The 56,196-nt window shown below is 56.7% G+C and carries 52 protein-coding genes (1 of these 52 running past the window's edge); 11 read left to right on the top strand and 41 right to left on the bottom strand.

Annotated elements, in window-relative coordinates:
- The 4 genes from C2U68_RS03810 to C2U68_RS03795 form a co-directional block, all read right to left on the bottom strand.
- Positions 1 to 310 (bottom strand): transposase (locus C2U68_RS03810; RefSeq protein ID WP_140911164.1); only part of this gene is annotated, 310 nt, incomplete at its 3' end.
- A gap of 307 nt (positions 311 to 617) precedes the next feature.
- Positions 618 to 3,935 (bottom strand): NAD-glutamate dehydrogenase domain-containing protein, encoded by a 3,318-nt coding sequence (locus C2U68_RS03805; RefSeq protein WP_140911163.1) that lies wholly within the window; start codon positions 3,933 to 3,935, stop codon positions 618 to 620.
- Between the two features lie 107 nt (positions 3,936 to 4,042).
- Positions 4,043 to 4,468 (bottom strand): ATP-binding protein, encoded by a 426-nt coding sequence (locus C2U68_RS03800; protein WP_140911162.1) that lies wholly within the window; start codon positions 4,466 to 4,468, stop codon positions 4,043 to 4,045.
- A gap of 15 nt (positions 4,469 to 4,483) precedes the next feature.
- Positions 4,484 to 4,816 carry an STAS domain-containing protein gene (locus C2U68_RS03795; RefSeq protein WP_140911161.1) on the bottom strand — a complete coding sequence of 111 codons (333 nt, stop codon included), beginning with the start codon at positions 4,814 to 4,816 and terminating at the stop codon, positions 4,484 to 4,486.
- A gap of 179 nt (positions 4,817 to 4,995) precedes the next feature.
- On the opposite strand from C2U68_RS03795, the gene C2U68_RS03790 reads away from it, so the two are divergent.
- From C2U68_RS03790 to C2U68_RS21080, 3 genes are read left to right on the top strand one after another with little or no spacing between them, the layout of a single operon-like run.
- Entirely contained in the window at positions 4,996 to 6,636 is a 1,641-nt protein-coding gene (locus tag C2U68_RS03790) for an alpha-keto acid decarboxylase family protein (RefSeq protein WP_140911160.1), read from the top strand.
- A 23-nt stretch (positions 6,637 to 6,659) separates the two neighbouring features.
- Complete coding sequence (locus tag C2U68_RS03785) at positions 6,660 to 8,906, top strand: PAS domain S-box protein (RefSeq protein WP_140911159.1); 2,247 nt, start codon at positions 6,660 to 6,662, stop codon at positions 8,904 to 8,906.
- 58 nt (positions 8,907 to 8,964) lie between these two features.
- Positions 8,965 to 9,135 carry a hypothetical protein gene (locus tag C2U68_RS21080; protein WP_186289484.1) on the top strand — a complete coding sequence of 57 codons (171 nt, stop codon included), beginning with the start codon at positions 8,965 to 8,967 and terminating at the stop codon, positions 9,133 to 9,135.
- A 24-nt stretch (positions 9,136 to 9,159) separates the two neighbouring features.
- Here the strand turns inward: C2U68_RS21080 and C2U68_RS03780 are convergent, their stop codons facing one another.
- The 6 genes from C2U68_RS03780 to C2U68_RS03755 form a co-directional block, all read right to left on the bottom strand.
- The gene (locus tag C2U68_RS03780) at positions 9,160 to 9,510 is read right to left on the bottom strand and encodes a DUF4186 domain-containing protein (protein ID WP_140911158.1); all 351 of its coding nucleotides are present in this window, start codon (positions 9,508 to 9,510) and stop codon (positions 9,160 to 9,162) included.
- A 7-nt stretch (positions 9,511 to 9,517) separates the two neighbouring features.
- Positions 9,518 to 10,531, bottom strand: coding sequence for a dihydroorotate dehydrogenase-like protein (locus tag C2U68_RS03775; RefSeq protein WP_140911157.1), 1,014 nt, complete (start codon positions 10,529 to 10,531; stop codon positions 9,518 to 9,520).
- A complete protein-coding gene (gene nifJ / locus C2U68_RS03770) occupies positions 10,524 to 14,156 on the bottom strand; it encodes a pyruvate:ferredoxin (flavodoxin) oxidoreductase (protein ID WP_140911156.1) in 3,633 nt (1,210 codons plus the stop codon). The genes C2U68_RS03775 and nifJ overlap by 8 nt, the downstream gene beginning before the upstream one ends.
- A gap of 316 nt (positions 14,157 to 14,472) precedes the next feature.
- A complete protein-coding gene (locus tag C2U68_RS03765) occupies positions 14,473 to 15,006 on the bottom strand; it encodes a hypothetical protein (protein ID WP_140911155.1) in 534 nt (177 codons plus the stop codon).
- A 71-nt stretch (positions 15,007 to 15,077) separates the two neighbouring features.
- Positions 15,078 to 15,554 (bottom strand): SRPBCC family protein, encoded by a 477-nt coding sequence (locus C2U68_RS03760; RefSeq protein WP_140911154.1) that lies wholly within the window; start codon positions 15,552 to 15,554, stop codon positions 15,078 to 15,080.
- A gap of 261 nt (positions 15,555 to 15,815) precedes the next feature.
- Positions 15,816 to 17,618: a murein L,D-transpeptidase gene (locus tag C2U68_RS03755; RefSeq protein ID WP_260839198.1), complete on the bottom strand. Its 1,803-nt coding sequence runs from the start codon at positions 17,616 to 17,618 to the stop codon at positions 15,816 to 15,818.
- 123 nt (positions 17,619 to 17,741) lie between these two features.
- Here C2U68_RS03755 and C2U68_RS03750 point away from each other — a divergent pair, with 123 nt between their 5' ends.
- Positions 17,742 to 19,031, top strand: a complete 1,290-nt coding sequence (locus tag C2U68_RS03750; protein WP_140911153.1) for a hypothetical protein — start codon at positions 17,742 to 17,744, stop codon at positions 19,029 to 19,031.
- On the opposite strand, the gene C2U68_RS03745 is transcribed toward C2U68_RS03750, so the two are convergent.
- Positions 19,028 to 19,543, bottom strand: a complete 516-nt coding sequence (locus C2U68_RS03745) for an O-acetyl-ADP-ribose deacetylase (protein ID WP_140911152.1) — start codon at positions 19,541 to 19,543, stop codon at positions 19,028 to 19,030. The genes C2U68_RS03750 and C2U68_RS03745 overlap by 4 nt on opposite strands.
- Before the next feature lie 379 nt (positions 19,544 to 19,922).
- Complete coding sequence (locus C2U68_RS03740; protein ID WP_140911151.1) at positions 19,923 to 20,600, bottom strand: hypothetical protein; 678 nt, start codon at positions 20,598 to 20,600, stop codon at positions 19,923 to 19,925.
- 364 nt (positions 20,601 to 20,964) lie between these two features.
- Here C2U68_RS03740 and C2U68_RS03735 point away from each other — a divergent pair, with 364 nt between their 5' ends.
- From C2U68_RS03735 to C2U68_RS03725, 3 genes are read left to right on the top strand one after another with little or no spacing between them, the layout of a single operon-like run.
- On the top strand, positions 20,965 to 21,180 hold the full coding sequence (locus tag C2U68_RS03735; RefSeq protein WP_140911150.1) for a DUF2905 domain-containing protein: 216 nt from the start codon (positions 20,965 to 20,967) through the stop codon (positions 21,178 to 21,180).
- Between the two features lie 10 nt (positions 21,181 to 21,190).
- The gene (locus C2U68_RS03730) at positions 21,191 to 21,694 is read left to right on the top strand and encodes a YqiA/YcfP family alpha/beta fold hydrolase (RefSeq protein ID WP_140911149.1); all 504 of its coding nucleotides are present in this window, start codon (positions 21,191 to 21,193) and stop codon (positions 21,692 to 21,694) included.
- A gap of 15 nt (positions 21,695 to 21,709) precedes the next feature.
- On the top strand, positions 21,710 to 21,883 hold the full coding sequence (locus tag C2U68_RS03725) for a rubredoxin (protein ID WP_140911148.1): 174 nt from the start codon (positions 21,710 to 21,712) through the stop codon (positions 21,881 to 21,883).
- Between the two features lie 39 nt (positions 21,884 to 21,922).
- Here C2U68_RS03725 and C2U68_RS03720 read toward each other — a convergent pair whose 3' ends face one another.
- The 4 genes from C2U68_RS03720 to C2U68_RS03705 all read right to left on the bottom strand — a co-directional run bounded on the left by C2U68_RS03720 (position 21,923) and on the right by C2U68_RS03705 (position 27,531).
- Positions 21,923 to 22,291: a hypothetical protein gene (locus C2U68_RS03720; protein WP_140911147.1), complete on the bottom strand. Its 369-nt coding sequence runs from the start codon at positions 22,289 to 22,291 to the stop codon at positions 21,923 to 21,925.
- A 96-nt stretch (positions 22,292 to 22,387) separates the two neighbouring features.
- Positions 22,388 to 23,353: a protease modulator HflC gene (hflC, locus tag C2U68_RS03715; RefSeq protein ID WP_140911146.1), complete on the bottom strand. Its 966-nt coding sequence runs from the start codon at positions 23,351 to 23,353 to the stop codon at positions 22,388 to 22,390.
- Positions 23,350 to 24,330: an FtsH protease activity modulator HflK gene (gene hflK, locus C2U68_RS03710; RefSeq protein WP_140911145.1), complete on the bottom strand. Its 981-nt coding sequence runs from the start codon at positions 24,328 to 24,330 to the stop codon at positions 23,350 to 23,352. The genes hflC and hflK overlap by 4 nt, the downstream gene beginning before the upstream one ends.
- 51 nt (positions 24,331 to 24,381) lie before the next feature.
- Positions 24,382 to 27,531, bottom strand: coding sequence for an EAL domain-containing protein (locus C2U68_RS03705; RefSeq protein ID WP_140911144.1), 3,150 nt, complete (start codon positions 27,529 to 27,531; stop codon positions 24,382 to 24,384).
- A 242-nt stretch (positions 27,532 to 27,773) separates the two neighbouring features.
- On the opposite strand from C2U68_RS03705, the gene C2U68_RS03700 reads away from it, so the two are divergent.
- Positions 27,774 to 28,304, top strand: coding sequence for a peroxiredoxin (locus tag C2U68_RS03700; RefSeq protein WP_140911143.1), 531 nt, complete (start codon positions 27,774 to 27,776; stop codon positions 28,302 to 28,304).
- 39 nt (positions 28,305 to 28,343) lie between these two features.
- On the opposite strand, the gene C2U68_RS03695 is transcribed toward C2U68_RS03700, so the two are convergent.
- On the bottom strand, positions 28,344 to 28,745 hold the full coding sequence (locus C2U68_RS03695; protein WP_140911142.1) for a hypothetical protein: 402 nt from the start codon (positions 28,743 to 28,745) through the stop codon (positions 28,344 to 28,346).
- A gap of 504 nt (positions 28,746 to 29,249) precedes the next feature.
- On the opposite strand from C2U68_RS03695, the gene C2U68_RS03690 reads away from it, so the two are divergent.
- Positions 29,250 to 30,797, top strand: coding sequence for a vanadium-dependent haloperoxidase (locus tag C2U68_RS03690; RefSeq protein WP_140911141.1), 1,548 nt, complete (start codon positions 29,250 to 29,252; stop codon positions 30,795 to 30,797).
- Positions 30,798 to 30,839: 42 nt separating this feature from the next.
- Here the strand turns inward: C2U68_RS03690 and C2U68_RS03685 are convergent, their stop codons facing one another.
- From C2U68_RS03685 to C2U68_RS03630, 12 genes are all read right to left on the bottom strand, one after another.
- Complete coding sequence (locus tag C2U68_RS03685) at positions 30,840 to 31,502, bottom strand: TIGR04282 family arsenosugar biosynthesis glycosyltransferase (RefSeq protein WP_140911140.1); 663 nt, start codon at positions 31,500 to 31,502, stop codon at positions 30,840 to 30,842.
- A gap of 7 nt (positions 31,503 to 31,509) precedes the next feature.
- The gene (locus C2U68_RS03680; protein ID WP_140911185.1) at positions 31,510 to 32,301 is read right to left on the bottom strand and encodes a sterol desaturase family protein; all 792 of its coding nucleotides are present in this window, start codon (positions 32,299 to 32,301) and stop codon (positions 31,510 to 31,512) included.
- Positions 32,301 to 32,984, bottom strand: coding sequence for a TIGR04283 family arsenosugar biosynthesis glycosyltransferase (locus C2U68_RS03675; RefSeq protein WP_140911139.1), 684 nt, complete (start codon positions 32,982 to 32,984; stop codon positions 32,301 to 32,303). Before C2U68_RS03675 ends, C2U68_RS03680 begins: the two co-directional genes overlap by 1 nt.
- Positions 32,985 to 33,001: 17 nt before the next feature.
- Positions 33,002 to 35,152: an FAD-dependent oxidoreductase gene (locus C2U68_RS03670; RefSeq protein ID WP_140911138.1), complete on the bottom strand. Its 2,151-nt coding sequence runs from the start codon at positions 35,150 to 35,152 to the stop codon at positions 33,002 to 33,004.
- Complete coding sequence (arsS, locus tag C2U68_RS03665) at positions 35,149 to 36,123, bottom strand: arsenosugar biosynthesis radical SAM (seleno)protein ArsS (protein WP_140911137.1); 975 nt, start codon at positions 36,121 to 36,123, stop codon at positions 35,149 to 35,151. Before arsS ends, C2U68_RS03670 begins: the two co-directional genes overlap by 4 nt.
- Before the next feature lies 1 nt (position 36,124).
- Positions 36,125 to 36,772, bottom strand: coding sequence for a DUF3047 domain-containing protein (locus C2U68_RS03660; protein WP_260839197.1), 648 nt, complete (start codon positions 36,770 to 36,772; stop codon positions 36,125 to 36,127).
- Between the two features lie 95 nt (positions 36,773 to 36,867).
- The gene (locus C2U68_RS03655; RefSeq protein WP_140911136.1) at positions 36,868 to 37,071 is read right to left on the bottom strand and encodes a zf-HC2 domain-containing protein; all 204 of its coding nucleotides are present in this window, start codon (positions 37,069 to 37,071) and stop codon (positions 36,868 to 36,870) included.
- Positions 37,064 to 37,687 (bottom strand): sigma-70 family RNA polymerase sigma factor, encoded by a 624-nt coding sequence (locus tag C2U68_RS03650; protein ID WP_140911135.1) that lies wholly within the window; start codon positions 37,685 to 37,687, stop codon positions 37,064 to 37,066. The genes C2U68_RS03655 and C2U68_RS03650 overlap by 8 nt, the downstream gene beginning before the upstream one ends.
- Positions 37,678 to 38,721, bottom strand: coding sequence for a methyltransferase domain-containing protein (locus C2U68_RS03645; protein WP_140911134.1), 1,044 nt, complete (start codon positions 38,719 to 38,721; stop codon positions 37,678 to 37,680). Before C2U68_RS03645 ends, C2U68_RS03650 begins: the two co-directional genes overlap by 10 nt.
- A gap of 73 nt (positions 38,722 to 38,794) precedes the next feature.
- Positions 38,795 to 39,589 carry an MIP/aquaporin family protein gene (locus C2U68_RS03640; RefSeq protein ID WP_222101860.1) on the bottom strand — a complete coding sequence of 265 codons (795 nt, stop codon included), beginning with the start codon at positions 39,587 to 39,589 and terminating at the stop codon, positions 38,795 to 38,797.
- A gap of 125 nt (positions 39,590 to 39,714) precedes the next feature.
- Entirely contained in the window at positions 39,715 to 40,830 is a 1,116-nt protein-coding gene (locus tag C2U68_RS03635; protein ID WP_140911133.1) for an inorganic phosphate transporter, read from the bottom strand.
- A gap of 658 nt (positions 40,831 to 41,488) precedes the next feature.
- On the bottom strand, positions 41,489 to 43,024 hold the full coding sequence (locus tag C2U68_RS03630) for a cation:proton antiporter family protein (protein ID WP_140911132.1): 1,536 nt from the start codon (positions 43,022 to 43,024) through the stop codon (positions 41,489 to 41,491).
- Positions 43,025 to 43,237: 213 nt separating this feature from the next.
- Here C2U68_RS03630 and C2U68_RS03625 point away from each other — a divergent pair, with 213 nt between their 5' ends.
- Complete coding sequence (locus C2U68_RS03625) at positions 43,238 to 44,371, top strand: aminotransferase class V-fold PLP-dependent enzyme (protein ID WP_140911131.1); 1,134 nt, start codon at positions 43,238 to 43,240, stop codon at positions 44,369 to 44,371.
- Between the two features lie 3 nt (positions 44,372 to 44,374).
- Here C2U68_RS03625 and C2U68_RS03620 read toward each other — a convergent pair whose 3' ends face one another.
- The 11 genes from C2U68_RS03620 to C2U68_RS03570 all read right to left on the bottom strand — a co-directional run bounded on the left by C2U68_RS03620 (position 44,375) and on the right by C2U68_RS03570 (position 54,314).
- Complete coding sequence (locus C2U68_RS03620; protein ID WP_140911130.1) at positions 44,375 to 45,301, bottom strand: vWA domain-containing protein; 927 nt, start codon at positions 45,299 to 45,301, stop codon at positions 44,375 to 44,377.
- Positions 45,302 to 45,372: 71 nt separating this feature from the next.
- Positions 45,373 to 45,939: an MxaK protein gene (locus tag C2U68_RS03615; protein WP_140911129.1), complete on the bottom strand. Its 567-nt coding sequence runs from the start codon at positions 45,937 to 45,939 to the stop codon at positions 45,373 to 45,375.
- Positions 45,933 to 46,916, bottom strand: a complete 984-nt coding sequence (locus tag C2U68_RS03610) for a vWA domain-containing protein (RefSeq protein WP_140911128.1) — start codon at positions 46,914 to 46,916, stop codon at positions 45,933 to 45,935. Before C2U68_RS03610 ends, C2U68_RS03615 begins: the two co-directional genes overlap by 7 nt.
- Positions 46,913 to 47,827 carry a nonribosomal peptide synthetase MxaA gene (locus tag C2U68_RS03605; RefSeq protein WP_140911127.1) on the bottom strand — a complete coding sequence of 305 codons (915 nt, stop codon included), beginning with the start codon at positions 47,825 to 47,827 and terminating at the stop codon, positions 46,913 to 46,915. Before C2U68_RS03605 ends, C2U68_RS03610 begins: the two co-directional genes overlap by 4 nt.
- Positions 47,824 to 48,678 carry an MxaS protein gene (locus C2U68_RS03600; RefSeq protein WP_140911126.1) on the bottom strand — a complete coding sequence of 285 codons (855 nt, stop codon included), beginning with the start codon at positions 48,676 to 48,678 and terminating at the stop codon, positions 47,824 to 47,826. The genes C2U68_RS03605 and C2U68_RS03600 overlap by 4 nt, the downstream gene beginning before the upstream one ends.
- Positions 48,679 to 48,719: 41 nt before the next feature.
- Positions 48,720 to 49,346 (bottom strand): MxaP protein, encoded by a 627-nt coding sequence (locus tag C2U68_RS03595; protein ID WP_140911125.1) that lies wholly within the window; start codon positions 49,344 to 49,346, stop codon positions 48,720 to 48,722.
- Between the two features lie 4 nt (positions 49,347 to 49,350).
- Positions 49,351 to 50,370 carry an AAA family ATPase gene (locus C2U68_RS03590; protein ID WP_140911182.1) on the bottom strand — a complete coding sequence of 340 codons (1,020 nt, stop codon included), beginning with the start codon at positions 50,368 to 50,370 and terminating at the stop codon, positions 49,351 to 49,353.
- 273 nt (positions 50,371 to 50,643) lie between these two features.
- Entirely contained in the window at positions 50,644 to 50,925 is a 282-nt protein-coding gene (locus C2U68_RS03585) for a methanol dehydrogenase (protein ID WP_140911124.1), read from the bottom strand.
- 145 nt (positions 50,926 to 51,070) lie between these two features.
- On the bottom strand, positions 51,071 to 51,547 hold the full coding sequence (moxG, locus tag C2U68_RS03580; protein ID WP_140911123.1) for a cytochrome c(L), periplasmic: 477 nt from the start codon (positions 51,545 to 51,547) through the stop codon (positions 51,071 to 51,073).
- 13 nt (positions 51,548 to 51,560) lie between these two features.
- Positions 51,561 to 52,403, bottom strand: a complete 843-nt coding sequence (gene moxJ / locus C2U68_RS03575; RefSeq protein ID WP_140911122.1) for a methanol oxidation system protein MoxJ — start codon at positions 52,401 to 52,403, stop codon at positions 51,561 to 51,563.
- 102 nt (positions 52,404 to 52,505) lie between these two features.
- Complete coding sequence (locus C2U68_RS03570) at positions 52,506 to 54,314, bottom strand: methanol/ethanol family PQQ-dependent dehydrogenase (RefSeq protein WP_140911121.1); 1,809 nt, start codon at positions 54,312 to 54,314, stop codon at positions 52,506 to 52,508.
- Between the two features lie 468 nt (positions 54,315 to 54,782).
- Here C2U68_RS03570 and C2U68_RS03565 point away from each other — a divergent pair, with 468 nt between their 5' ends.
- Positions 54,783 to 55,439 (top strand): response regulator transcription factor, encoded by a 657-nt coding sequence (locus tag C2U68_RS03565; RefSeq protein ID WP_140911120.1) that lies wholly within the window; start codon positions 54,783 to 54,785, stop codon positions 55,437 to 55,439.
- A 596-nt stretch (positions 55,440 to 56,035) separates the two neighbouring features.
- Here the strand turns inward: C2U68_RS03565 and C2U68_RS03560 are convergent.
- A protein-coding gene (locus C2U68_RS03560; protein ID WP_140911119.1) for an NACHT domain-containing protein crosses the window boundary here: on the bottom strand, positions 56,036 to 56,196 show its final stretch. 1,627 nt of this gene lie beyond the right edge of the window; only the last 161 of its 1,788 coding nucleotides appear in the window; the start codon falls outside the window, past its right edge; the stop codon is at positions 56,036 to 56,038.

Here is a 56,196-nt window from a genome sequence, read left to right as displayed (position 1 = left end):
CATCGGGCACCGCTTCCAGGCGAATACCGCAAAAGCGCCGTAGCGATTCAATTTCGTACAACGCGTCTTCCATGCCCGGATCCGAATAGTTGTAGACAATCTGGGCCACGTGCACATGCAGCATGGCATTCAAGGCAAACGGCTTGCGACCACGTCCTTGGCCGGATGCGTAATGCGGTTCAATCACCGCTCGCATGACTGACCAGGGCAACAATTCTTCGAGTTGGTTCAGAAACTTTTCCCGCCGGGTGAGTTTGCCTTTATTGGTGTATTCGACATCGGCAAAACTGAGCTGTTGATACTGTTCCATGGGCGTCATCTCGAAATCCGGGCTATTGCTGAATTATATCGCTCGCGGGAAATTAATCAGAGGTTCCTTTACAGTTTCAATGAGCCACCCTCTTAGGCTTTTTGATAAAAGCGAAGAAATTCTTTCGCTTTTTAGTCACCCCCAAGAATTGCTAACGGTGAAGCAATAGGATGAACAAAAGAACAACGGCCGTACTGCGGATAAAGGGTTGCCGCAAGGTGGATTTGCGAAGCAATCCACCATGGATGACTTTCGATATATCCGCCCTGCTTGATCTTGCGGTTGAATAGGGTTTTGGCGGATTGCCTTACTCCGGCAACACCCCGCCCAAAGCGCGCACCAGCGCGACGTAACTCAACAAATTCAACGAGGTCAATTTCCGGCTTTCCGCCTGAATTTTGCGGTAGCGGTTCAAGCCGGCCCGCAATTGTTTCTGTTCGATATACTCGGCACAGGAACTGCAACCGTGCGCCAGCATTTGCTTGACCCATTCGCCGGCGAAACGGCGCAAATCCGCCTGCAATGCGGCGCAAACGCTCCTGACCCAAAAATCGCGTTGCGGAATCTGCGCCAACTGCTGAGCCAGCGGGCGAATAGCCAAGGTTTGGTCTACGGATTGCAGCAAACGGTCGACGCTGGCGAAATCGCGGCCGGTCTCGCTGACCAGCGCCGCCAGCCACAAAAAGTCGGGCAGGCTTTCGACGAAACCGATCTCGGCCGCCACATCCTCCGCCATTCCGGCTTGCGCATACTCGCTGGCATCCGGGACGGGATCGTCGGCAAGGCGGTAGCGGCGGTAGTCTGCCAGCAACGTTTGATACACGGCGACCGTGTCGGCGTCGGGTACGACCGCCGTCTGCCGGGCCGCAGCCCAGACGCACAAGCCGGATAAAGTCTGTTCCAGTTTCAGCAAGGCACCATAGCGGCTAGCGTTGGCCAGCTCCGGCCCGGCTGCCGCAATCCGCGTCCGCAATGCTTCGCCGGCCAACGCCTGATCGAAAGCCAGATAGGCATCGGCAACGGCCACAATGCCGCCGTTTTCACCGTCGTCGAGAGCGAGAAAACTGCTGCCGGCCTGGTTGACGATCCTGTTGGCGATCACGGTGGCCTTGATCTCGGCCGCCAACGGATGCTCGGCCAGCTGGGCGCCGAAGCGCTCGCGCAGCGGCGCGGGAAAATAGGCCGCCAGGTAAGGCTGGTAGCAAGGCGCATCCAGGTGGGCGCGCGCTTTCTCCAATTGCCGCGCTAGAAACATTTTCGCGGCGGCCATCAACACAGCCAACTCCGGTCGGGTCAGGATCTGCCCCGGCCGACTCAGAATATCCTTGGTCTCGGGAAACGATTCGACGCCACGATCCAGAAAACCGGCCGCCTCCAGCCGCTCCGCGACCTGGATGAACAAGCCCGGATCGGCCTGGCAACGAATTTGGTCCAGCGACAGGCACTGGCTTTGGGCGATGTTGTCCTGCAACACCGCGGCACATACTGCGTCGGTCAGGCTTTCGAACAAGCTTTGGCAATCGTCGACCAGGCTTTGCTTGTGCAGGCCGGCGAGCAATATTTTCAGATTGACCTCGTGGTCGGAGGTATCGACCCCGGCGGAATTGTCCACCGCGTCGGTGTTGATCCGGCCGCCGCGCAAGGCGTACTCGATTCTGGCGGCCTGGGTAAAACCCAGGTTGGCGCCCTCGCCCACCACCAGCGCCCGCAATTCGCCGGCGTCGATGCGGACGTTGTCGTTGCCGCGGTCGCCGACATCGGCGTGCCGTTCCGCACCGGCTTTAACGTAGGTGCCGATCCCGCCCAGCCACAGCAATTCCACCGGGGCCTTCAGCAGGTACTGGATCAAGGCTTCGCCGTCTATGCTGCGGTAGCGGATGCCGAGCCAGTTCTTCAGTTCCGACGACACCGGAATGTCCTTGTCGCTACGGCTATAGACTCCGCCGCCGGCCGAGATCAAATTTCGGTCGTAATCCTGCCAACTGGAACCGGGCAATTCGAACAAGCGTTTGCGCTCGTTGAACGCGGCAGCGCCGGCCGGCGGGTTCGGATCGATAAAGATGTGCTGGCCGCTGAACGCGGCTTGCAAGCGAATGCAGGGCGACAGCAGCATGCCGTTGCCGAACACGTCGCCGTCCATACTACCGATGCCGACCACGCTGAAAGTCTCGGTTTGAATGTCCTTGCCCATTTCCCGGAAATGGCGCTTGACGCATTCCCAGGCGCCGCGGGCAGTGATACCCAAGGCCTTGTGGTCGTAACCGTGCGAGCCGCCGCTGGCAAAGGCGTCGCCCAGCCAGAACCGGTACTCGGCCGCAACGGCATTGGCGATGTCGGAAAATTTGGCGGTGCCTTTGTCGGCCGCCACTACCAGATAAGGGTCGGGATCGTCGTGCACCACCAGTTGCGGCGACCCGACCACGACGCCGTCTTGCAGGTTGTCGGTCAAATCCAGTAAGCCGCGAATCAGGCGACGGTAGGCCTGCTGCCCGGCCTGCCTGAAGTCCTGGTTCGAGCCGCCCGGTTTGACCACGAAACCGCCCTTGGCGCCGGTCGGGATGATCAAGGCATTCTTGCTGATTTGAGTCTGCATCAGATCCAGGATTTCGGTACGGAAATCGTCGATCCGGTCCGACCAGCGGATGCCGCCGCGCGATACCCGGCCGCCGCGCAAATGGATACCTTCCATGTCCGCGGCGTGGACGTAAATCTCGTATTGCGGCCGCGGCGCCGGCATCTCGATCACGCCCAGGCTGTTGAGTTTGATCGCAATAAAATGCTCGGCAGCCTCGCGCCGCAGGTGGAAATTGCTGCGTACCGTGGCGTCGATCAAATTGAACAGGCCGCGCAAAATCCGATCGTGCTGGATATTCGCCACCGCCGCCATGGTTTGCAACAGTTGCATGCGCAACGGAAACAACACCTGCTCGTCCCTGACGGCGTAATCCTGCCATTCCGGATCGGGGCGAAACCGGGCTTCAAAATAATCGAACAGCCCGCGCGCGGCGGCGGGATTGGCAGCCAGCGCCTGTTGGATGGTGGCTTTGCTGGTCCAGTTGTGCAACTGCAGAAAATAATTGCGGTAAGTCCGCAACACGTCGCAATCGCGCCAGTCCATGCCGGTCAAGGCCACCAGCCGGTTCAAGCCGTCGTTTTCGACCCACCCTGCCATCACCGCCTGGATCGTGGCCAGCAGCTGCGGTTTGATCCGGTCCAAAGGCGGGCAACCGGCCACCGCGGGTTCGACACTGAAACTTTTCAAATAAACCGTTTGCCGCTCCAGGCTCAACACGAACTGGACTTGGTCCAACACCCGCAAATTCAGGTTCTCCAGCACCGGAATGAACTCGTCCAGATAGCGTTGCCGGGTACCGTAAAAATGCAGGCGGTAGGCGTCGGTAGCGCCGGCCGGTTCCAACAATTCGGCCGATGGCACCGTTGGCCCGGACATTCGCTCCAGGTTGAGCAGATCGCGTACAGCTTGCTGCGGCGTAATTAGAGCCTGATAGTCGAAAGGCAAGGCAGAAGCGAGGTTTCGCCATAGTGCCGCGGCGTGCTCGGCGTCGAGCGCCTGCTGCAAGGCGGCGAGAAGTTGTTCGTTCCAAGAAGGGTCCTGATGCTGCATGATCGATGCCCTATGTTATGAGGGGATTGCCGGTTACGCGATTTCGCAGACTACGGCGAAGGCAAAAGCGGGTCGGCTCGATGGCTCCAGGATGCCACTGCGCCGGCTCATTTCAAATATTTGACCAGCTCCAGCACGTTGCAATCGGCTTGGCGGGTATAACTGACCTTATCCATCATCGACCGGATCAGAAACAAGCCCATGCCGCTTTCCGGCGCGGCGGCAAAATCGGGGCTGGGCACGGTCTCCAAATCAAAACCCTGGCCGTGGTCGTAGACTTTGATGGTCAACGTCTCGTCCAAAAGCTGGATCGTGACCCGCACTGTATCCTTGCTGGCGGCGTCGTGGGCGTGCTTGATCACGTTCGCCGCCGCCTCGGTCAGCACCAGGTTCAATTGGTAGGCCAGGGCTTCCCGATCGCCGGTAAAGCCGTCCAACTCCCTGACGACGCGCTCGCCGATGCTGCCAACCAGATCCAGATATTTGGTGTGGGTCGGGATGATGACATCGACTTGGACGGCGGCGGGAGACATAGGCAAACTCGTCGGCTAACTCGGCAACATATCCGCGGCATCGGCATAAATCTCGAACACGCGGTTCAGCCGGGTGATCTCGAACATCGACAACACCTGCGGCTGGACGTTGCTCAGTGCAAACTGGCCGGCGTCGGCGGCGGTTCTTTTATAGGCCGACAACAGCGCGCCCAGCCCGGAACTATCGATGAAGCGGACGTCGGCCAATCGCACCAGAATCCGGTTTTCGCCGCTCTCGATCAATTGCGCCAGATAGTCCTTCAATTCGGCGGAATTGTGGGCATCGACCCGCGGTTCCCGAATAGTGACTACGCTTAAGCCGTGATTTTTTTCGAGTTCGAGTTTCATAGAAGCAAGTTGGGCAGAAACATTGGCGGCGGTTGTTCGGCCGCAGTCTAGCAGCAATCGGACAAAACCGGGGTGCTGCGGAAACTTCGATACCCAATCCAGTCTTACGTTCAACCTTCGCGCTGGTTTTTTCGTGCCGGCGCGGAACACTAGCAGCCGTAGCTTTCCGGGAGGTGACGATGAACACGCAAAATGCCGACAGTATCGGCCAATACTTGCTCGACCGGCTCTACGCCCACGGCGTTAGGGAGATTTTCGGCGTACCGGGCGATTACATCCTCGGTTTCTACGACCAGATGGTGCATAGCCCGATCCGCCATATCGGCACCACTCGCGAGGACACCGCGGCCTTTGCCGCAGACGGTTACGCCCGTTGTTCCGGCCTGGGTGCCGTGGCGGTGACTTACGGCGTCGGCGCGTTGAACACGGTCAATGCCGTCGCCGGTGCCTACGCCGAATCGTCGCCGGTGGTGGTCATCAGCGGCGCGCCGGGCGTCGACGAGCAGCGCAACGATCCCTTGCTGCATCACCGTTTCGGACCGTTTACCTTTCAACGCGAAATCTTCGAGCGCATCACCTGCGCCAGCGTGGTCCTGAACGATCCGGTAATCGCCTGTCGCCAGATCGACCAGGCGCTGGCCGCGGCGCGCCATTATTCCAAACCGGTGTACATCGAAATCCCGCGCGACCGGGTCAGAGTGCCGGGTTACTCCATGCCGGGCCCGGCGCCGGAAGTTTGCGGCAGCGACGAAACCGCATTGGCCGAAGCGGTGGCGGAAACGATGGAACTGGGCGAAAAATCGCGCTCGCCGATCATCGTTGCCGGAGTGGAGATCCATCGCCGCGGCTTGCAAGGAGTGCTGGTCGACTTGGTGAATCGCTCCGGCCTGCCGGTCGCCGCGACACTGACCGGCAAATCGGTGATCGCCGAACGGCACCCGGCCTATCTCGGTATCTACGAAGGCACCATGAGCGCCGAATACACCCGCTATCTGGTCGAGCAGGCCGATTTGTTGCTGATGCTGGGCGTGACGTTGAACGACGTCGACACCGGCATTTATACGGCCAAACTCGATCCGCAACGCATGGTCAGGGCGGCGCAGGACGAAGTGGTGATCAGCTCGCACCGTTACCCGCGGGTATTGCTGAAGGATTTCCTGCACGCACTGGCCAAATCGGTACCGATGCGCCCGGAAAAATTCGTTGCCGCGCCGGGTACTGTGACCGCAGCGGATTTTCCGTTGCCGGATCGCGCCATCACCACCGCGCGCCTGGTCGGCCGCCTGAATCAAGCCCTCGGCCCCGAATTCATCGTGGTCTGCGACGTCGGCGACTGCCTGTTTGCGACGATCGATCTGCAAGTGCACGAACAGTCGGAATTCCTGTCGTCGGCGTTTTACACCAGCATGGGCTTTGCCGTGCCGGCGGCGCTGGGCGCCCAAATCGCCCGCCGCGACCGGCGGGCGCTGATTCTGGTCGGCGACGGCGCCTTCCAGATGACCGGTACCGAACTGGCAACCTTTGCCCGCCTGGGCCTGGACCCGATTGTGGTGGTCTTCAACAACCGCGGTTACAGTACCGAGCGCTTCATTCTGGAAGGCCCGTTTAACGACATCGGCGATTGGCGCTTCGACCGCCTCGGCGAAGTCTTCGGCCCGCTGCAAGGATACGCCGCCGGCACGGAGGCAGCGTTCGAAGCGGCGCTCACGGCGGCACTGGCCAACCGCAGCTCGCCCAGCATCATCGACGTCCGCCTGAACCCGGCCGACGCCTCGGCCGCGATGCAGCGGCTGGCGGCGCATCTGCATAGCCGGGTCTAAGGCCGACCGGCCCGAGCCGAACCATGCGCCAACTGATCGATAGTCTGGCCTTCAATCTGTTGCTGGTCGGCTACGCGACCGGCAACGACGAAACGAAAAATCCGGTAATCGACGGCGCCAATCGAGCCGCCGCCGCGCTGCTCGGTTACGGCACGCACGAGTTATCGGGATTGGCGTTGGAGCAGATCTTGGCGCCGGCCAGCCTAACGCTGTGCCGGGCGGCGCTGGCGCGGGCCGGCGACCGGGAATCCGCCGAATGTTTCGAAGCGGAACTTCTGGCCAGATACCACAGCTTTCCGGCCTTGGTCACGGTCAGTACGCTACCGAGCCCCCGGTCTGACTTTGGCAAAGCCTTGTTATTGATCCAAGCCATCGATCCGGCCAACGATTTTTTGGTCATGCGCCGAGTCATCGAACAAAGCGCCAGTGCGATGATGGTGACCGACGCCAGCGGCCGCATCGTCTACGTCAACCCCCGCTTCTCGCTGCTGAGCGGATATGCCGAAGCCGAATTGTTAGGGCAAACTCCCAGTTTGCTGCAATCCGGAAAAATGTCGGCCCAGGATTATCAAGACCTGTGGCGGCAATTGACGGTCAGCGGCGAATGGCAAGGCGAAATTTGCAACCGGCACCAGACCGGCCGCGAATACTGGGTCGCGGAAAGCATCAGCGCGATCAAGGACAGCCTCGGCAACACCACACACTATCTTGCGGTTGCCGAGGACATTACCGGCCGTAAAACCGTGGAATCGGCACTGGCCGAAAGCGAACAGCGCTTCCGGCAAATGGCGGATTTGTCCGGGGAATGGCTGTGGGAACAGGACCCCAAGGGTTACTACCTGTACAGCAGCATCGCAGTGGAACAAATCCTGGGGCTGACGCCGACGCAAATCATCGGTAAACATTACACCGAACTGCTGACCGCGCAAGACCAGCAAGCCCATGTCGACCTGTCGTCCAGCCAGCAGTCGTTTCATGCCCTGGTCAACCATTACCGGCATCGGGACGGCCATCCGGTGATCACCGAATCGACCGGCCTGCCGTTACTCGACGCCGACGGCAAGCTGGTGAAATGGCGCGGGGTGGATAGGGACATTACGGCCCGGATGCAATATCAGAATGCCTTGATCGAGTCGGAAAAGCGTACGCGGCTGATCATCGAAAGCTCGATCAATGCCATCGTCATCATGGACGCCGACGGCATCGTCACCGATTGGAACCGGCGCGCCGAGCAGATGTTCGGCTGGTCGGCGGAATCGGCCATCGGCCGCCGCCTGGAACACTTGATCATCCCGCTGCGGTTTCGCGCCGCACACCGCAACGGCATGCGCCGGTTTCTGGAAACCGGTAACGGCACGATCTTGAACCGGCAGACCGAACAAGTGGCGCTCAGGCGCGACGGCAGCGAATTTCCAGTCGAAATCAGCGTGGCACCATTGAAACTGGGCGACAGCTACATTTTCAGCGGCTTCATCCACGACATCTCCGGCCGCAAGGCGGCGGAGCGGCAAATTCGCCAGGCCCAAGTGGAATTGGCGGTGGCGCAAAACGAGCTGAAGATCGCCCAGCAAATCCAGGCCGGTTTGTCGCCGGCTGCGCCGCTGAAAACCGGCGAGTTCGAGATCACCGGAGTTTGCCTGCCGGCGGACAAGGTCGGCGGCGACTATTTCGATTATTTTTACCGCGACGGCGGGCGGCTGGACATCGTCATCGCCGACGTCTCCGGCCATTCGATCGGTCCGGCCCTGTTCATGGTCGAAACCCGCAGCGCGATCCGGATGAAAAGCAGTACCGAGGCCGGGCCGGAAGCGGTGCTGTCGGCGCTGAACCGGTTTTTATTCAACGACCTGAATCGGGCCGACTACTTCCTGACCTTGTTCTATTTGCAGGTCGATCCGGAACGCCGGCAATTGCATTTCGCCAACGCCGGTCACCCGCCGCCGTTGCTGTTCAACCGCCATAGCCGGCAGTTCACCGAACTGGATGCCGACGGCCTGATCGTCGGCTTGCGCCAGGATGTTTGCTTCGAACGAAAAAGCGTCGAGTTGGCCGAGGGCGATTTGATAGTGCTCTATACCGACGGCCTGGTCGAAGCGGAGAACGCCGAATTAGGTTTTTTCGGCCTGGATCGGGTCAAATCCGAAATTGCCGCCAACGCCGACTTGCCGCCGCAAGCAATAATCGATGGGTTATTCGGGTGTTTGCGCCGATTCTGCGGCAGCGAAAAATTCGCCGACGATATCACCGTATTGGTGTTTAAATGGCATTAACCCCTTGGCTCAACGGAGAAAGCTTCAACCGATAATGCCGATTTGCGAGGAGATCATGATGAGTACAGCCCCCTTCTTCCCGAAATTACTGGCGTGCTGCGCAGTGTTGCTGGTATTGATCGTGTTGCACATCATCCCGCTGCCGATTCTGGAACTGACGATTTTGTACGTGATGCTGTTGCGGCCGGCGTGGTTTAAAGACTTGGTCGACCAACTTTACAGCCGCTAGCCGAATGCTTGCGAGTTGGCAGCTTCATAACAGCGCGCGCAACCAGCGTTCCAACACGGACCGGATGTAGCTAAGTTCCTCAAGACTAAGTTCCCTGCCCTGCGCAATCGAGTGCCATTTTTCCAGGCAACCGCGGCAGCAGCAGGCCGTGGCGTGTTGGGCGACAAACACCGGATGGCCGCGGTAAGGCGTTTGCTTGCCGTCGTTGAGCGGCTGGGCTGGGGCCAGCCGTTTGCCGATAAAATCGTCGGCGTGGCTTAAGATGGTTGCGATGCCCTTGGTTTGCAGATACTGCAAATCCTTGGCGTTCAAGCGAAACTGGCTGCGAAACCGGGATTTAGCCAAACCGGCGAACAGCTCGTCCAAATCCCGCATCGTTTATCTAACGCAATACGCCCGGCGCCGGCGTATAGCTGTCCAGCACGTGAATGTAGTTGGCGCGTTCGTAGGCACTGGGGTCGATCGCGTGTTGCCGGCTGACACTACCTTTCATTTGAGCTACCGATTCGTATTCGTGTTCGATCAGCCAATCCGCCAGTTCGCTGCGAATCTCGTCCAGCTTGCGGACGCCCTGCGCCAGCAACACGCTGCATAAATGCACCACATCGGCGCCGGCCAGCAAGGCCTTGATGACGTCGTCGGCCTGGTGAAAACCGCCGGTCACGGCCAGCGACAATCGCACCCGGCCATACATCAGCGCGGTCCAGCGCACCCGCAACAGCGCTTCGGCGGGCGTCGACAATTGCAGTTTCGGCACCACTTCCAAGGTGTCCAGATCGATGTCCGGCTGGTAAAAACGGTTGAACAAGACCACGCCGTCGGCGCCGGCCTGTTGCAAGCGCTCCACGAAATGCAGCGGCGAGCTGAATTGCGGGGACAGTTTCACCGCCAGCGGGATGTTGATCTGGCGCTTCAATTCGCGAACGATGTCCAGATAGCGGTTTTCGACCGTCTCGCTGCTTTCGGCAATATCTGCCGCCAGATGGTAAATATTCAACTCCAGCGCATCGGCGCCGGCGTCCTGCAAGGCTTTGCCGTATTCGATCCAGCCGCCGACCGACGTGCCGTTCAGGCTGGCGATCACCGGAATTTGCAACGCGCTTTTCAAGCGTTGCAGATGATCCAGATATTGATCCATGTAGGTGACGATCTGCGACGGCAATGGATGAAACGAATCCGCCTCGCCGTAACCAATGCCCTGACCGAACAGGAAACGCTCCATCTGCTGCTGCTCGGCTTCGATTTTTTCCTCGAACAACGACGACAACACGATCGCTGCCGCGCCGGCATCTTCCAAACGCCGGGCGCTGTCCAAGTCCTTGCTTAACGGCGAAGCCGACGGCACCAGCGGATGCGCCAGTTTCAGACCCAAATATTCGGTGGCTAAATCAACCATTGTTCTGCTCCTGGGCCAGATCGACTTTGACTTGGGCTTTGGCGGCGGCCACGCTGGTCGCGTCGCTCCATTCCAAAGCCGCCAGTTGTTGGTAATAACGGTAGCGGTTTTTGACGTCGTGCTGGGCCTGTTTCAAGAAAGCCTCGGCGTGGTCGGGATGGCTTTGCCACAACATGCTGAAGCGGGTTTCGGTCATGACGAAGTCGCGGTATGGGATCGACGGTTCCGCCGAATCCAGTTGCATCGGATTCTTGCCTTGCTGAATCTTGGCCGGGTTGAACCTGAACAACGGCCAGTGCCCGCTCTTCACGGCCAGATTTTGCTGGCGATGGTTATTGGACAAATCCACGCCGTGGGCAATACACGGCGAATAGGCGATGATGATGGACGGGCCGTTGTGGGCTTCGGCTTCCAGGAAGGCGCTCAGCGTCTGGGTATCCTTGCCGGCATAGGCGACGTGGGCGACGTAAACGTTGCCGTAGTCCATCGCCAGCAAGGCCAGATCTTTCTTCGCGGTCGGCTTACCGCCGGCCGAAAACTTGGCCACTGCGCCCATCGGCGTCGATTTGGAAGTCTGGCCGCCGGTGTTGGAATACACCTCGGTGTCCAGCACCAGGATATTGACGTTGCGGCCGCTGGCCAACACGTGGTCCAGACCGCCGTAGCCGATGTCGTAGGCCCAGCCGTCGCCGCCGATGATCCAGACGCTCTTCTTGCATAAATAATCGGTCAACGGCAGCAAGGCCTGGGCGGCGGGTTGGCTTAAAGACGGTAAATGCTGCTTCAATTCGGCGACGCGCTGGCGTTGTTCGTAGAGTCCGGCCTCGTCGGATTGGTCGGCGTGCAGGATCGCATCGACCAATTCGCTGCCCAAGGTTTCGCGTAGCGACTCCAACAATTCCGCGGCGTGCTCGGCTTGTTTATCGATCGCCACCCGCATGCCCAGACCAAACTCTGCGTTATCTTCGAACAGGGAATTGCTCCAGGCCGGCCCCCTGCCCTCGGCGTTTTTGGTCCAGGGCGTGGTCGGCAGGTTGCCGCCATAGATCGACGAGCAACCGGTGGCGTTGGCCACCACCATCCGGTCGCCGAACAATTGCGAGACCAGTTTGACGTAAGGCGTTTCGCCGCAGCCAACGCAGGCGCCGGAGAATTCGAACAACGGCTGCAACACCATCGAACCTTTGATGGTATTGGTTTTTAGCAGCCGGCGATCGTATTCCGGCAAAGACAGAAAGTAGTCCCAATTTTGGCTCTCCGGCTCGCGCAGCGGGGCTTGCGGCGCCATGTTCAAGGCTTTGCGGCTGGCGTTGGATTTATCGCGAATCGGGCAAATATCGACACACAAGCCGCAACCGGTGCAATCTTCCGGCGCTACCTGGTAACTGATCGATAACCCTGGCGGGAAGTCCTTGCCCAGCATCGCCGCATGTTTGAAGGTGGCCGGCGCATTGCTCAAGGCCTCGTTCGGCAAGATTTTGCTGCGGATCGCCGCGTGCGGACAGACCATCGGGCACTTGCCGCACTGGGTGCATAAATCGGTTTCCCAGACCGGAATTTCCAACGCCAGATTGCGTTTTTCAAACGCGGCGCTGCCGGTCGGGAAAGTACCGTCGGCCGGCATCGCGCTGACCGGCAAGGCGTCGCCGCGGCCGGCGATGATCTCGGCGGTGACCCGGCGGATGAAGTCCGGCGCGCTGTCGGTAATCCGCGACATGATGTCGAACGCGCTGCTGGCCTGCTGCGGCAACGGCACTTGGTGCAGGCCAGCCAGGGTTTCGTCGATGGCCTTGAAGTTCAAGTCGACGATGCGTTGGCCTTTTTTGCCGTAGGTTTTTTCAACCGCATGTTTGATCGCGGCAATCGCTTGTTCTTGCGGCAACACCCCGGAAATCGCGAAAAAGCAGGTCTGCATGATGGTGTTGATGCGCTTGCCCATGCCGGATTTCTCGGCCACCGCGTTGCCGTCGATCAGGTAAAAGCGGATGTTTTTGTCCAGCATCTGTTGCTGCATCTTGCGCGGCAGGGTATCCCAAACTTTGTCGGCCGGGGCCGGGCTGTTCAACAGAAACACGGCATTGGCGGCAGCGTTGGCCAGCATGTCGTAACGTTCCAGAAACACCGCCTGGTGGCAGCCGATGAATTGGGCGTCGTTTTCGCCGATCAAATAGCTGGAACGGATCGGCTGGGGGCCGAAGCGCAGATGAGACACCGTCACCGCGCCGGACTTTTTCGAGTCGTAGACGAAATAGCCCTGGGCGTACAACTCGGTTTCTTCGCCGATGATCTTGATCGTATTCTTGTTGGCGCCGACCGTGCCGTCGCTGCCCAGACCGTAGAACATCGCTTGAAAAGTCTGGTCGTGGGCGTCGGTGCGGTAATCCGCATCCCAGGCCAGACTGGTATGGCTGACATCGTCGTGGATGCCGATCGTGAACTGGTTTTTCGGCCGCTCGCTTTTCAACTCGTCGTAGACAGCTTTCACCATGCCCGGCGTGAATTCCTTGGACGACAAGCCGTAACGGCCGCCGACCACGCGCGGCATTTGGACAAACTTTTCGCCCTGGCTGAAGGCTTGGGCCACGGCAGCCAGCACATCTTTATACAGCGGTTCGCCGTCGGCACCCGGCTCCTTGGTGCGATCCAACACGGCAATTTTCCGGCAACTCGCCGGCAGGGCGGCGATCAAATGTTGCGGCGAGAACGGCCGGAACAGCCGGACTTTGAGCAAGCCGACCGCCTCGCCCTGCCGATTCAGATAATCCAGGGTTTCTTCGACCGCCTCCGCGCCGGAGCCCATCAACACGACCACCCGTTCGGCATCGGCGGCGCCGACGTATTCGAACAGACGGTATTGGCGGCCGGTCAGCCCGGCGAACCGATCCATCGCCTGCTGCGCCATGTCCGGCAACGCCGCATAAAACGGATTGACCGATTCCCGGCCCTGGAAATAGACATCGGGATTTTGCGCCGTGCCGCGCAGTACCGGCTTGTCCGGCGTCAAGGCTCGGCCGCGATGCTCGGCCACCCAGGCATCGTCGATCATGCCACGTATCACCGCGTCGTCGACCTCGACGATTTTGGCGACTTCGTGCGAGGTGCGGAAACCGTCGAAAAAATGCATGAAAGGCACCCGGCTTTGCAACGACACCGCATGGGTAACCAAGGCCAGATCCTGCACTTCCTGCGGCGAATTGGAGCACAACATGGCAAAGCCGGTCATCCGCGCCGCCATTACGTCGCTATGGTCGCCGAAGATCGACAGGCCTTGTGCCGCCAACGAACGGGCGGCGATGTGAAATACGGCCGGGCTGAGTTCGCCGGCGATTTTGTACATATTCGGCAGCATCAATAACAGGCCTTGCGACGCGGTGAAGGTGGTCGCCAAGGTGCCGGCCTGCAAGGCGCCGTGAATGGTGCCGGCAGCGCCGGCCTCGCTTTGCAATTCGACGACCTGCGGCACGGTGCCCCACAAATTGGGTTTGCCGCGCGAGGCCCATTCGTCGGCCCATTCGCCCATCGGCGACGACGGCGTGATCGGATAAATGGCGATGACTTCGTTGAGTTTGTAGGCGATGCTGGCGGCGGCCTGATTGCCGTCGATGGTGAGGGTTTGCTTGGACATGGCGCGACCTTATGCGTGTGTTACGGACGGCCGTTCGGTGCGAGCCGACGGCTCTTATACTCTACTGGAGACAAGGATAGCCAAAAATCCGCTGGCTAATTTTTAGCCAATTTAAAAACGCTTCAAAGCGGACGGGCTTTTTAACGGTTTGCCCACGATTTGACCACAAGTTTATCCACAGCTTCTGTGTATAACTGTACTTTCGTACAATAGGCACCCTGTGGATATATCGTTGCGCCTCAAGGGCAAATCGGCTTAAATTTGCAGTGTTTCAATATATAAGACGTTGATAAAATAGCGATAATCTAAAACCCGCCTATTCATCGCGCAGGACGATCGGCATGATTTTTTGCTCGACGTTGATCACGGCTTTATTCAGCACGAAAAAATGCTTGTCTTCGACAAACTGCACGCCCAGCATATAGAAAATCGGCCCCCAGAACGGGTTGATCATCAGCCCGCCCAGAATACTTTTCCAGGTGCGTTTCAGATTTTTCAACGGATTGAAGGCCACGGCCAGTGTTTGCTGCGGATGTTCTTCGAACACCTGCGCAATCGGTTTCAGCGCGGCCTGTTCCGAGTGGTCCAACACGGCCAGCGAATTGTTCAACTTACGCGCCATCTTATAGAAATGCCAACGCGCCGCGCTCGCCGAAACGGCAAAGGTAATCGCCATCAACGGCAACAGAATGCTGGGCGGCAGTAACGGCGCGAAAGCCGGCGCCAATAACACGAGTCCGTAACCCAACATGATCGTGTCCTCGCCGCGTTCGACGTCGCGGTCCAGATTTTGGACTATCGCCACGACCCGATCGCCGGAAGGTTCCAAATAACCTGATTCTTCAGCCATCTCCGCCTCCTGAAGTTTGGTTTGGTATTCGGGATTAAATGCCTGGCTCGCGCAAATGTCAATCGCGCGCGTCAGTCCGGTTTGCTTGCTGCGCCGCCCCAACGTTGCAACAGATAATCGCGCCGGGTATCGAAAATTTGCCGCAATTTGCCGCCTATCAAAATTCGGTGCATAAATCGGCCGAACCAGCCCCACGGCATCGCATAAAACACAATATCCTCGACCTCCACGCCGTCGCCGGTTTCGGTAATCGCCACTTCATGGCTCCAGAATGCGAATGGTCCGACGCGTTGCTGGTAAACAAACCGGCGGGGCTGGTCGCAGTGCGTGATTTCCGACAACCAGACCATCGGCCAAGCCAAGACCGCCTTCATCCGGTAGCAAATCAGCAAGCCGCCGTAAATCTGCTCCGGCACCGGCGACGCGATATCGACGTGAAAAAAATCCGGCGTAATCCGGTTCAAGTAGTGCGGAGACGAAAAAAACGCCCAAGCCTGCTTGGCGGACAAGGTTAAGGACTGGCTACGGTAAAGATAATAGACTTTCATGACGGCCCGAAGACAATGAGCGCAATGCCCTGCGTCTTGGAATTTACCGTAAAAATTTGCGGGCGCGAGCTTTGGTAGCACTCGAATTCGCACTGAACGGCTTAAGGGCGACAGGGTTTCGGCCCCTGGGAAGACAGGGGCGCGCGCTGATGACCCCGGCCCCGTCAATGACTGGTATGCCGAGCAGACTGGCCTGGTCGAAAAGCCTATCGACAAGACTCAGGCCGACCGGTCTTTAGGGGCCGGATTGATAGCGGCCAACTAACTACCTGCGGTAGCGTTGCCTTTGCTGGTCAATTGCGAGCCGGTTTCGGGAACCGATTTGTTGAGCGCATTGCGCAACGCGGCGTCGTAGCCGTAGATATCCGGATAAAAGCGCGGCTTGCCGTCGCGATCGACAAATGCGGTCGCGTAGAAAAACAAGACCGGTACCGATTTTTTCAAGCTGACGCGCTGGGTCTTGGGCCCGGCCATTGCCTGCCGGATGGTATCCGGATTCCAGCCTTCCTGGTCGCTCAACACGAACTCGGCCAGTTTATCGGCCTCGGCGACGCGGACGCAGCCGTGGCTCAAATCGCGCCGGTCGCGGTTGAACGCGGCCTTACCCGGCGTATCGTGTAAATAGACCTCGGCTTTGTTCGGAAACACGAACTTCACCCGGCCCAACGGATTGTTCGCGCCAGGACGCTGGCGGGCGCGAAGCCGACCTTGCTTGAGATCGGCGACGACATCTTCTTCCTGCTCGTCGTCGCTGTATCGCTCGACCAGTTCGATGTCCTGATCGTCCAGGAAGGCTTCGTCTCCTTCCAATTTAGGCAGAATTTCCTTGTCCATGATGCTTTTCGGAATATTCCAGTAGGGCATGAATTCCAGATACTTCATGTCCTCGGCCAGCATCGGCGTCAAATTTTCCGGGGCTTTACCGACGATCACCTTCATTCGCAAAGGTTGCGGGTCTTGCGAATCCTTGAAAGCCCAAAGCTGAAAAGCCGGGATATTGACGACGATATGCGGCCCGGCCGGCGGTTCCGGCAACCAGCGTATGCGTTCCATGGCCAATTCGATGGCGGCAATTTTTTCCGGCACCGATTGGTTCAGCAAGGCCAGTGTTTGTCGGCCGATCACACCGTCGGCCTTCAAGCCCTGGCGTTCCTGAATCCGCTTGACTGCGGCGACGCTGGCGTCGTCGTAAATATCGGCGGCCTTGTCGGCATCGGCCGCCGCCGGAAGGTCAGCTTCGCCCAATTCGCGCAGTCGTCGGCGCAGTTCCGGCATCTGGGCGTCGCCCTCGCCGGGGTGCAGCGATTTGGCGAATACCAAGCCGGCGCCGGATTGGGTCTCCGGCAATCGGCGGCGGAAGTCGGCCAGCGCACGCTTCAGCAACCGGTATTGCTCGTTATTCGGCGCGAGTTCGGCAGGCAATTGCGCCAGACTCTGCATTTGCCAATGCCGTTGCAGAACTGCCGCCAAATCCGGCTGCGGCCGCAATCCGCCGAGTTGCGCCGGATAATCCAGTTTCCGCGGATCGACCCGTCCCGAATGCAGATCGCCGGCATAACGCAGCAGCGCCGCAGACAAGGCCAAATCGTAACCGGCCAGCGCATCCGGCGCCGCAGTCTCGGCCAGCCGGGCGTATGCGGCCAGGCGTTCCGCGTCGTAATGGCGGGGATTCAAGCCTTCATCGGCCACATTCCGTAATACGGCCAAAGCCTGTTCCCGATTCTGCGCCGGGTTGGCGCCGCCAAACCACAACAAGCGATTGGCATTGGCCCGGTATAACTGAATCAGGGCCGGACGCTGCTCAGACAGCTCGGCTCCGGACAATAGCGCTGAGCTGCCGCCGTTCATTAAGGCCTCGATGGCTTTGCCGACATCGGTTTCAGCCGCTCCGGCGGCGGCACCCCAATGGCACATCAGCAAAACCGTGAAAAAACGCGGCAGAATACGGAGCAAACTTAGCGAACAGAACATAGTTACGGCTTGAATCGGGTTGATCGGATTAAATCGGGCCGGCAACGAGTCCGGCATTGCCAAGTGCGTATCGCACCGTCCGGCAATTTTCATAACTTTACATTCTCTCACACAAGCTTTGTTCCCAGCCAAACTCGCCACACCGAAACTATTCCGGGCCGCGACGTCCGGCGAGTTAAAATAACGCCAGAAGAAACCGCGCTTGCCGGATAGCCAATGACTCTCGCCCCCTCGCCTAAACCGGCGCTAAACGCCGAACAACTCAACCGAAGCTGCCGCTGTGCCTCGCTGAGCCGGGAGCTGTTGCGCCGGGAATTGGCCGACTGGGACGCCGCGCACGACATATACCGAATGATTGGAGAGGATCGGCCTCATTTGTTTGCCGAAGCGCCGGTGTTTCTGGACCGGGCCGGCCTGCAGGCGCAGTTGGCCGTCATCGCCGCGGCTGAAACAGTCATCGCCCTGCCCGCCTACCAAAAACGGGTGCTAGGCTATGCGCCGGAATCGGCACACTTTCCGGCCAAGGCCCACGGCGTATTCGTCGGCTACGATTTCCATTTGAGCCCGGACGGACCCAAGCTGATCGAAATCAACTCCAATGCCGGCGGCGGTTTGCTGAACGCGTTAGCGATCCGGGCGCAGATGCGCTGCTGCGAAGAAGCCGGCAGCCAGCGCCCCGGCGACGGGCCGGCGTTGGCGGCAACCGGAAGCGCGCCGGAAGCGCAATTCATGCAGATGTTCGCCGACGAATGGCGATGCGAACGCGGCGGACAAGCCTTGCAAACCATAGCCATCGTCGACGAAGAGCCGCAAAAACAATACCTGTGGCCGGAATTTCTGCTGTTTCAAGCGCTGTTCGAACGCCACGGCATCCGAACTGTGATTTGCGATCCGGCCGAGCTGAGCCATCGCGACGCGGGTTTATGGCACGGCGATATCAAGATCGATCTGGTTTATAACCGGTTGACCGACTTCGGTTTGGAACACGCCAAACACCAGCCCTTGTTGCAAGCTTATCTGGCCGGCGACGTGGTGTTGACGCCGCATCCGCGCAACCATGCGCTGTATGCGGACAAAAGAAATCTGGCCTTGCTCGGCGATGCCGAATTCCTGACCGAAATCGGCATCGACGCCGCCAGCCGCGAAATTCTCTGTCGCGGTATCGCCGAAACCCGCATCGTTGCAACGCAAGATGCCGAGTGGTTATGGCAACAGCGCAAGCAGTTATTCTTCAAACCGGCCAAAGGCTACGGCAGCAAAGCGGCCTACCGCGGCGACAAGCTGACCTTGCGGGTGTTCGACGAGATTCTGCGCCACGATTATGTGGCGCAGACGCTGATCAAGCCCAGCGAACGGCAACTGGATGTCGGCGATTTGAAACTGGATTTGCGCCACTTCGTCTATCGCGGCCAAACCCAACTGGTTTGCGCCCGGCTGTACCAGGGCCAAACCACCAATTTCCGCACGCCCGGCGGCGGCTTCGCTCAGGTGGTGGTTACGCCTTAAACGGCCTTGTTCAACAAAGCGCGGTAGATATGCAAATCCGCTTCCGAAAAGCAGCAAAAGGTCACCGCCAGCCGATACGCCAGGTCACCTAAAAACCCCGTAACAGTATCGACGGCAATTTCGGCAGCCTCGCGCGGCGGATAACCGTAAATACCGGTACTGATGCAGGGAAAGGCCAGACTCTCCAGCCGCTGCGCCGCCGCCAGCCGCAGCGAATTTCTGTAACAGGCGGCTAACAGCGTAGCCTCGTTTTCCGAGCCGCCACGCCAGACCGGCCCCACGGTATGGATGACGTACTTGGCCGGCAAGCGGTAGGCTTTGGTCAGCTTGGCGTATCCGGTCGCACAACCGCCCAAGCTGCGGCACTCGGCTAATAATTCCGGTCCCGCCTTACGATGAATCGCCCCATCCACCCCACCGCCGCCGAGCAACGAAGAATTAGCGGCATTGACGATGGCATCGACGGCCAATTCGGTAATGTCTGAATGAATGGCGGAGATTGTGGGGTACATGAGGTTTGGATGATGTTTTGGGTTTGGCTGGATTCCGCCATTAGCCACCAGACGGAATTAACGTGTCAATGTCAACAGTCCAGCCCAAAGCAGGCGTAGGGTGTGGTGAGTTTTACGAACCGCACCAGTCGCGAACGATGCGGTGCACGCTGTTTACCGCATCCTACCGGGCTGAGTGAATGGCGGAGATTGGTGGGTGCATGAAATTTGGATGATATTTCGGTATGGCAGGGCTCTACCAGTTTCCGACTTTGCGGGTGATTTCTGAATGGCCGGTTTATATCAGAATTTACTCGTTTAACGCGATGCATAAGCGGCCGTGCAAGATCTTCGCACTTTCACGGCCGGGTGAGCATAGCGAACGGACTTGATGAATTTGTTAGGCGACAAAGATTTCATCGAGTGCGGCAAAGATTATTTGTGAACCCAGAAAATGGATTTTTCCTGAGGAAGCAGTTCCTCGGATGGCAATGCCACAGAAGGTTGGCTGTGCCGCATCAGCCGAACCAGAGAAGAGACTAAAAACGGGTGAACCGCTTAGCCCATCAAAAGAGGATAGCTCTAGTGGATTGTGGAGGACCAACTCGTAGCATCCATACGAGAAGCTATCACCGATGTAGGATCCGTGAAGCAAGTACTGGTTAGAAATGACCTTCGAGAGTTCATAGTCCACGCCGGTTCCGAGTTTGGGATATCCGAAGAGAAAGAACAGCGCGTTGTTGCGAGTTCCGTACCAATCCGAAATATCAGGTGGAGTCAGATTGATAACGTGATTTTCCTTCCGCGCCGCCGCCGATACATTCGCGATGTCAGCCTGAAAGATAACTAGATCGTTCTGATCTCCATCCTCTTCTTCATCCTCAACCCGGATGTCCCAGCGATTCGTGAAAGTCACGCAGTCACCAGCTTCCGAAATGATCAATCTAAGTTTGTGCGTTGGCCATTCACTAACAACATGTTTGGCGGTAAGCACTAATAGATTATTTCGAAAAGCAACCATAAATGCGCTCCCTGCCACCGAGAGCGGAAATTCTGACACGCCAGTTTCAAACGCCATAGGGCGCGCACAATATCGGAGACGATTGATATCTGGGGCTGGCTCCATCTGAATCCTAGCGCTCTAAATAAGCGGGATGACCCGACTGGCCGTGCATGGCACGTTCTCTGCCATTAAATCACATGAGGTGATAGGCAGCAAAGGGCCGATTTTAGCCGATCGAACTGGCATCCAAAACTTTCCTCAACTGATTCGCCCCACCACGAACGCTCCGAACAACGGCGACTTCTCGATTGGGTTCACCCGCGTTTCGCACAACTTGTTCTGTTAGCCTTTCCTGGAACATTTCAATCCGAGCTTAGGTCGGCACAACAAGCCCGGACGGCATAAAATAGCCCGGTGAGTTGTAAAAAGAGGAGTTAGCATGGAACCCGGCAAAGCCTTGATAAGTATTGGCGCCCTGATTCTGGCAGTGGGTTTGGTAATCAACTACGCGCCGTGGCTGGTCAGTTGGTTCGGTAAATTGCCCGGCGACATTCGTATTCAAAATAAGAACAGCTTTGTGTTCATTCCGATCACGTCGATGATCGTGGTCAGTGTGCTGTTCAGCGTGCTGGCTAATCTGTTTTTTCGAAAATGAGGGGGAAGAGATGAATAACCTGGTGGTATACAACCACGGCAAGGACAGTATTCCGTGGGGCGAAAAAGCCCTGGCGCTGGCCGAGGTGGCCAGGAGCCGCGGTTTCGAGTTTATTAGCCCGGACTATCAGGCCAGCAACGATCCGGAATGGCGAGTCGATCGACTGTTGGCGATGGATTTGCACGGTTACCAGCAGATCGTGCTGGCCGGCTCCAGCATGGGCGCTTACGTGGCGACCGTCGCCGCCGAAACGATCAAGCCGCATGGCCTGTTTTTAATTGCCCCGGCGTTTTACCTGCCCGGTTATGCCCGCGACCGTTTCGCCCCCGGCACCGACAACATCGAGGTATTTCACGGCTGGCAAGACGAGGTGGTGCCGCCTGAAAACGCTTGGCGCTTTTGCCGCGAGCACCGCGCCCGCTTGCATATGCTGGACTCGGACCACCGCCTGCTCAGCATTTTACCGCTGATGACGGCAGCCTTCGACCGCTTCTTGGCCGAACTAACGCCTTAACCGGGAGAGAAAGGTATGGCCGCATACAAAAAATACCATTGCCGCGAATGCGAACACATTTACGACGAAGCCAAAGGCGATCCGGACAGCGGCATCGCTCCCGGTACCCGCTGGGAGGACATCCCGGACGACTGGCAATGTCCGATTTGCGGCGCGCCGAAAAGCTTTTTCCAACTGCTTAATTATTAAGTCACGGTCGCTGGCGGCGGACCGGACACGGCAGCCGGATCAGTACATGCCGTTACCTAATAGTGCACCGGCCGCGGCGCCGATGCCGGCGGCCAACGGGTCGCCGCCGCCGAAGTGGTAGCCCATCGCACTACCGACCATGCCGCCCAGCAAACCTTGCGGGTTACGTTGGTCGTACTGGTAATAACGTGGCTGCGGCGGCGGTGCATAGTACGAAGGCTCCGGAACGTATTCCACCACCGGCGGCGGCGCCGGTTGGTAGTAAATCACCCGCTCCCGGTATTCCGGGTAATAATCGTGGTGGTGATGGTGGTGATGCCCCCAATGGTGGCCCCAGCCTTCGTGGTCGGCCAATGCTGCCGAGGAAAACGCCAAACTCAAAACGGCAATTATGGTTTTCTTACACATATCAAAGCTCCTTTTCGCAAAATGATCGTGTTGGGATGCATCATGCGAGCGGCAACTTAATTCCGACTTAACCGCGCGCCGCCGCCGGTAAAGCCGTCAACGCCCTTTGGCATCGGCGCGTTTCAACAGGCCGAATAAGTCGCTGTTGGTGGACAGCACCAGACTGGCCTCGCCGCCGATCACGGCCCGATAAGTCTCCATACTTTTCAGGAACTTATAGAACTCCGCCGCTTCCGGCTTTTGTGCGTAGGCTTTGGCGTAAATCTCGGCGGCCTTGGCGTCGGCCGCGCCTTGAATTTCCTGGACCTGTTTGTAAGCCGCGGATTCGATCTCGTTGATATCGCGTTCCTTGTTGCCGTGAATACGGGCGGCTTCGCCCTCGCCTTCCGAGCGGAAACGTTGCGCAATTTGCAGGCGCTCGCTGATCATGCGCTGGTGTATCCGCTCCAACACTTGCCGGTTGTAATTGATGCGTTTGAAGCGTACGTCCAGTAATTCGATGCCGAACTCGGCCAATTTCGGCGCTGCGGCGTTGAATACATCGCGCTCGATCGCTACCCGGCCGACCCGGATCGGCCGCAACACGCCGATTCCGGCTTCGCTGGCGAGGCCCGCCAGACTCTCGTCCTGCATCGGCTTGCGATCCTTGTCGGTGCGGACCACCTCGATCAGTTCATGACGGGCGATTGCGGTGCGGGTTTCGCTGCCGAGGATGTCTTCCAACCGGGATTGGGCGCTACGCTCGTCGCGTAGCCGCAGGTAGTAGCGCATCGGATCGGTGATGCGCCAGCGGGCAAAGGTATCGACCTGAACGTAGGTTTTGTCCTTGGTCGACATTTCCACCATCGGCCCATCCCAAGCCAGATAACGCTTGTCGAAGCTGTTGATTTGTTGCACGAACGGCAATTTAAAATGCAAACCCGGCTCGGTGATGGGCGGCCCGACCGGCTTGCCGAATTGGGTCACGATAACTTGCTCGGTTTGGTTGACGGTATAGGCGCAGGTCAGCAAAAAAATCAGCGCGATCGCGATTAAGCCTAACGATTTTCCGGCGCGGCTCATTTCGCCACCTCGACGCTTGGCGGACCTGGCACCGCCAACAGCGGCAGAATCTGTTGCACCGTGTCGTCAACGATGATTTGTTGTTTGGCCTGCGGCAGCACCTCGGCCATGGTTTCCAGATATATCCGGGCGCGGGTCACTTCCGGCGCCTTCAAATACTGTTCCAGGACCTGGTTAAAAGCGGTGACGTCGCCTTCGGCCTCGTTGATCCGTTTGAAGCGGTAACCCTCGGCGGCACGTATCCTCTGGTCGGCCTCACCGCGTGCCCTCGGCACCGCCTTGTTGTATTCGCCGTTGGCCAGATTGATCACGTTCTCCCGGTCCTGCTGCGCCCGGTTGACTTCGTTAAACGACGGTTGCACCGGTTCCGGCGGATTGACGTTTTTTAATTGCACCTGATTGATCGTGACGCCCAAACGATAGCGCTCGGCCAGTTCGCGCACCCGTGCCAGCACGGTTTCTTCGATCTCCTGCCGGCCAATCGTGATGATTTCATCGACGGTACGATCGCCGACCACTTCCCGCATCGCCGCTTCGGAAATGTCGCGCAAGGTCAGGCCGGGATCACGCACATCGAACAAATACTTTTCCGGGTCGGTGATCCGGTACTGCACGATCCATTCCACCAGCGCCGAGTTCAAATCCCCGGTCACCATTGCCCGCTCCAGCTCCGGCTCTTCGCCGGCCTGATCCGGATTGGTGAAACCGGGCGTGGCGAAGCCGAATTCCAGCTTTTGCTGGCGTTGGGTCGGCACAGTTATCACTTCATCGACTCCGAACGGTAACTTGGCATGCAGGCCGGACGGCACTTGCTCAATGAATTCGCCGAAGCGTAAGACGATGCCTTCCGACTCGGCCGGAATCGTGTAAAAACACATGCTGAAGACAATCAGGCCGCCGATGCCGAGCAGCACGGCTGCCGGCGGCACCGGCAGCGACTGCGGCCAACGGTCGAAAAGGGGTCGAGGATTGTTCATCGGCAAGCTCCGCATCGAAGCGGCCGCAACAGGCGGCCTGACGCCACAAGCTTAGCGCAAAAAATCCATCAACTGGGCAACGGTCAACGGTCGGCTGAACAGATAGCCCTGCATTTCGTCGCAGCCTTGCTGGCGCAAGAAGGCTTTCTGCTCCGGCGTTTCGACGCCTTCGGCGATGGTCGCCAAACCCAGGCTGTCGGCCAGGCTGATCACTGCGCTAACGATCGCTTTGTCTTCGGCGTCGGTGGTGATATCCCGCACGAACGACTGGTCGATTTTCAGTTTGTAGACTTTGAACTTCTTCAGGTAGCTTAATGACGAATAACCGGTGCCGAAGTCGTCGATGGCGACCCGGATACCGCGCCGGTGCAGATTCTCCATTGCCGCAATCGCCGTCTGCGGATGGTTCATCGCGACGCCTTCGGTCAACTCAAGCTCAAGATACTCTGGCGGCAAACCTTCTTCGGCCAGGATGCCGCCGACCAAATCCGGCAGAGTCGGCTGACTAAATTGCACCGCGGACAAATTCACCGCCATGACCAAAGGCCCCAGCCCTTCGGCCATGATTTGCCTGGCTTGGCGAACCGCGGTTCTGATCACCCATTCGCCGATCGGCAGGATCAGACCGCTATCCTCGGCGACCGGAATGAATTCTGCCGGCGATACCAGGCCCAGTTCGGGATGACGCCAGCGCAGCAAGGCTTCGGCGCCGGTTATCTTGTCGGTTTTCAACGACAACTGCGGCTGGTAGTGCAACTCCAGTTCGCCTCGCTCCAGCGCGTGGCGCAGGCCGGTGACCAATTGCAGATTCCGCGCCGAATTGGCGTGCATTTCCGGCGTAAAGAAACGGCAACCGTGGCGACCTTCCAGTTTCACCCGGTACATCGCGGTATCGGCGCTTTTCGATAAGGTCTCCAGATCCTCGCCGTCGTCAGGATACAACGCGACACCGATGGACGCGCTCATAATCAAATCGTGATGCTCGATACGAAACGGTTCGGAAATAGCGTCCAACAATTTTTGGGCGATCACCGCCGCGCTATTGGCATTGGCGCCCGGCAGCAGCACGATGAACTCGTCCCCGCCCAGTCGGGTAACGATATCCTCCACCCGTAGCGCGGCACGCAAGCGCAAAGCCAATTCGACCAGCAAGGCATCGCCCACGCTGTGTCCCAAGGTATCGTTGACGTCTTTGAAGTGGTCGATGTCCAAAAACATCAGCGCCAGTTGGCCGTTAGCCCGCTGGGCCAGACCCAACGCGCATTTCAAGTGGTTGTTTAGCTGGCTGCGGTTGGGCAACCCGGTCAACGGGTCGTAGTTGGCCAAATGGTAAATGTGTTCCTCGGTTTGTTTGCGCTCGATAGCCAAAGCCACAAAATGCGCCACCATATCCAGGAGACGCAAAGCGAAATGATCCGGAGACGCCGGGTAGCGCTGGTAAATCGCAAAGGTACCCAGCACTTTTTTTCCGGAACCCAAAATCGGCTCCGACCAGCAGGCACCGACGCCGGCTTGGGCGGCCAGGTTTTTGAAATCCGCCCAATACGGATGCTGGGCGATATCGGCGACGACAGTACGCTGCCCAGTAAACGCGGTATTCCCGCACGATCCCACCCCCGGTCCGATCAGGGTTCCGTCGATTGCCCGGTTATAGAAATCCGGCAAACCGGGCGCTGCGGCGACCTGCAAATGCCGTCCGGTTTCGTCCAACAGCAATACCGTACAAATACAGCCCGGCATCGCACTTTCCAATTTGCGCACCACTTCGTCCAGCAACTCCCGCAACGAACCGCCGCTGTTCAGCCGTTCCAGCATGAAAGTGCGCAAAGTTTCCATTTGCAGGGCGTGCTGGCGCTCGGCATCGCGTTCGAAGCCGGTCAAGGCATGGTCGATGTCCATCGCCATTTCCAGCAACAAATTGCGGGCGGCGAAATCGAACGCATTGACGCTATCGGCATACAGATTCAAAGTCCCGACCGGCGTGCCATTCCGGTGTAAGGGCAAAGCCGCCGATGCCCGCCAGCCGCAACCGGCGCCGCGTTCGTGCCAGACCGATGTGGCCGGATCATTCAGATAGTCCTGACACCAGTAAGCCCGGTCTTCGCGCAACGCAGTTCCGGTCGGTGCACAACCGGAGTCTTGTCTGGGATCGATACTAATGGCGATGTCGGCCAGATATTCGCCGCCGCTACCGTAACTCGCCACCGGCAGCACGCACTGCCCGCTTGGGTCCAACATGCCGATCCAGGCCATTTTCATACCGCCGAACATGACCGCATCGCGACAAATTTGCGGAAACAATTCGGCTTCGGAACTGCAGCGGACGATGGCCTGATTACACTGGCTCAATGCCGCGTACAGCTGAGTCAGACGTTGGGTTTTGGCTTCCGCTTCGCGCCGCTCCGCATCGACTTGCGCCAACTGGCGTTGGGTTTCCGATAACCAGCCCATCACGCTATCGCTCAAATCATCCGGTACTGGCGGCTGTTGCGCGAAATCGCCGCGACCCAAGCGGGCAATTTGAGTACGCACTTCTTCCGGCTCTGCGCCCAAAATGCCGAACACACTGCGATGGACCCGCCATAACGCCAACACCAGCATCAGGCCCGCCGCCGCCACGGCCAAGCCAAGCGCTGCTGCAATATCGCGGTTGCGTTTTACCAGCAATGCCGTTCTGCTCCGCGCCATATCTCCGGCCTCGGCGAGCATCTGCAGAAATTCGGCCTCGGTTTGGCGATAGGCTTGGCTTTCGAGCATCGCCGCCGCCTTTAGTCGTTCCAGTGCGTCGTGTACGCCGTTTTCGGCCAATTGCACCGCCGCCAATTCGATATCCGCCAACTGATCCGCTTTGGTCTGCGCCTGTGTCAGTTTCGCCAATTCCGCGGCGGTAAAGTCAGCCTCGCGCATTGAATCCGACCACACCGCACCGCCGGCGTTACGGCTATCCCGGATTTCTCGGTGACGCTGCCGGTCGCTTAGCTCCCCGCGAATGACATAAGCAAGCGCCAGCCGCCGCGATTCGACGGCAGTTTGCCGCAACGCGTCGGCCGTACGCTGCAGCGCCAGGCCCAACTGTTCGGCGTTATCAATTCGGCTTTCGAAGTGGAGATAAAGGAAAATCGAAGCGACAAGCAGCGCCAGGCTCAGCGCACTGAGCAAAACACTGTTGGTAAAACTGGAATAACGGCGCGGCCGGTTCATGGGATTCCCCCTTGGCAGTATGCCACTGGACGCTGCTGCTTCGAACGCTGTGCTGACGAAACACTTGCTGCAAACGGCCCGATTATTCCACACTGCCGCCTGCGCCGCCGCCTGTTCGCGTCGGGAACTTAGCGCCGCGGCACAACTTTTTTGCTACCGCTCAACAAATGCTACCTAAAGCGCCGGCCTTGGCCGACAATAGCCGGCACGCTCCCACCGTCACTCTGCCGAGGAATATTTCCATGACTAGATTCAGCGCCCTATTGATCCCACTCGTACTGTTTTTTGGCGGCCTGCCGCCAGCCTTTGCCGAGCAATTGCAGATCGGCAATACCGCTCCCACGTTTCAGGCCAAGACCCACGACGGCGGCGAGTTCGACCTGAACTCGCGCCGCGGCAATGGCTGGACCGTATTGTATTTTTATCCGAAAGCCGGCACGCCGGGCTGTACCGCCCAGGCCTGCGCCTTTCGCGACGCGATTCAGGCCATACGCCAGCAAGGTGCCGAGGTCTACGGCCTCAGTACCGATTCGGTCGCCGAATTGGCCAAATTCCACCGCGAGCACAAACTTGGCTTCACGCTGCTTTCCGATCCGGACGCCAGCGTCACCGAAGCTTACGGCGCGAAAATGCCGGTGTTGACCATGGCCAAACGCTGGACTTTCATCATCGACCCCGAATTGAAGGTGCGCCGTATCGACAACGATGTCGACCCGGCCCTGGACGCCCAAAAAGTCGCGGCGGCACTAAAACAACTGCAAGGCAAACCCTGATCGCCCACAGCCGCCCCGGAAGCCCGACCGGGGCTCAAATTACTGGATTCGGACCAGATAGCCGTCGGTTTTTTCGCAGCTCGGCTTGCTGTGCGCCGTGACGCTGATTCTGACGAAACCGTGCTCGATCGGCCGGTCTATCTTGCCGCGCACCTCGTAACGCCCACTTTTGTGTTGGCTGATGTAGAGTTCCTTGGCGGTATATTCGTATTTGATATCGCCGGCACTGACATGGACCACGATAGACGTGGGCGTCGTGTTGGCAGACGCCGACAGCGAGAACTCCTGAAACGTCTGCAAATATTTGTTGGCCGCCGGTTGAAACTCGGAAAACGCCGGCTTATCGCAATGGCTGGAACTCTGGCTGCTGCCGTAAGCGTAAACGCTGTCGGCACCCAGGCTTAACAACAAGGCGGCGGTAAGGCGAAAAATCGTGGTCATCTATATCTCCATTGGCAGGCATTGGTTGAATTGGCTGCATAGCTTACCAAGAAAAACCGCTTTGGCCGGAGAGGGATAAAAACCATTCGGCCCGGCACCTCGCAAACCGCGAGGGCAATGGCATTAAATTAACTTCGGAAGGGTGTGTTGGCGGGCGCGGGGTCTGGCTGAGTTGGCTTTCGGCCAACAGCAGACCTTCGAGTTAGCATTCCATTTTCAATAGTTAAGGCACCTTTTAACCCAGTTCATTGTCCGCTATTAGGGGAGCTAATTGCCTTAATAATGCTCGAACCTGCCAATAATCATTGAGCAAGGTGCCCTACTTAGCTTGCTCTGTTTGCATGTTTAGACACTCAAGTAAATGAATTATTACACACGAATACTCGTAGTTTTCCCCATTATTTCTGTACATTGGTACACATGATTCTTCCTTACATATCTTTACAATGAGAATTGCCGTCAGCGATAAGCCGGCAAAATTTTCATATCGTAGGGGGAGAAATTATGCATTCAAACACAACCCAATTTTCTAAAGGTCAAATAGGGATTCTAGCGGGGGCAATCTTATTGGCATTGTCATCTCCGGCAAGAGCAGCAGTGCCAGGTGTAGATCCAAGCGAGAACGTTCTTTTACAGTGGAATGACGCTGTACTGGAAGCAATTCGAGAAACCCATCCAGGACCACCAATGGTCGCTAGGATGTTGGCCGTTTTAAATACCAGCACTTTCGATGCCTGGGCGGCCTTTGACAACAAAGCCCGTGGTACGCGTTTTGGTCCGTCATTGAAGGCGCCGGCGAGTATCCTTAATGATGCGGGTAAAAAAGAAGCGATAGCGTATGCTGCATTCCGTGCTGCCTCCGATTTGTTCCCCCAGTCCACACAACAGCAGTATTTCAAGGATCTTCTGACTCAGCAAGGTTACGATCCTAATAACGCCACAACGAACAAGAACACAGCGGCTGGTATTGGTAATGTTGCTGCGGGTGCTGTATTGACTTATCGCCATCAAGACAAATCCAATCAACTGGGTAATATCAACGGTGGTGCGCCATATTCCGATTGGACCGGATATCAGCCAGTTAACACACCGGATCAAATCAACGACCCGAATCGCTGGCAACCGCTGCGAGTATCAGATGGCCACGGCGGCACTGTCGTACAGAAATTTATAGCTCCACATTGGGGACGCGTGTTGCCTTTCGGAATAAAAGATTGGGATAAGGACGTCGTAACTCCTGTACGCAAAGAAATAAAAAAGCGTACCGGTAGAGTAGGCCCAGCGACTGTTGATCAGCCTGAGTATAGAGAACAGGCGCTACAAGTTATTGCTTATAGTGCGTCATTAACCGATCAACAGAAGGTGATTGCCGAATTCTGGGCTGACGGTCCTAGCTCCGAATTGCCACCGGGTCATTGGAATTTATTCGCGCAGTCGGTTTCCCATCGAGACAATCATAATTTGGACCAAGACGTTAAGATGTTGTTTGCGATGTCGAACACAGTATTTGACACGTCTATTGCGATCTGGGGTGCAAAGGTCAAATTCGATTCCGTTAGACCTGTGACTGCGATTCATTACCTATTCGGTGGACATACGATTAACGCCTGGGCGGGGCCTTATCAAGGAACTCAAAGTATTGATGGTCAAAGCTGGGAACCATACCAAGCATCAACCGTGGTCACTCCGCCATTTGCCGAATACCCATCTGGACATAGTGCGTTCTCATCTGCGGCTGCCGAGGCTTTGAAACGGTTTACCGGTAGTGACGTGTTTGGCGATACTTATACCCAATCTGCCGGAGTCTCCAGGGTTGAACCCGGCCAAGTGCCAGCAGCAGACATCTCATTGAGTTGGGCGACCTTCAGTGATGCAGCGGACGAAGCGGCCATTTCGCGTCGTTATGGCGGCATTCACTTTGTCGATGGTGATGTGGATTCTCGTCAAATGGGTCGAAGAGTTGCGAAACTGGATTGGCCGGTAATTCAATACTATTTTGGTAATTCAAATAGCAAAGAATGGCACGAGGACGAACACGATCATGATGATTGATATGGTTAGCTGATCAGAGATCGTTTCTCATGAAAGCGGGCCCTAGCGGTTAAAACTGCTAGGGCCCGTTTTTTTGGATTGCTGCTTCAGTTGAACAACTTCAAGATAACGCTGCCAATCTTGGTAAGTATCGACGTCCCATTGCATAGCCAACTCATACATACTCAGGCCGCTCTCCTTGGCTCTGCGCCGGGTGTTCGCCATAACCTGAGGATTGCTCCATACCATCTCACTGAATAAGGTTGGCTGAACCGAATTTAGACCGATCATCACATAACCACCATCTTCCGCCGGAGCGACTACAACATCGTGACCTTCGCGCAACTTCATAAAAGCTTGATGGATATCGTTAAATGTAAGACTCGGACAATCGCAGCCCATCAGTAAAGCATATCGATATCGGCTGAAAGCCGAATCAAGTGCGAGGTGCATACGAATCCCTAAATCGATTCCGTATTGTTCGTGCAGTGTGATTGGGTAAATGCGCGCGCAGTCCTGAAAGAAAGCATGGTTAGCATCGGGAGCACAGTAGAGCTCAACCGGACACAACGGTTGTTGAACAGCTCTATCCAATGTCATTTTAGCCAGCTGCCGATGTGCATTGGTAGCCTGTTCGGCATTTAATGCTGGTTGTAGCCGGGTTTTAACCTGACCCGGAATCGGTGCCTTGCAAAAAATAAGCAGTACGCTGTCTGGGAAAAGCACGGGTACGCTAGCGCCGACGTAAGGGCCAAAAGGGCATCACCAGCAACGCCAGTAAACCTAATTCGTCTGGATTTTGAAATCCCCGTAGCCCAATTGGCATAGTGTTTTGCGGCTGTTGCGATTCAGCACGGTAGGTTTTGAAGCAACGGTCCCAGCAGGACAGCGAAAATCCGTAATTGGTATCGGTTTCTTGTGGCTTTGCAGAATGGTGTATCCGATGCATGTTCGGTGTAACAAGCAGCCAGCGTATCCACCATTCGATCGGGGCCGACAAACTGACATTGCCGTGGTTGAATAACGCGCAACCATTCAGGATTATTTCGAACGCGATGACGGCTTGCGGCTCGACACCAAGTGCAATCACCAGCAATACTTTGTAAGCCATAGACAATATGATCTCTATCGGATGAAAGCGCACGGCGGTGGTCGTGTCGAAATCAAGGTCGCTGTGATGAACTTGATGCAAACGCCAAAACCATTCCCAGCGATGGGCTGCAACATGTTGCGCGTAAATCGCCAAATCCAGTAAAAGCAAACTTAGCGAGATGTTTAGCCAACCGGGTAAGGTTAGGTTGTTGAACAGGCCAAGATGTTGTTCCAAAGCCCAGGTCGCCGCCAACCAGGCCGCCGCGCCGATGCTGATTCGCATCAGTCCGACATTCAATGCCGCCAAACCGAGATTGATCATCCAGCGTTGACGACGCCGGACGCTTAAATGCCGAGTCGGACTTAGTACTTCCCAAATTGCCATCAACAACAAAATGCCGATAAACATGCAAAAGCGCAACATGGCTTCCATCATCTTCTCCCGTAATAACGCATGGCCAGATCATCGGGATCGGCACCGAAAAAATACGCTAAGCGTAGCCGCCACATCAGTAGGATGGTATTGAAGATGCCGTTTTGTCGCCAGCGTCGCGCAGAAGTCAGCACTTTGGCTTTTAAACAACAGGGTTTACCGAGTATTTTTAGCTTGCTGCTAATAGCAATATCCTCCATCAAGGCAATCCCTGGAAATCCACCTACCGCTGCAAATGCTGCTCGGGTCATGAACAAAGCTTGGTCACCGGTGGCGATGCTGGTCAGCCGTGAGCGTTGATTCATCATGAAGGCGATTAGTGTGAAGACGGGTTTAGGGTTGTCGAATGCCACATCGAAACGCCCCCAGTGGAAACCTTCAGCTATGGCTTGGCTAATCAAATCAATCCCATTCTCCGGCAATCGAGTATCGGCATGTAAAAACAGCAGAATCTCCGCATCAGCTTGTAAAGCGCCTGCATTCATTTGTATAGCCCGACCGCGAGAACTGAGTATGACCTTATCGACCAGAGGCTTAGCAATTTCCAAGCTATTATCATGACTGCCGCCATCGACCAGCAGTAGTTGGCAACGATCACGAAGTCTCTGCAAGGCTTGTAGTTTGCTGGCGAGATGTCCGGCCTCGTTGAGCACCGGGATGACAATACTAATAGGGTATGCCATGTCTTGAAACTTATACCTTAAGCGTTCCGCCGCCACACATGGTAGTGACCCAGCCAATCCAGCAGACGCTGGGGTGCGTGATTTCGCTTCCAGACGCCCGCCGCATATTTATTGGCTTCCGCCATGGTCGGATAAATGTGGATTGTGCCGAGGATTTTATTCAGGCCGATACCGTGTTTCATCGCCAAGACGAATTCCGCCAGCAAATCGCCGGCATGTTCGCCGACGATGGTCACGCCGAGGATTTTGTCCTTGCCCGGCACGGTCAGCACCTTGACGAAACCGTGTGCCTCGTTGTCGGCGATGGCCCTATCCAGATCGTCGATGCCGTAGGTAGAAACTTCATACGCGATATTCTGAATTTGCGCTTCCTGTTCATTCAGACCAACGCGAGCAACCTCCGGGTCGGTGAAAGTCGCCCAGGGGATTACCGAGTAATCGGTACGAAACATTTTAAAATGACCGAACAAGGCGTTGACCGCGGCATACCAGGCTTGATGCGCCGCGGTATGGGTGAACTGATAGGGACCGGCAACGTCACCGACCGCGTAAATATTCGGATAATTGGTTTGCTGAAACGGGTTAGCGGCTACCGTATTGTGCGGTGTCAACGCGATCCCCAATTCCTCGACGCCATAACCGGAAACATTGGCGGCGCGGCCGACGGCAACCAATACCTGGTCGAACGCAATTTTGACGGTTTGGCCGGCGTGTTCGGCTAGTAAGCTCTGTTCGCCGTCTTCCAATAAGAATTGCTTTGCCGTGTGACTGATCCGCACGTCCACACCGTCGCCTTGAAATCGCTTTGTCACTAACTCCGAAACGTCAGCGTCTTCGCGGGCCAGAATGCGGGGAGCCATATCAACTTGCGTCACTTTGCAACCCAGGCGGGCGAAGGTTTGCGATAATTCGCAGCCGATCGGGCCGCCACCGAGCACCAACAAGCGTTTGGGTTGTTCGCGCAATTGCCAAATCGTATCCGAGGTCAGGCAGTCGATTCGCTCAATTCCCGGAATGGGCGGTAAAAATGGCTGGGCGCCGGCAGCAATGACAATCGAACGGCTGGTAAGGGTTTTGGCGCCGTCGGAAGTGCTCACCTCGACTTCCCAGGGTGAAACGATTTTGGCGCGACCCCGAACAACATCGACGCCCAGCTCAGTGTAGCGTTCGATCGAATCGTGCGGTTCGACGGATTTGATCACCTGCTGTACCCGCTCCATCACTTCGGCGAACGTGAAATCGGCAGAAGCCCTGGCGATGCCGAATTCCGCTGCGCGATGGACGTGGGATAGAAACTTAGCCGAGCGAATCAAGGCTTTGGACGGCACGCAGCCCGTATTCAGGCAATCGCCGCCCATTTTCTGTTGTTCGATGAGTGTGACTTTGGCTTTGACGGCGGCGGCAATATAAGCGCTAACCAAGCCACCCGCGCCCGCGCCTATCACGATTAGATTGTTGTCGAAACGTTTGGGTTTGCGCCAGCCTGCATAGACCTTGCGGCTTTGCAGGAAGTCGACCAGCTTTTTTGTCAGCAGTGGAAACAGGCCGAGTAACGCAAACGAGGCTAACAGACCTGGAGACAAAATCCCGGACAGCGTATCGATATTGCCTAGCTGTGTGCCGGCGTTGACGTACACCAGGGTGCCGGCCAGCATGCCGAGTTGGCTGATCCAGTAAAAGGTCCAAGTTTTCATGGGCGTCAGACCCATCGCTAGATTGATCAGAAAAAAAGGGAAAACCGGCACGAGACGTAAGGTAAACAAATAATACGCTCCGTCCCGCTGCAGACCGGTTTCGATTGCCTGTAAGCGCTGGCCGAAACGAGCCCTGACCCAATCACGTAGCAAATACCGGGCAGCCAAGAACGCCAGAGTCGCGCCGATACTGGAGGCGAACGACACTAGCAAGATGCTCCAGAATAGTCCGAAAATTGCTCCGCCTGCGAGTGTCAATACCGCCGCCCCCGGCAGCGAAAGTCCGGTTATCGTAATATAGAGTAGGCCGTACAATGCGTAAGCCAGCAGCGGTTGATTTTGCCGGTACTGTTCGATGGCCGCTTGATGGCTTTTCAAGCTGTCCAGTGTCAAATGCTGCTGCAAGCTCAGGCCAAAAAACAGGACAATACCGAGTGCCAGAGTCGCGCCTAAAACCAGCTTACCCCGTTTCATGTTGAATTGCTGACCAAGGCCCCCCCGCAACTACTGCCTTGGCCAGCGGTGCAGCCGTAACAATGAGCGGCGGTAGTGATACTGCCTTGACTAAGATCGATGCCTTGCAAGTCGCGGATATGGATTTGGGGCTTACCAACGGCACCCAACGGTAGACCCAGCATTTGATTGAAATCGCAGTCGTACACATAACCTTGCCAGTCGACGCTCAAGGTTGAACGACACATTAGGTTATCCAAATTGTCAGGCCGAAAACTGTCCTTCAGCAAGGCCATATAGGCTTCGAAGCGCCCCTGGCTTAAAAGCACGCTACCGAAACGTTGAATCGGCATGTTAGCGATGGCATATAGACGGTTAAAGACGATGCCATAGTCGTCTTGCAAATGTTGCTTGTAAGCTTGCTCCAACGCGCGCTGATCGGGTGGCAATACTGCGTCTTGCGGATTGAATACCAGGTGCAACTCGAGCCCGCTGTCCACTTGACCGTATCCCAGTCCGTTCAGGCGTTTTAACGCCGCCAAACTATCGCGGAACACGCCTTTACCGCGCTGTTTATCGACATTATCTTCCAAATAACACGGCAGAGAAGCCACAATTTGCACCTGTTGCCCTGCTAAAAAATCGGCCAAGTCCCAATAGCCTTGAGCTTCCAAGATAGTCAGGTTGCAGCGATCGATTACTTCGATACCGTGCCCGCGTGCCGAGCAAACCAAATGACGAAATTCCGGATGCATTTCCGGTGCGCCGCCAGTGAGATCCAGTGTCCGAATGTTATTTTCACGTGCCAGCGCCAAGACTTGTTCGATGACGTCACGACTCATCAGCTCCGTGCGCTTTGGGCCAGCATTGACATGACAATGCACGCAACTCAGATTACACAGATAACCCAAGTTGACTTGCAGAGTCTGTAGAGGTAGCCGAGTGATAGCGGGAAAGTCGCTGTTCAGCAGGAAAGGTTTGCTGTCTCGCATGTTATTCCTTGGAAAACCAAATGTCGCCATACGCAGCCGATGCTTCGCGGCCGCTGTTGTCCGTGTCGGTCATGATTGCAACCGCATTGATATTGCTGATATCGTCACCGAAAAGTTGCTTGAAGTCGGCCCTAATGTTGCGTTTTTCGTGCTGCCAGATATTAACTGGCGCTTCCGGGCCCCGCAAAGCCAGCATCATGGCGTGGTCGCCGGCGAAGGCGTTGGGCCAAACGCTGTTCTTTTGATTATTTCCGGCCCAGACGTAATTGATGGCCCGGGTTTGCCAGAATGCCAGGCCACCCTTGACCACGACATAGAGTCTAGCGGCGTAATCGTCGCCGAGCTTGCTCTGTTCATTTAAGCCGGCCAAGGGCTGAGTAACACGCCACGACCAATTCAAATAAGGGGTTTGGGTTAAATCGACGGTTAGCTCCTTGAACAAACCGGAACCCGCGGCGCGGCTGTCGGCCGCCAGTGCTATAACGCCATCGATAGCCAGTAAACGGTAGCGTGTTTCGCCTTTGAAGCTTTTATGTTCCCAACCGTCCAAATCATTGCGGCTGAAATTGCCGATCGGGAAAACAGACTCCGCCAGTCCAGGTTGATGCACTAGCAAAGTTAATGAAAACAAAAGCAGCGATTTGTTCACTTTCTGCCTAAGAAATACAATGAGCGCCAATACCTCCAGCCATCGATACACAATGCCCCGCTAACGCTAAAAATAGATAAACTCTTCATATCAGTTTAACGACCGTTCCTATCAGTGAAATGCTCAATACGCTGAATATAGATTTGAGCAGTTTTACGAATAAACTTCGTTTGACGTTCGAAATTTCTACAATGCGAACACATTGTTATATGCACTCTGATCGCTAATCGATCACTGAAAGGCAATTTCTTATCTAGTCCCTTCGATACCAGTGAGCTAATGTCGTGGCAACTATGCATGATGATGCTCCTTTTGAGGTTTCGTTTTGTGAAACCAGCGGATTTCCAAGCATTCACGGAGTCGCAAACGGGCTCTGTGCATGGTGACCCAATAATTGGCCTCACTTAAACCGGTCTCCCGACAGACTTCTTCGGCTTCCAATCCCACCAGTTCGCGCAGCACGAATACCTGAGCCATTTTAGCTGGCAGATTGTTTTGACATGTCTGGTAAATAGCCCAGAACTCTTGTTGCTTGAACGCTGCCTCGGGATCATTCCAAGTTGAGGGGCCAACCTGCCAAGCACCGTTGCGGGTGAAAAAATCGTCTTCGTCTTCTATGTCTTCGACGTTCTCGGCTCGACCGAAATCGATATTGTCAATCTCGCGGCTATGGCGACGCCAGTGGTCGGCAATCTTGTGTTTCAAGATACCGATGAGCCAAGTACGTAAGCCAGCTTTACCGTCAAATGAGCACGCTGATTGCCAGGCGGCCAATAACGTTTCTTGCACGGCGTCCTCTGCCGGCTCGCGTTCATGCAATTGCAGTAGGGCGTAACGGAATAGTATCGGTCGATGTTCGGCCAATACCATTTCGCTCAGTTGATCGGATTTACCCACCCCGGTGCTTAACAACATGCGCCACTTGTCTGATTGTTATCGCCGCTGTAGCCAGTGGTGCAATCAAATAAACCGAAATGACGCGACTTATCGCCGAGGACTTGAAAGTGATCGCCGTAGCGACTGAGCGCGAGCATGTCGGCAGTGTTACCGCATACTCTTAATGGCCTGCCGGTCTCGAAATGGTGGTGATCATCTAAATCAAAGCTGTGTGGATGTTGATCAATGGTGCCCAAATAGACGGCGACTTGGCCGAAGTCTTCGCAACGATCTTCCAAAGCCATTTTGAACGCCCGCACCGTGACAGACTCGAATTTAACCATACCGATTTTTGCGAATACTTCTGGGTCGTCGATGCTGATCGGGTTGTTTTTAGCCCTGCGTACATCTGGGCACCCCAAGTCCTGCAATATGCGCCGGAAGTCTTCCCAATATAGCGCACCGCCAAGGCACTCGCCCAACAAGATTGGATCTTGACGTAATTCGACGGGGATACGGCGGTCGGCGAACACATCGGAAAAATACAGTTCACCGCCTGGCTTTAATACTCGAAATATTTCCGCCAATACACGAGGCTTTTCCGGTGAAAGGTTGATCACACAATTGGATACCACGACGTCGATGCTGTTATCGGCTATGCCAACGGTGTGCAGATTTTCGATATGCCCGTGCAAAAATTCGACATTAGCGAAGCCGAATTGCACCGCATGCCATTCACGATGGCGTAAAGCCACTTCCAGTTGTTCAGGTGTCATATCGACGCCAATTACCCGCCCGGTAGGGCCAACCAATTTCGACAGCAGATAACAGTCTCGACCGGTGCCACATCCCAAGTCCAATACAGTTTTACCTTCCAGGGCCGGCGGTAAAGGTGAGCCGCAACCGTAAAAACGTTCCAATACCTCAGGGTGTAAGCCGGCCAACAGGATTTTCAAATAACCGGGCATTGTATCAATGCTACAACAGGCGCTGGTTTTCAGATCGTTACTTGATTGCAATACTTGGCCATAGTAGTGCTGGACGGATTCGCTGATTTCGATAATGCTAGTCATTGGGATACCTCAAGCGGTAATGTCTGTATTTAGAAAATAGGAAGATTGATGTAACTATTGTGGATTATCGTGTTCACGAACAGCAGGGTGGAGTTTTCATGGCTGGTTCGAGGATGCGCACAAAAAAAATGGCGGCGACAATACCACCCAACAAAGGACCGGCGATGTAGACGAAAAAAAAGCCGCCTTCTTGATCCGGGAATGCGGCACCATTCCACCCCATTAATAAGGCGACCATGCGCGGCCCAAAATCGCGCGTCGGGTTTAATCCGGCTTGAGTGAGAGGAGCAATTAGGCAAATGAAAGAGGTTACAGTCAAACCGATGAAAACTGGAGCCAATCCGTCATCCGGGCGGCCAACGTTACAACCTTCGGTTAAGGCGAATATCATCAATACTAACAACAATGTCCCAAAAGCTTCCGCAATCAATGCCAAGTGCATGGATACGACCGCTGTACTGCCCGGGCTGAAGTAGTACTCACCAAATAACATAGCGGTTTTGATAGAGTCAGCGGTGCCTCGAATGATGCCGTGAGCTGTTTCATAAGCCGCAATTGATGGCGCGAAAAGCGCGTAAATGACCAATCCCGCCGTTACGGCTCCAACAAATTGACTGATTACATAAATCGGTAATCGGGCAATTGGCATCCGTCCACCAACGACCATCGCTACACTGACGGCAGGGTTAAGATGTGCACAGGATAAATGCCGGGTCAGGTAAATAGCCAGCGTCACAGCTATTCCCCAGACTAGCGCAATTTGCATTAATCCTTGATGTGCATTAAATAAAACCGAAACAGCAACAGAGCCACAGCCGAACAAGACCAGTACAAATGTACCAAGCGTCTCATCAATCATTTCTCTCAAATATTTTATCGGCATATTTCCAGAGGGTAGGTTTGTTGCTTCATCTTAAGCGTTAGCCCGGTCATAAACGAGTAGGTTGACTAAACTCAAAACCGATCTTCATGCAGTTTCTTGTTTTTTGACTTTTAAAGTTTGGTGTTAAAGCAGAGTGTGATTGCTGCCGAACAAATAGCTGCACACGGCAGGGTCAGCAACCAGGATAAGGCAATTGACTTGATCACTCCTGAATTGGCCTTGCCGCTAACCAAGCCAATGCCGAATAATGAACCTACGGAAACATGGGTGGTGGAAACCGGCATGCCAAACTTGCTGGCAAAAATCACTAACAGTGCCGTGACCAGATTAGCCGATAAGCCCTGTTCCTGCGTGATAGTAGTGATTTTATGACTCATGGTTTCCGCCACCCGCCGTGCATTGAACACCCCACCCAACATCATCGCCGAAGCAACCAGAATAATGATCCAATGCAAATCAAAACCGGGGGCCAACAATAACAAGGCGGCAATTTTCGGAGTGTCGTTCAGGCCACGAGCAAAACAAACCGCGCCGGCGCTGCAAAAATGGAGTCCGTCACGCAGGCGTTCAATTCCCCAAATCTGGCTAGCTTGCCGCTCGGTGCAAACTTCTTGTCGATCGAGGGTTAACGACGGAATCAATATCGAATCGATCGCCATGGTCATATTGGCGTTACCGGCCAGTGCCTGATTGTTCGGTTGTTGAACGCATATACACCAGTCGTTTTCGCTTCGCAGGCGACTAGACCACAGAGCCAGAAACCAATACAGCAAACCAGTAGCCAGTAAAGCCACCAACGGACTCAAAAGCAATGGCAATACAAAGTTGCTCAACAGAGGTGTAAGGTTGAGACTGCCGGAGCTCGCCAATATCGTGCCGCCGACCATAGCGCCCAACAATGCGTGAGTTGTGGAAACCGGAAATCCATAACGAGTCGCCAAAACAACCGTCATTCCGGCGCCACCTGCGACAGCAATCATGAACGGTAGCGACTGTATCAATTCGTCCGGAGCTAAGCCTTTGCCGGAAAATTTAACCAGCAAAGTCTGAGCTAGAAATAAAGAAGTAATCGAACCGGCCAACGTCGTTAACGTCGCCCAAGTCAGAGCTTGCCGAAAGTTCAAAATGCCGCTGCCAAACAAACTCGCCACACCCTTAAAGTTGTCATTCGCACCGTTGGCATAGGCCAGGAACCAGATGCTGATAAATAAAATACTGGTGAGCATGGGAAATCTCCTGGATTGGCTCGACTATATGCTCTAAGTCGTTAGGAGAGGATCAAACCTTACAAAAAAATTTTGTGATCATAAGTTATTGGCACGTTCTGACCCTGCGATAAAGGACATTCTGGATGAAATGACGGATTGAATTTTCTTGAGCTGTAAAGAATCAGCCAATAAGTGGCGTTACTGCTTGTTAGTTAAAGATACCCAACTCTCCTGCAAGAGGCGCTTATCAGAGAATTACTTTCAACGGCCACTCAGATGACCACTTTTCGCAAGCAAAGTACGACATCAAATTGTTCGATTGGTTGAGAGATCCCAAGTGGCTGCTTTGTATCCTTCCAGTTGTCAGAATATGGATTTGAGTGATTGGCAGGTTTAGCGAAGTTCGACCGGCTGGAAAGGGTCGACATTTGCCGCTCAGGACCGTTGGCTGGGTAGAGCAACGCAAAACCCAGCAGATGTCTTGAAACAACCAGGATTCTTTGCATTCAAACTACACTTTTTATAACGAAACTTATCGGCTTCGAAGCTGGGTTTCATTATCATTCAACCCAGCCTACGTCCACAAACCCAGATTCAGCCAATGACCCATTAGCAGTCATTGGAAAGTTCAACCAACTCGCTTATGGCTCGACTTTCGCCGCCCAACACTCCGTCATCACCCCTCACCCCCCAGCATATTCCTAGCCAATTGGTTACCCGCTTCAACCAACGGATGAATCACGAAGTCGGCGCCGACGCGGTTTAGTTCGGGTTCTTCGTCCTGGTGGTGGCACAGTGTGCCGATTCGGCCTTTGAAGCCGCGTTTGCGCAGTTGGCTGATGGCGAGCAGACGGGTTTCGACGTCCGGCACGGTAATTACGACGCCCTTCATTCGCTCCAGGCGCAATCCGCTCCACAGCTCGCTGTCCTCGGCATCGCCGTAGACCACGCGCCGGCCCTCGGCCAACAGGTTTTCCAGTACGGTGGGGTCGGCGTCCAGGCCCACCACCCGCTGTTCCTGAGCCGACAAGGCCTGGTAGGCCGATAGGCCGGTACGGCCCATGCCGATCACCAGCCATTCGGCGACGCCGAAGGATTCCGGCAATCGGTCCGGATTGCCGGTTTTCTTTTCGAAGCGCACCAGATACGGCTCGAACCAGGAAAACAAGGCATGCGAATAGCGGTTCAGCGGCGCCGCAAACGCCAGCGAGCCGGCCACCGCCAGACTGATGACGGCATTCCATTCGCCGGGCAGCAAGTTGGCGTCCACCACGGCGCGGGTCGTAATCAACGCAAATTCGCTATAAGTCGTTAACGCCAACGTCGAGACGAAGGCGGTGCGCGCCCGCAGGCCGGAAAACAGGAACAAGCCAAAAAACAATATGCCTTGCACCGGCAACAGCGCCAACAATTGCAGCGCCATGAACACTTGTTCCCGGCTGGGGAGATCGCTGATACCGATCTGTAGAAAAAACGCCACCAGGAACAGTTCTTTCAAGCTCCACAAGCGGTCGGTCAATTCGTTGATTTTGGCATGATTGGCCAGCATGATGCCGGTCAGTAACGCGCCGATATCCGCGGAAATTCCGACCGTTTCGGCGGCAACGCCGCCGGCCAAGGCCAAGGTTACGCCCAGGAGCAGCAATAGTTCGGACGAACGGCTGGCAGCAAGCATCCGATGGGCCAGCGGCCGCAGCAGCGGCAACAAAAACAAGGCCAAGGCCCAATGCGTCGGCTGTTTTCCTTCCGCCACCGCCAGCAGCCCGATCGCGACGATATCCTGCAAAATCAGAATACTCATCACGTCGCGGCCGTGCAGCGACGACAATTCGCCGTTGTCTTCCAGCACCTTGATCGCCAGCACGGTACTGGAAAAAGCCAGACTGACGCCCAGCACCAGGCCGCCGGTGACATGCCGCTCCAACCAGAAAAATACCAGCGCCGAAAAAAACGTGGTCATCAACAGATGGGCGCCGCCGACGCTGATCACCTCGCGCCGGATCAACGAAGCCGGTTTCAATTTCAATCCCACCGAAAACAACAGCAACTCGATGCCGATCTCGGCGATGTGGTTCAGATCGGCCAACGGCGCGACGCCGAGCGCATTCAGGGCATAGCCGGCCGCCAGATAGCCGACTAACGGCGGAAACGACAACCTGCTGGCGACCAGGCCGGTCAGATAGGCTGCGCTAATCCAAATCAATTCCATCATGTTCGATAACTATTAAAATCTGAATGTTTAGTCGCGGCAACGGTTCGCGGCCGCCAATAGCGTTTTATATCACGGCTTGGCCGACACCGAGCTTTGCCGGTAGCCGGTAAATGCCGACAATCGATTGAAATTGCGCCGCCACCCCCGTTATGATTGGTCTCGAGCCAGTCACCCGTGCCCCGCGCGGCATTCCTACCAGCCGGAGCCCCGATTATGAAACATCCCGAATTTCCGCTCAGCGACGAATTGATCTACTTGAACCATGCCGCCGTGGCGCCGTGGCCGAAACGCACCAGTGCCGCCGTCATCGCCTTTGTCGAACAAAACCGCGACTGGGGTTCGCATTACTACCCGGATTGGCTGAAAAAAGAATTGCTGATTCGGCGCCAGTTCAAGGAACTGCTCAACGCGGCGTCGGCCGACGATATCGCCCTGGTCAAAAACACCTCGGAGGCGCTGTCCTTCGTGGCCTGCGGCCTGCCCTGGCAAGCCGGCGACAACATCGTTTCCAGCAACGAAGAGTTCCCCTCCAACCGCCTGCCCTGGCAAGCCCTGGCGGCTCGGGGCGTGGAATTCCGCGAGGCCGACCTGCGCAGCGCGGCGACGCCGGAAGACGCGCTGTTTGCGCTGGTGGACCAAAACACCCGGCTGCTGACCGTCAGTTCGATTCAATTCGGTTCCGGCCTGAGAATGGATTTGGAGCGCATCGGCGAATTCTGCAAGCGGCGCGGCATCCTGTTTTGCGTCGACGCGATTCAAAGCCTGGGTGCGGTGCAATTCGACGTACAGACTTGCCAAGCCGATTTTGCGATGGCCGACGGCCACAAATGGCTGTTCGGCCCGGAGGGCTTGGGCGTGTTTTACACGACACCTGAGGCGAGGGAGCGGCTGAGTTTGAGCCAGTACGGCTGGCACATGATGAAGGACACCCACAACTACGAGAATCGACCCTGGGAGATTCACCCCAGCGCCCGCCGCTTCGAATGCGGCAGCCCGAACATGCTGGGGATTCAGGCCCTGTCGGCCAGCCTGTCGTTGTTATTGGAGACCGGGATGGCAAACGTGGAAACGCTGGTGCTGGAACGCAGCGACTTTTTGCGTCACGCCATCCGCAATCAGCCGAATCTGTTGTTGCTGTCCGAAGCGGCGCCCAGACTGAAGTCCGGCATCGTCGTGTTCAAACACCGCGAAGCCGGTAACGAGACGCTGTACCGGCATCTGCAACAGCACGGCGTGGTCTGCGCCTTGCGCGGCGGCGGCGTGCGTTTCTCGCCACATTTTTACAATTCGCTGGACGAGATCGAACGGGCCTTGGCGATTGCCGCCGACTGCCCGCCGGCTGACTAAGCCTTAGTTGCGCCAGTACAGCGCCGCCAGCGCCAACCCGGCCAACCCGGCAAATTGCCAGGCGATGTCGGTTTCGGTCTGCCCCGGTTCGGCAAAGCCGCTCTGTGCCAGCGCCAAACCCAAGCTTTCCGCATCCAGCAGGCGCTGATAGCGCAAGCCGCTGTCACCGGCCAGTTTACGCAGATAGTCTTCGTGCAAGCGGCTCAAATGCTCGTCGCCGCTCACCGCCCGACTGCCGAACGGCGCGTTGCGGGCGTCGTAGCCTTCGATTTTTTCCGGATTCAAATCGGACTCGCCGAAGGTGGAGCGGTGCGGAACATCTTCCGGCCGGTAAAACCCCAAACGCTTGCCGTTGGCATCGAATTTCGGAATCGGCGCCGCCTGGTCGCCGCCGACGCCGACGATCAAGCCCTTGACCTGACCTTTGAATACGGTCAAATCCGGCTGGTAGCGCGGATTCGGCGGCGGCGCTTCCTGGCCGTCACTGAAAAATACCAAACTATCCCGGCTGTTTTTGAAGGCGTCCAGCGTCGATGCCAGACCGGAGGCGATGCGGCTGTCCGCCGCCCAGGCCATGCGCCAATCCAAGGCCGCGATGGCCGCATCGATTTCGGCGAAGCCGGCACAGACTTCGATCGGTTCGAACAACACTACCGAACGCCGTTCGGTAAACACGCCCAAACCGACTTGCGATTGGCAGGGCAAGGCCAGCAGTTGTTGGCGCAGGGTCTGCTTGACGAACTCCAGCCGGCTGACGGACTGGCCGTCGCTCCGGTAGTCCTCGGTGTTCATGCTGCGGGTGATGTCGACGACGAACACCAGCCGGTACAGGGGCTGGCGGGCAACGCGGGTCGGCCCGGCCGCCGCGACCAGGGCCAGCGCCAGCGCCGCGGCCAACAGCCAGAAACGAAAATCCTTGACTAGCGTCATTGGCAATAGCTCCGGCAGTGACAGCTTGCGACTGGATTAGCGAATGCCATGTTCCAACCTGAAGCCAGGCATTACGGCAAGCCACGCGGAAAGCCCGGCAACGAAGTCCACAGTTCGGACTTTTGCGAACCGTCGTCTTCCTGATTGCCGCTGTTGATCCGGTCCATTTCCGGCAGTAAACGCATCGCCACTTCCAGATTGTATTTGGCATCCCAAAAGCCGGGGTCGGCGGCCAGCGCCTCGCGGTAGGCCTGTTTGGCCAAGCCGACCAGCGGCGTCGCACTATCGACACCGCCTGCCTTCAACTTTTCCTGGGCCTGGGTCAGATACAGATTACCCAGATTGTAACGGGCCTGAGCGCGCAAGGCCGGCGGCGCCTGCTGCAACAACAGGTTCAAGGTCGCTAACGCATCGTCGTAACGCCCGGCTTTGCGTAAATACACCGCCCGCGCCAGTCGCAGCGCCGGATCGGCATTGGCGAAATCCTCGACCGCAACATCGCGTCCGGCCAGCAACTGCCCAATCAGCCGGTTTTGCCCGGCAATCCCGGCCCAGAGCCAGGCCTGGCTCAGCGCCACCGCCAGTGCCGCGGCCAGCGCGGTCCACCAAAAACCGTGTTTGATGCGTCGGATTAACATTTGGCCTCGCAAGCTTTAACAGCGATCAGGAGTAACAGCAGCAACGCCGCGCTGCGGTAGCACAGCGGCGCCAAATCCTGCTTCGGAATCCGTTCGAAATAATGCAGCGGTTGCTGTTCCAGCCGGTTGATATCCTCGATCGCCTGCCGCATCGCGCCGGGGTCTTCCGCTTGATAGGCCTGATAGGGAATGTGCAGGCTGGAAAAGAACAAATGCAAATAGCGCTCCGGCATGGCCTGGGCGTTGTCGTCGCGCGGATCGCTCGGCTGGTCGAACAGGCCGGGGCTATTGGCGGTGCGCAAAAACACCCAGTACAAGCGTACCTGCTGGCGCTGAAACAATTCTCTGAGCTTGGCTTCGCTGTCCGGATCGATCACCGCGGCGCCGTCCGACACCAACAAAACGATACGGGCGCCGGCCGCCGGGCGTTGGTCGAAGTAGGACAAGGCCAACGCCAAACCCTTGCTGACGTTGGTATAGGCCAGCGCCGGCCGCGCGGTTGCGGCGATGGCGGCGGCTACGGCCTGCTTGTTCTCGGTCAGCGGCGTGACGAATAGCGGCGAGGTACTGTAAGCGGCGACCCCGATCAAGTCATGTTCGCGGCGTTCGACGAATTGGCTCAGCAAACGCCGGGCGGCGGCGGCCTTGCTCTCGGCCCCGCCGGTTTCGGCGGCGGTACCGGCAAAGGTCTGATCCATGCTGTTGCTGCGGTCCAGCAGCAAGACGATATGCGCGCCGTGGCCGATACGCTCGACCTGCTGTTCGGTGCGGTAAATCCCGGCCATCCCCAGTACCAGTCCCGCCAAGGCTAACGCGCCCAACAGCCGAATGGCGGCGTCGACCGCCAGCGATAGCCCGTCCGCCGGTATCAGGTCCAACGCCGGATGGCCGGCTACGCGCTGGCCGTAGCGCAGCAAGGGCAACGCACAGAGCAGCAGGCCGGCCAGCAGCCAGGGTTGTTCGACGGCCAGATTCACCGGCTGCCCCGCTCTATGGCCCGGCACCAGCCGCACAGTTTTTGCAGGCGGTCCAAATCGGCGCCGGCCAAGTCCGGCTGCCCGGCAAAGAAAAACCGGTTGGAGTAATCGAAAAACCAGACCAGTTCGGATTGGATTTGGCCGAATTCGGGATGCGCCCGCAAAAAGTCCGGCAAACGATGACCGAATACCGGTGCACCATAAGTCGCATTAAACGCGCTGTGCAAGGCAGCCAGTCCGGCACCCAATTCGGCCGGCGCCAAGCGACGCAAACGCTTTTCGGCGGTTTTGAACGGACTACGCCGGGCAAACCAGGGCAGATAACCGTACTGCCGCGCCAGCTTCAAGCCCAACACCGCCGCGGCCGCCAGCGCCAATGCCAGATTGGTGCGCACGGCAGCGGTCGACAACAAGGCCGGCGGTTGATCCGGCCGTAAATATTCGCCGTCGACATCCTGCCGGGCGATCAATTCCCGCAACGGCGCCAGCGTGAACTGCCACGGCGGCACGCTTTCCTCCACGGTTTGGCCGTATTGACTGAAGCGCAAGGCAAAGCCGGGGATGGTCAGGGCTTTCACTTCCAGCGGCGCATAAAACACCTGGTATTCCAGGTCGATCCGGTACGCGTCGGCACCGGCCTCGACCAGTTCGATCCGGCGCAGATTCAACCAACGGTTCAGCGGGCCGGGCTTGGGCAGGCTGGCCGGCTGCAGTTGCACGCCGGGCCGGGTCTGCACCAGAATCCGCATCGGCACGGTATCGCCGATCTGATAACCGAACGGCCGCGGCGTTTCCAGATTGAAGGCCTCGACCGGCCGGCTCGGGCCGCCGGCACACGCTGCTGCCAACGCTGCCGCAATCGCCAACGCCACCAGACGCGAGAATGCTGCTAGGTATCGGCACGACTTCACGCTGCCCGCTCCAGGAAATAACGATTGAATTGTTCGACCCGGTAACCCTGTTCGATGAACAGCGGTTCGCTGCCGGCGGCGCGAAACAAGCGCTGCAACAGGGACCGACGCCGGCTGTAGGCTAGCTCGATGCGCCGTTTCAAAGACGGCCGCAGCCACAATCGCCGGCGGCGACCGCTTTCCGGATCCTGCAGCGCCAGCAACCCCCAATCCGGCAAGGCGCGGTATTCGGCGGCGTCCCAGATCAACAACGGCACCAGTTCGTGGCGACCTACGCTCGCCAATAAAGCAGGCAATTGCGCGGTCGGCCAATGGCCGTCGCCGAGCAAAAACAACAAGGCCCGCCGCCGCGGCAAGTAAGCGCCGGCCTGCCACAAACCTTGGCAGCCGCGTTGCTGCGGCAATTGTTCGATGATGCCGCTCAAGGACGACAACCAACTCAGATCGCCGCCGGGCGGCGCATACAACAAGGGCTTCTCGTCGGGACCGAAACCGGCAAAACCGATCCGATCACCGCAAGCCAAAGCCGATTCGGCGATGGCACGAATCAGGTCGAGCATGACTTGGCGTTTATCGAAAACGCCGCGGTAAGCCAGCGACGCCGACAGGTCCGCCAAAACCATGACCTCGACCCGGTCATGTTCCTGGTAGGCCTTGACCCGGAATTGGCCGAACGGATCGAGCAGGCTGGCGCGCAAATCCAGCCGGCGCGGATCGGGCCGCGCCAGTAGCGCCTCATGGCGTTTGAATAATTGGCCGTTGCCGACCATCTGGCCGGGATGGGCGCCGGGGTAAACCTCGACGGCCGGTCTGGGCAAGCGATAGCAAAAAGGTTCGATACGGGAGGCCATGGCACGGTTAGCCGGAGACATGCTGACGGGTTGAGGTCTGGCTATTGGGTGACGACGACCTGCACTACCAGCCCGGTCACCAGCAAATAACCCGGCAAGGCATATTTCAGCGGCGCATTCACCAGCAGTTCCACCACGCCGGAATAACCGCGCTGATTGCGGCTGTAAATCGCCTCGCCCAGCAGCCACAGCAGCGAGTCCAATATCAACAGCGCAACAATGGTGAAGAAGCCGACGTCGCTGAATAGGAACGACTTGTTGGCCAACAGCGAAATGCGTTCGTTGGTATCGAAAAAGTTGGCGGTCAAAATGCCGATCATCAACGCCCCTTCGTCGAACGCGACCAGGAAGAAGGTGTAGGTAAAGCGGCGCAAGCGCGCCGAAAATCCGGCCAGTTGCGGCAAGCGCAAGGACAAGTACAGCACCGGCACGCTGACGCAAAACAGCAAAATGCCGATCACCGACAACAAAATCCAGAACTTGAAGCCGACCGCATCGTTCAGCGCGCTGGTGTAGTAAGCGGCGTACGGAATGTCGGAATAGGCGTCCAGCATGCTGGCAATCAAGGAACTGATGATGCCGACACCGGACCAGGTCAAATAGGTTTCCAGCAAATGGCCGAGCCCAGCGTGCGGGACCAGTGCGGGTAAAAATCGTTTCCAATCCATAAGTTTAGGGTGCGGCGATGCGCTGCAAGATTTGGTTGACCAGTTCCGGAAGCAAGACCTCCCGGCGATAGGCGTAAATGGGGTTTAAAAACAGGCGATGGCTCATGGTCGGCGCATACACGGCCTGCAAGTCCTCCGGCCACAAGCTGTCGCGGCCTTCCAGCCAGGCCCTGACCTTGGCCGCACGAATCAGATAGCTCATGCCGCGCGGGCTGGCGCCGGATTGCAGCAATTGGCCGATGTCGACGTCGCTGACGCTAATGCCGTAAGCCTGCGGCTTGGCAGTCGCCTGCCACAGCTCCAGCGCATATTTGTGCAGGGCCGGCGCGGCCTGCACCCGCTGTTGAATCGCTGCGCCCAGCGCGTTCAGGTTTTGATAACCGATCGCCGACGCCGGCATTGCCTCGATCAAGGCATCGACATCGTGGAAACGCGGGTCGAACATCAACTGATCCAGTACCGCGTCGTCATCGGGCGCGGCGATGTTGATTTCCATCAGAAAACGGTCGCGGGCGGCGGCCGGCAATTCGAAGGTCTCCTCGCGTTCGACCCGGTTGCGGTCGGCGAATACCAGCATGTGCGGCATCCGGTATTCGCGGTTGAAGGCGCCGACGGCGCGCTCGGCCATCACCCGCAGCAGCAGCGAATGCACTTGCGGCCGGGCGCGGTTGATTTCGTTGAAGAAAAATACCGCCAGTTCCTCGCCCTGTTTCAGCAGCGGCCCCGGATCGACCCGCGGCCGGCCGTCCTGGTCCAGGTAGGTGTAATACACCAAATCCGACGGCATCAGATCGATCGTGCCTTCGATGCGTTGGTAACGGCCGCCCAAGCCCTGAGCGACGGTACGCAGCAAGGTGGTCTTGCCGACGCCGACCTGGCCTTCCAATAACACGTGGCCGCGGGCGAACACCGCGATGGTCAGGTTGCGCACCGCGGCCTGCTGGCCGATCACGATGCGGTTGATATCCCGTTCGAAATTCAGGGCCTGTTCGCACCCGTCGCTGAGTTGATGTTCTGAATTCATAGTCATAAAAAAGCCCCGGCGCATTACTTTGCCGGAGCAGAGTGGTTTTATCCTGTTGGGATGCGTTTACCGCACAGTCCGTTGCCGAGAACGCTTGGGGAGATAGACCGGAATAAGCTGAAAACGCCGGAAACGCCTATCGGCTTATTCCGGCCTACGCCTCATCGACACGCTCATCCCGGACCGAATAACAGGTTTATGATCGGCAATCGCGGAAATTAGGCCCCGCCTTCCCTGGCGGCTTCCTAAGGGTTCGGTAAAGCCTGGTCCGGGTTATTTGTCTTCCACGTCGTAAACGAACTTGCCGGTTTTCGCCAGAACTTCGGTGCGTTTGGCGTTACGCGCTTCCATTTCCTTGATCGACTGCGCTTGTTTGTTCAATTCGTTCGGATCGTGTTTCGGATCGTATTTGCTGCCGGCCACTTGCGCCGGATAGCCAGGCTTCGGTTCCCAGCAGTTGCCGGCTTCTTTGCATTTGGTGCCGTCGTAGGCTTTCGCCGTGCCGGACAGCCCCAGGGCCAGCAATACCACACCTAACAGTACTAATTTGTTCATGTTGATCTCCTGATAAATCAATTAATATCCCTCACCCCAACCCCTCTCCCAATGGGAGAGAGGGCTTTTTTTGGCCTGTTGCGATTTAAGCGGTTAGGGGTTATCTCCCCTCTCCCTCTGGGAGAGGGGCCGGGGGTGAGGGTGTTTATTTCAACCACTCCGCCTTCTTCGGATCGCCCTTATAAATGCTGCGCAAGAACGCCATGATGTGCAGCATGTCGTCGGTGCTGAAGTTGACGTATTGCGGGCCCATCATGCCGTTGGCGCCGCCGAACAGGATTTCGAACAAGCCCTGGTCGGTCAGACCGCGTGGATAGGTCCAGTAGTCGTCGGCCAGACCGGGACCCAGTTTGCCTTCGGCTTCGTGGCCGTGGCAGCCGGAGCAACCGGTCATGTACAGACTCTCGCCCTTCTTGGCGGCTTCGGCGTCGCCGTTGTACGGGTTTTTGCCGGTCTGCATGAATTGCTTGAATTTGTCGGTATTGCCGCCTTTCTTGGCGAAACTCAAATCCAGCGCTTCGCCGGTCAAGGCATGGCGCAAGGTGATGTCGGCCTGAACGGCGGACACCGTTGCCAGCGACAGAGTCAGCGCTACGCCGTTGAAAAATGTCTTCAATTTCATTAAATGATTCCTGTTAGTTCATGGACAAGGCGCTAGCGGGTTCCTCCAGCAGCGGAATACCTTCCGCTTCCAGCAGTTCCTCGATATCGTCCTGTTTCTCGCGCACGATTTTGTTCAATTGCTCCAGCAATGCGGTATCGCCTTTGCGCACCCCGATCGCGGTGCTGTAGTGCAGACCGACTTTTTCGCCGTCGGCACGCTTGGCGTTATCCGGGATCAGCGTCATCGTCAGTGGTGTCGCCACAGCCTTCACGTAACGCGCCGCCGCCGGTCCCCACAAAATCGCGATTTCGGCTTTGCCGGATGCGACTTCGTTGACCAGCTTGTCGTTGTCGTATTTGACGTACTGGTTACGCTTGGACTTGAAGCCGGCCAATTCTTGTTGGTAATTGAACATGTCGTTGTAACGGCCGATGGTCCGCAACATGGTCTCGGCTGGGGTACCCGGCGCGAAAGCGATGCGTTTGGCTTGTTTCAAGGCCGGACTGTCCCAGTTCTGCAGATCCAGCGCATCCTGCTCGCGGCTGATAAAGACGTAACCGGAGCGGTAATACGGCGCCGTGGTCAGCAGGCGCGGATCGCCGGCATCGACACCCATCACCACATCGCACAAGCCCTTGTCCAGGTAGTCGCGGATGAAGTAACGCGGGTCGGTCCAGGTCACCGTTTTCAGCTTGCGGCCCATTTGCTCGGCTACGTAGTGCGCCAGCTTGTTCTCGAAGCCCTCGCCGGCTTGGTTGGCATAAGGCATTTCGTTTTCGGCGGTGCAGACTTTCAACGCCGGTTGCTCGGCTTGGGCCGTGGCAAAACCCAGGCCCAAAGCCAATGCGGTAAAAATACGTGTCGTTGTTTTCATGGATGTTCTTTAAATAAATTTGTAGGTTGGGTTAGGCAAAGCCGTAACCCAACAATTGGCCATCAATGTCGGGTTACGCTATCGCTAACCCGACCTACGTTGTTATAAAGAGAACACCATCACGCCGCCGCCCATTTGGGTGTAGTGCGCCAATTCCTTGAACGCACCCACCGCGCCGAGACCGGCGGTCGGGTCGGCCAGGTCGAATACCAGGCCAACGCCGGGCCAGCCGCCGACACCGTAATAAATCGCAACATACTGTTTGTTGTTGTGTTTATAGGTGATCGGGTGGCCGATAACGCCGGAAGGCAGTTTGAACTTCCACAGCTCTTCGCCGGTTTTGGAATGGCGGGCTTTGATGTAGCCGTCCAGAGTGCCGTAGAACACCAAGTCGCCGGCGGTGGCCATGGTGCCGCCCCAGACCGCGAATTTCTCCTGAACTTCCCATTCCATTTTGCCGGTGACCGAGTTCATGGCTTTGACTTGGCCCAGGGTGCCTTTAGGACCCGGATACATGTTCAAAGTCGCGCCGACGAAGAATTGGCCGGCCCGGTAAGGCAGCATGAACGGTTCCCAATCCATACAGATGTGGTTCACGCCCATGAAGAACAGTTGCTTGTTCGGGTCGTAAGACTCGATGCCCTGGTTGTGGTAACCCATCGCCGACGGGCAGATGCCGGTGGCTTGGTGGTCCATGTGAGTCGAATATTCCGGATCGCGCACCGGCAGACCGGTTTTCAGATCGACTTTTTTCACCCAGTTAACAGTGTCGTCGATCTTGAAGGCATTGATCAGATCGCCGTTTTCCCGGTCCAGGGTGTAAACGATACCGTTACGGTCCGGGTGAGTCAGCAGCTTGCGTTTCTTGCCGTCCACCACTTGCTCGGACAAGCCCATGTAGTTGACGCCGGCGTAGTCCCACTCGTCGTGCGGGGTTTTTTGGTAGCCAAATTTGGCTTCGCCGCTGTTGATGTCGCGGCCCCAAATGGTCATGGTCCATTTGTTGTCGCCGGGACGCATGGTTTCGTTCCACGGTGCCGGGTTACCGGAGCCGTAGTACAACATTTCTAACTCAGTGTCGTAAGCATACCAACCCCAGTTGGTGCCGCCGCCGATTTTCCAGGCGTCGCCTTCCCAGGTTTTCAGGCCCAGACCGAACTGGCCGTAATGCGGATTGGCTTTATTGAAGTCTTTCGACAACTTGATGTCTTCGTCGGGACCGGTGGCGTAAACCCGCCACTCTTGCTTGCCGTCTTTGATATTGAACGCGGTGGCGTAACCGCGCACGCCGAGCTCGGCGCCGGAGGAGCCGACGATGACTTTATCCTTGGCCACGAACGGCGCCACGGTCAAGGTCGAACCCATGGCGATGTCGGAGTTTTCCATTTTCCAGCGCAGCTCGCCGGTCTTGGCGTTCAAAGCTACGACGTGACCGTCCAACTGGTTCAAGAAAATCGTGGCCGGATAATCCTTACCGGCCGGCGCATAGGCCAGACCGCGGTTGACCACGTCGCAGCAGGCCACCGCGCGGGCCGCCGGGTTTTGTTTGGGTTTGAACTGCCACAGGATCTTGTCCGGCTCGTTCAAATCGATCGCGAACACGTTGTTCGGATACGGGGTGTGTACGTACATGATGCCGTCTACCACCAGCGGCCCGCCTTCGTGGCCGTTCAGTACGCCGGTCGAGAAAGACCATGCCACTTTCAGGTTCTTGACGTTGTTGGCGTTGATGTCGATCATCTCGCTGAAATGGGTGGAGCCGTAATCCTTGGTCTGCATCACCCAATTGGTGTTTTGTTTGGAAAGTTGCTCCAGCTCTTTATTCGCTTGCGCCGATTGCGGCACGCTCAACGCTGCTCCGGTCAAAACGGCCGATGTCGCCACGTTCTTGGCAAACCGTGAAATTTGCATGAATCCTCCTATGTTGTTTATTAGAGTGCATGGCCCGGCAAATCGGTTGGTTAGGGGAGCCTTCCGTTAAAAGCGGATACGCGACGGGCGTATCCGGGCAAAATCAATAGCAAGATGTGCTTTGATTTTGGCGTTTATCCGTTAACGCGAGACGCCGCAGTACGGCAATCTCCTGACTTTTTCAGATCAGCAGTCTCGATCAATTCGCACACATCATTGACTTAGACCTACCGGGCCATGCTGACGAGAAATGGTAAAGAAACCGCCCGGCCCGGCGTTACGGAATAATCCACGAAAAGCACGGGAAAATCGCGTGAAAAGCAGCGGAATCTTTCCCATCGCCAACCAACTGCAAACAGGAAAAGCTCCCATGGTTTCGTGCTTCAAAAAGCGGCATGATGGCCGCGGCCGCGAGCATAGAAGCGGTCGGAAACGAATTAGCAATCCGCGAAAGAGGAAGTATTGCCTGTGGCAAACAAAATCAGCGTGTTATTGGTGGACGACCACGCCGTGGTCCGAGCCGGTTACAAGACCTACCTGTCGCTGTCCGAGCGCATCGGCGAAATCTACGAAGCCGACCGCGGCGAAACCGCCTGCCAAATTTATTCCAGGCACACACCGGACGTCGTCGTCATGGATTTATCGATGCCCGGCCTGGGCGGTCTGGAATCGGTGCGGCGCCTGCTGAGCCGGCACCCGGCTTGCCGGATACTGGTCTTCAGCATTCACAACGAACTGGTCTACGTTACCCGTGCGATCAAAGCCGGCGCCAGGGGCTACATCACCAAGAACAACGAACCGGACACCTTGGTCACCGCCGTCTGCGCCATCTCCGAAGGCAACACCTACATCGACCCCGACCTGGCCCAGCAATTGGCGGTCAACATGGCGGTAGGTCAGGACGAGTCGTACAAGATCAAATCGCTGTCGCCGCGCGAGTTCGACATCTTCTGCCTGCTGGCCAACGGGCTCAGCACCCGCGAAGCGGCGGAGAAACTGTGCTTGAGTTACAAGACGGTCTGCAACCACAGCACCGCGATCAAAGAAAAGTTGGGCGTGAAAACGATGTCGGAAATGACGTTGCTCGCCAGCCGGCAGGGGATTGTTAAGAGTTCGGCGGCTTAAGGGGATTGGAATTCAACGCTGCTGTGGCGTTGGTGTTTGATTTTTTGTTTTGTGTCGCTATCGCGACGGATTTTTGAATGCCGGTTCCCGCACCGGCGGGCGTGATACTTTTCTTTGCTTGTCCTCGGCAATTGCTCCTGCATTGCTCTACCTCCTGCATCCATGCAGTCGAAAGAAGAGTATCCAAAAGAAACGACACCCCCATGCGCTTATATCCTGCGCTCCGGAGGGTTTGAGCGGGGTTTTCGGAAGGGCTGTCCTAGCCCTCCGAAAACGCGATGCATCCCTGCATCGCCCCTGACGGGCTGACTCGCCCAAACCCTCCGGTGCTCGGCGCGGCATAAGGGGATAAAAACCGCTCCCAAATTTAAAGCCGTTTTGTTTCTTATCGTTCCGATGCTCCAGCGTTGGAATGCAACTTCTACCTCTTCGCGGATCGAGATGCGGTAGCGTCTCCCCAACTTGTTCCAACAAGAAACGTGGGAACAATAAAAATATGCCGACAGAAGTTTCTAGGGCTCAATAACAGCAAGGAACACTAACTATTATTCAATCCTGAAATACCATTAGCATGATTCCATTTCATTTGATTAATGCTACAAATCAAAAATCTCTTTGATTATATTGTCTGCTGCGACTGCATTCCTCTCGAAGTGAATAATCTCCTGCCTAAATTCAGTTTCTTCAAGCCTTGACGAGATAATATCGGATAATAATTTTTGCAGGTTACACCTTCTAATAACAACATCTATTTTTA

It is taken from the genome of Methylomonas koyamae (genome assembly GCF_006483455.1).
Taxonomy (GTDB): domain Bacteria; phylum Pseudomonadota; class Gammaproteobacteria; order Methylococcales; family Methylomonadaceae; genus Methylomonas; species Methylomonas koyamae_B.
Note: the sequence above shows the minus strand (reverse complement) of the source record. Positions and strands in the feature narration are given on the sequence as shown.

Excerpts from the sequence above, each read along its gene's own strand:
- C2U68_RS03585 (WP_140911124.1), bottom strand. The coding sequence starts at position 50,925 with ATGAACAAATTAGTACTGTTAGGTGTGGTATTGCTGGCCCTGGGGCTG.
- C2U68_RS03695 (WP_140911142.1), bottom strand. The coding sequence starts at position 28,745 with ATGACCACGATTTTTCGCCTTACCGCCGCCTTGTTGTTAAGCCTGGGT.
- C2U68_RS03680 (WP_140911185.1), bottom strand. The coding sequence starts at position 32,301 with ATGGAAGCCATGTTGCGCTTTTGCATGTTTATCGGCATTTTGTTGTTG.
- C2U68_RS03705 (WP_140911144.1), bottom strand. The coding sequence starts at position 27,531 with ATGAACCGGCCGCGCCGTTATTCCAGTTTTACCAACAGTGTTTTGCTC.
- C2U68_RS03740 (WP_140911151.1), bottom strand. The coding sequence starts at position 20,600 with ATGGCGTTTGAAACTGGCGTGTCAGAATTTCCGCTCTCGGTGGCAGGG.
- C2U68_RS03600 (WP_140911126.1), bottom strand. The coding sequence starts at position 48,678 with ATGGCCTCCCGTATCGAACCTTTTTGCTATCGCTTGCCCAGACCGGCC.
- C2U68_RS03630 (WP_140911132.1), bottom strand. The coding sequence starts at position 43,024 with ATGATGGAATTGATTTGGATTAGCGCAGCCTATCTGACCGGCCTGGTC.
- C2U68_RS03735 (WP_140911150.1), top strand. The coding sequence starts at position 20,965 with ATGGAACCCGGCAAAGCCTTGATAAGTATTGGCGCCCTGATTCTGGCA.
- arsS (WP_140911137.1), bottom strand. The coding sequence starts at position 36,123 with ATGCGAGACAGCAAACCTTTCCTGCTGAACAGCGACTTTCCCGCTATC.
- C2U68_RS03615 (WP_140911129.1), bottom strand. The coding sequence starts at position 45,939 with ATGTTAATCCGACGCATCAAACACGGTTTTTGGTGGACCGCGCTGGCC.
- C2U68_RS03700 (WP_140911143.1), top strand. The coding sequence starts at position 27,774 with ATGACTAGATTCAGCGCCCTATTGATCCCACTCGTACTGTTTTTTGGC.
- C2U68_RS03755 (WP_260839198.1), bottom strand. The coding sequence starts at position 17,618 with ATGAAAATTGCCGGACGGTGCGATACGCACTTGGCAATGCCGGACTCG.
- C2U68_RS03645 (WP_140911134.1), bottom strand. The coding sequence starts at position 38,721 with ATGACTAGCATTATCGAAATCAGCGAATCCGTCCAGCACTACTATGGC.
- nifJ (WP_140911156.1), bottom strand. The coding sequence starts at position 14,156 with ATGTCCAAGCAAACCCTCACCATCGACGGCAATCAGGCCGCCGCCAGC.
- C2U68_RS03625 (WP_140911131.1), top strand. The coding sequence starts at position 43,238 with ATGAAACATCCCGAATTTCCGCTCAGCGACGAATTGATCTACTTGAAC.
- C2U68_RS03730 (WP_140911149.1), top strand. The coding sequence starts at position 21,191 with ATGAATAACCTGGTGGTATACAACCACGGCAAGGACAGTATTCCGTGG.
- C2U68_RS03720 (WP_140911147.1), bottom strand. The coding sequence starts at position 22,291 with ATGTGTAAGAAAACCATAATTGCCGTTTTGAGTTTGGCGTTTTCCTCG.
- C2U68_RS03745 (WP_140911152.1), bottom strand. The coding sequence starts at position 19,543 with ATGTACCCCACAATCTCCGCCATTCATTCAGACATTACCGAATTGGCC.
- C2U68_RS21080 (WP_186289484.1), top strand. The coding sequence starts at position 8,965 with ATGAGTACAGCCCCCTTCTTCCCGAAATTACTGGCGTGCTGCGCAGTG.
- C2U68_RS03655 (WP_140911136.1), bottom strand. The coding sequence starts at position 37,071 with ATGCATAGTTGCCACGACATTAGCTCACTGGTATCGAAGGGACTAGAT.
- C2U68_RS03620 (WP_140911130.1), bottom strand. The coding sequence starts at position 45,301 with ATGACGCTAGTCAAGGATTTTCGTTTCTGGCTGTTGGCCGCGGCGCTG.
- C2U68_RS03780 (WP_140911158.1), bottom strand. The coding sequence starts at position 9,510 with ATGCGGGATTTGGACGAGCTGTTCGCCGGTTTGGCTAAATCCCGGTTT.
- C2U68_RS03670 (WP_140911138.1), bottom strand. The coding sequence starts at position 35,152 with ATGAAACGGGGTAAGCTGGTTTTAGGCGCGACTCTGGCACTCGGTATT.
- C2U68_RS03725 (WP_140911148.1), top strand. The coding sequence starts at position 21,710 with ATGGCCGCATACAAAAAATACCATTGCCGCGAATGCGAACACATTTAC.
- C2U68_RS03765 (WP_140911155.1), bottom strand. The coding sequence starts at position 15,006 with ATGGCTGAAGAATCAGGTTATTTGGAACCTTCCGGCGATCGGGTCGTG.
- C2U68_RS03785 (WP_140911159.1), top strand. The coding sequence starts at position 6,660 with ATGCGCCAACTGATCGATAGTCTGGCCTTCAATCTGTTGCTGGTCGGC.
- C2U68_RS03595 (WP_140911125.1), bottom strand. The coding sequence starts at position 49,346 with ATGGATTGGAAACGATTTTTACCCGCACTGGTCCCGCACGCTGGGCTC.
- hflK (WP_140911145.1), bottom strand. The coding sequence starts at position 24,330 with ATGAACAATCCTCGACCCCTTTTCGACCGTTGGCCGCAGTCGCTGCCG.
- C2U68_RS03760 (WP_140911154.1), bottom strand. The coding sequence starts at position 15,554 with ATGAAAGTCTATTATCTTTACCGTAGCCAGTCCTTAACCTTGTCCGCC.
- C2U68_RS03635 (WP_140911133.1), bottom strand. The coding sequence starts at position 40,830 with ATGCTCACCAGTATTTTATTTATCAGCATCTGGTTCCTGGCCTATGCC.
- C2U68_RS03795 (WP_140911161.1), bottom strand. The coding sequence starts at position 4,816 with ATGAAACTCGAACTCGAAAAAAATCACGGCTTAAGCGTAGTCACTATT.
- C2U68_RS03590 (WP_140911182.1), bottom strand. The coding sequence starts at position 50,370 with ATGAATTCAGAACATCAACTCAGCGACGGGTGCGAACAGGCCCTGAAT.
- hflC (WP_140911146.1), bottom strand. The coding sequence starts at position 23,353 with ATGAGCCGCGCCGGAAAATCGTTAGGCTTAATCGCGATCGCGCTGATT.
- C2U68_RS03790 (WP_140911160.1), top strand. The coding sequence starts at position 4,996 with ATGAACACGCAAAATGCCGACAGTATCGGCCAATACTTGCTCGACCGG.
- C2U68_RS03775 (WP_140911157.1), bottom strand. The coding sequence starts at position 10,531 with ATGGTTGATTTAGCCACCGAATATTTGGGTCTGAAACTGGCGCATCCG.
- moxJ (WP_140911122.1), bottom strand. The coding sequence starts at position 52,403 with ATGAAAACAACGACACGTATTTTTACCGCATTGGCTTTGGGCCTGGGT.
- C2U68_RS03805 (WP_140911163.1), bottom strand. The coding sequence starts at position 3,935 with ATGCAGCATCAGGACCCTTCTTGGAACGAACAACTTCTCGCCGCCTTG.
- moxG (WP_140911123.1), bottom strand. The coding sequence starts at position 51,547 with ATGAAATTGAAGACATTTTTCAACGGCGTAGCGCTGACTCTGTCGCTG.
- C2U68_RS03570 (WP_140911121.1), bottom strand. The coding sequence starts at position 54,314 with ATGCAAATTTCACGGTTTGCCAAGAACGTGGCGACATCGGCCGTTTTG.
- C2U68_RS03800 (WP_140911162.1), bottom strand. The coding sequence starts at position 4,468 with ATGTCTCCCGCCGCCGTCCAAGTCGATGTCATCATCCCGACCCACACC.
- C2U68_RS03650 (WP_140911135.1), bottom strand. The coding sequence starts at position 37,687 with ATGTTGTTAAGCACCGGGGTGGGTAAATCCGATCAACTGAGCGAAATG.
- C2U68_RS03690 (WP_140911141.1), top strand. The coding sequence starts at position 29,250 with ATGCATTCAAACACAACCCAATTTTCTAAAGGTCAAATAGGGATTCTA.
- C2U68_RS03750 (WP_140911153.1), top strand. The coding sequence starts at position 17,742 with ATGACTCTCGCCCCCTCGCCTAAACCGGCGCTAAACGCCGAACAACTC.
- C2U68_RS03675 (WP_140911139.1), bottom strand. The coding sequence starts at position 32,984 with ATGGCATACCCTATTAGTATTGTCATCCCGGTGCTCAACGAGGCCGGA.